Genomic DNA, 57,438 nt, shown 5'->3' with positions numbered 1-57,438 from the left:
TCGCGGGCGATCCTGGACAAGGTGGCGGCCGTGATGACCGCCCCCGCGGCGGGCACCACCCGCTTCCGCGTGGTCGGGCATACCGACAGGGTCGGTGGCGACGCGGTCAACCTGACCCTGTCGCGGCGGCGGGCGGCGGCGGTCGTCGATTATCTGGCCACCCACCACCACATCGGGCGCGAAAGGCTGGAAGCCTCGGGCATGGGCGCCCGCGAGCTGCTGCTGCCCGACCAGCCGGCGGCGGCGGCGAACCGCCGGGTGGAGATCATCAATCTCGGTGGCTGAAATAGTGGTGGCCGAAATCCGGGCTGGTGGCGGGGCGGCTGACCCTTTTGAGCGGCTGATTTTTCCAGGTGGCTGGAGGAAGCTTCACGGCCGCCGGCGGCTGCCGGCCTGTCCGGTTCCGCCCGTCCCCAGCCCAAGGAGACCCGATGCCGTCCTTCTGTCTGCCGATCGAGCGCCACCGTCCGGACGAGGGCGCCGCCAAGCCCGCCGTCTTCGGCACCGTCCTGGAAGGCCGGCCGCTGGAGACCGACACCCTGCTCTATACCGGTGACCATGGCCGCTACAAGGTCGGGATCTGGCAATGCACGCCCGGGCTGGTGGCGATGAAGGACTGGCCCTACGAGGAGTTCTGCGTCCTGCTGGCGGGCCGGGTCGTCATCACGCCGGAGGGGGGCAGCCCCCGTGAATATGTCGCGGGCGACGCGCTGGTGCTGCCGCAGGGCTTCACCGGCACCTGGGACATCAAGGAGACCGTGCGCAAGCATTATGCGGTGCAGAAGCGCCAGTCGCTGCTGGCACAGGTGAAGGTGCGCGCGAAGAACTGGCTGCGGCCGGCCGTCGGTTCGGCCGGGCTCGCCACCGCGGCGAAGCTGGCGATCGCCTTCATCGTGGTTGCCTGAACCGCCGGATGCCGGCGCCGCGGTGCTGATGCCTCGCCATCGGCCGGACGCCCGTGCTAGGGTCCGCGCACCCGTCGCGGCGCCTGCACGGCGACGGGTGCGCCTTTTTCACCCCTGACAGCGGTGCCCCGACCGATGACCACGCCTTCCCTGACCCTGTCCGCGATCGCCGAAGCCCTCGGTGCCGCGATCGAGGGCGACGGTTCCATCACCGTCCGCCGCGCCGTCCATCCGTCCGAAGCGGAAGGGCCTGGGGATCTGGCGCTGGCCATGGACAGGGATCTGCTGGCCCTGCTGCCGGGGAGCAAGGCGGTCGCCGCCGTGGTGTCGGAGGGAATGGAACTGCCCGACGGCGTGGCCGGCGGGACCCTCGGCCGTATCGTGGTGAAACGCCCGCGCTATGCGATGGCCGGGCTTCTCGACCTGTTCGAGCGACCGGTCCATGCCGAGCCCGGGGTGTCGCCGCAGGCCTATGTGGCGCCCGACGCGGTGGTGGCGCCCGACGCCTCGATCGCGCCCTTCGCCTATATCGGTCCGCGCGCCCGCATCGGTGCCGGCGCGGTCATCCTGCCGCACGTCACCGTCGGCGCCGACGCGGTGATCGGCGAGGGCTGCCTGCTGCATCCCGGCGCCCGCATCGGCGAGCGGGTGGAGATGGGCGCGCGCTGCATCATCCACCCCAACGCCGCCGTCGGCAACGACGGCTTCAGCTTCGTCACGCCCGAGCCGGGCAGCGTCGAGTCGGCCAAGACCACCGGGCGCGTCGTCGGCACCAACGTGCTGATCCGCCGGGTGAACTCCATCGGGACGGTCGTCCTCGGCGACGACGTCGAGATCGGGGCCGGCGCCACCATCGACCGCGGCACCGTCACCGCGACCCGCATCGGCAACGGCACCAAGATCGACAACCTCGTCCAGATCGGCCACAACGTCCAGGTCGGCACCAACTGCATGCTGTGCGGCCATGTCGGCATCGCCGGCAGCACGGAGATCGGCGACCGCGTGGTGCTGGCCGGCAAGGTCGGGGTGGCCGACCACGTCAAGATCGGCAGCGACGCGGTGGTCGCCGCCAATTCCGGCGTCGGCACCGACATCCCGCCCAAGTCGGTGTGGATGGGCTATCCCGCGGTGCCGCGCACCCGCGCCTTCGAGCAGTACAAGGGCCTCGCCCGCCTGAAGCGCCTGTTCGCCGATGTCGCCGAGCTGAAGAAGCGGCTGACCGCCCTGGACGGCGGCCCGGTCACGGCCGAGGCGGCGGAACGGCAGGACTAGGCGCGTTTGCCGGATTCCCCAGCCCCCCTCCGCCGACGCGGGAGAGGGGGCGCAGCACGTCACCACAAGCGAACGCATGTCCCATGACCTCCGGCCAGAATCCCACGCGTGAGTCCATCCTCGGCGGCCCCGCCGTCATCCTGGTGCAGCCGCAGCTCGGCGAGAACATCGGCGCCTGCGCCCGCGCGATGCTGAATTGCGGGCTGACCGACCTGCGCCTCGTCAAGCCGCGCGACGGCTGGCCGAACGCGAAGGCGTCGGCGGCGGCCTCCGGCGCCGACATGGTGATCGACAACGCCAGGGTGTTCGAGACCACGGCCGACGCGGTGGCCGACCTGGAGGCGGTCTACGCCACCACCGTGCGCACCCGGGACATGATCCAGCGCTTCGTCACCCCGCGCGTCGCGGCGGGAGAGATGCGCGAGCGTTTCGCCGCCGGCCAGAAGATCGGCGTGATGTTCGGGCCGGAGCGCACCGGGCTGGTCAACGACGACCTGACCCTCGCCCAGACCCTGGTCACCGTGCCGCTGAACCCGGCCTTCTCGTCGCTGAACCTGGCGCAGGCGGTGCTGCTGGTCGGCTACGAGTGGTTCCAGGCCGGCGACCGCACGCCCGACCGCTTCCTGCACACCGGCCAGACCCGGCCGGCGACCATGGCCGAGCGGGTGAACTTCTTCGAACGGCTGGAGGCGTCGCTCGACCAGACCGGCTTCTTCACCAGCGAGGAGAAGCGGCCGTCGATGGTCCGCACGCTGCGCAACGCCTTCGAGCGGATGGAGATGACCGAGCAGGAGGTCCGCACCCTCCACGGCGTGGTCGCGGCGCTGGTGCAGGGCAAGCGGAAAGGCGGGAGTTAAGCCGCGACCGCGGCTATAGTGGGCGTCCATGGAATATGCCTTGCAGAACATGGACGTCGGGCTGGTGCTGCTGGATGATGCGCGGCGGGTGCTCGCGCTCAACCCGGCGGCGGTGCGCCTGCTGGGAGAGCGTGCCGCCGGGCTGGTTGGCGCCTACCTGCACGACCTGCACCCGCCCTCCCACCGGGCCAAGGTGGAGCTGCTCCTTGCGGCGGCCGGCGACCCGTCGGCGCCGGCCTCGGCCTGTTCGATGATGGTGGCGCTGCCCGGCCGGGTGCTGGTGCTGAAGGCCAGCGCCCTGGCGGCGGAACCGGGCCGCGGGACGGGCGGGGCGGTGACGGCGCTCCTGCTGATGGAGGCGTCGCGCGCCGGCGGGCCCGTGGTCGCAGGCACCGCCGCGATCCGGGCCGCAGCCCCGGCCGGCGCCGCGCCGGCCCCCGGCCCGCGCGCCGTCGAGCCGCTGGTGAAGCTGCCGGTGGAGAAGGGGCAGGGCATCGTCCTGGTCGACCCGCGCGACGCCGTCTATCTCCAGGCCGACGGGCATTACACCACGGTCCACACCGCCGACGGCGCCTATTTCTGCGGCCTGCCGCTGTCGGAGCTTGAGGTGCGCCTCGACCCGCGCTCCTTCGTCCGCACCCACCGCGGCTACATCGTCAACCTGCGCCATGCCCGCGCGGTGGAGCGGCGCGACGGCCGGGCAGTCTTCATCATGGACGCCCCCGGCAATCCCCGTGTGCCGGTCAGCCGCAACCGGGCGGAGGCGCTGAAGAAGCGGCTGGCGCTGTAACGGACCGTTCGTGCACGCCCGCAACCGTTCGCGCATAGGCGGTGCGCTTGGTGCAGCGCGGCTTGAAGCGGCGGGTGCGGCCGGGGTTCCATCGGTGCAGCGTTCCAGTCCCCCGCTTCCCCCGCACCAAGGAGCCGACTTCCGTGGACAGCATCGACGCACCCGACCGCTACGTCTCCTTCAAGGGGATCGATTGCCAAGGCAACAGCCGCCGCATCATCGAACGGCTCTACATGCACATCGACGATCCCGCCAAGACCAACGCCTTCTGGGAGCGTTTCCGCGCCAAGCTCAGCGTCGCCGACGATCCCCTGAAGCGGCAGGCCGACGGCCTTTGCCTGCTCTGCGCGAACATCTACTACATCGCCGACCTCTTCGAGGAGCATGACGACGAGGACGGGCTGGCGATGCTGCGGCAACTGGAGGACGAGTGCTGCTGACCCGTCAGGGTTTCGCCGGCGCCGTCTCCCCCGGTTCCGCCGTCCGTCCGGCCGCCGCGTAGGCGATGCGCCAGACGGTGCCGGAATCGTCCGCGATCAGCAGGGCGCCGTCGGTGGCCACCGCAAGCCCGCTCGGCCGGCCCCAGACCTGCGGCGTCTCGTCCTCCTCGCGGTCGGCGTCCGGTCCGGCGCCCAGCCGGAAGCCGGTCACGAAGGTCTCGTAGGTGCCGGTCGGCCGGCCCTTGTCGAAGGGGGCGAACACCACCGCATAGCCGGTCGGCCTGGCGCGGTTCCACGACCCGTGCAGTGCCACGAAGGCGCCCTGGCGATACCGTTCCGGAAAATGCGTCCCGTCGCCGAAGACGAGGCCGAGCGGGGCGGAATGGGCCTGGAACAGAAGTCCCGGCACCAGCGCCGCCTTGACCAGGTCCGGGCGCTTGTCGGCGAAGTCGGGCTGCGGATTGGCACCGATGTAGGAGTAGGGCCAGCCGTAGAAGCCGCCCGCGGTCACCAGCGTCAGGTAGTCGGGCACGAGCTGGTCGCCGAGCCCGTCGCGCTCGTTCACCACCGTATAGAGATCGTTGGTGCCCGGCTTGAAGGCCAGGCCGACGGGATTGCGCAGGCCGCTGGCGATGGTGCGCTGGCCGGTGCCGTCGATGCGGAATTCCTGGATGGTGGCGCGCGGCTCCGGCTCCACCCCGATGTTGCCGGCCGAGCCGATGCCGACGTAGAAATGCCGCCCGTCGGGCGCCACCGCCACCGAGCGGGTGTTGTGGCCGCCGCGCGGGCCGAATGCGCCCTGCGGCGTCAGCCGCCGGCGTTGGCCGGCCGTTCCGCCCTCGGCGGTCCATGGGAGCTGCCACACGCCGTCGAGATCGCCGACCAGCACCGTCCCGCCCCGGCTGCCCCCGACATAGGCGAGGCCGAAGGGCCGGTCGAATCCCTCCGCCCACACCCGCGCCGTCTCCGCCTGGCCGTCGCCGTCGCCGTCGCGCAGCAGGGTCAGGCTGCCGGGCCGCTGCTGCGCCACCAGAACGTCGCCGTTGGGCAGGACCAGCAGGTTGCGCGCATTCTCCACATGGTCGCGGAACAGCGTGACGGTGAAGCCGCGCGGCGCCCGCAAGGGCTCGCTCGCCGGCCGCTCCACCTGTTTGGCCTGGTTGGCCACCGCCGGCGTTGCGTAGGGCTTGGGCAAGGCCTCCATGCGGACATGAAGCTCGGCGCCGACGGTCTGCATCGGGTCGGCGCGGACCGGTCCGCCGGTCATGGCCGACTGTGCCGCCGCCGGGCCGGCGGCGAGGAGGGCCAGCAGGCCGAGCAGGGTGGCAATCGGGCGCGCGGTGCGGCGGTCTGGCATCGGTCTGGGCGCTCCCACGGGCGCGGAACAGGAAAGGTCGGGTTAAAATGCGGACAATCTTTGGTCAGACAATGGCGCTTCCCGGCGGCAAAGGCAGGCGGTGCAAGGGAGGCTGTCCCTGAGGGGTCCCCCGCAAGCGCCGCGTGTCGCCGGCACCGTTCCCTTCCCCATCAAGTCGCTTGCGGACGCCGCGCACCCCGGACCATACTCCGCGCGAAAGTGGTGAAAACCCTCGGGACGGCAGCGCGGCGGCGACCCTTCGATCATGACCAGACACCCGATCGACTCCGTGGGTCCGACCCTCTCCCCGATGCGGACGCGCCGGCTGCTGGTGGCCGCCTTCGCGCTGATCGCGGTCCTCGGGTCGGGGTTCTGGGGCGTCGTGGCCTGGAGCGACCGGACCGAGACGCTGCGCCATTCCCGCGAACAGGCCCAGTCGACCGCCCGCCTCCTGCAGGAGCATGTGCGGCGGACGGTGGCGACCGCCGACCTGGCGATCGGCCGTACCCTCGACCTCGTCCATAGCCAAGGCCTGGCCGGGCTGGGAACGAACCGGAACGTCTGGATCCCGATCCGCGACATGGTGGACGCCCTGCCGGAGATCGCCGCGCTGTGGGTCCACGGCGCGACCGGCGACAACCTCCTGAGCAGCCGGCAGTTTCCGGCGCCCGCCGGCAACGTCATGGACCGCGCCTTCTTCCAGGCGCACCTGAACGGCGTGGATTTCCACGTCGGCGAGCGGATCACCGGGCGGCTGACCGGGGCTCAGCTCTTCACCGTCAGCCGCCCGATCCTCGCCGACGGCCAGCTCCAGGGGGTCGTTCACGCCAACGTCGAGATCGACTATTACCGGCAGCTCTACGAAAGCCTCGACCTCGGCCCGGGGTCGGCCATCGCGCTCTACCGCAACGACGGCAAGCCGGTGCTGCGCTTTCCCGACGGCGAGCCGCTGGATGGTCCCGATGGCCGCGAGGCCCTGCGGCGGAGCGCCGATGCCGCCATCGGCACCTTCGAGGGCGACGGGCCGCAGGGGCGGCGCATCGTCTCCTACCAGCGGGTGCCCACCCTTCCGCTCGTCGTCCTGGTCGGCCTGTCGGAAAAGGCGGAACTGGCTGCCTGGCGGGAACGGACGCTGCGCGGCAGCATCCTGGTGGCCCTCGCGGTGGCGGCCTGCGGCGGCCTGGCCTATGCGACGCTGCGCAGCCTGGAACGCGAGGTCGCCGGGCGCCGCCGGCTTGCCGAGACGAACGGCGAGCTCGACGCCAAGCAGCGCGAGCTGGAAACCGCCAACGAAGCCTTCGCCAGCGCCAACCGCCGCCTGACCCTGATCCTGAGGTCGGCCTCCGACAGCATCTGCGGCGTCGACCGCGACGGGCGGATCACCTTCGCCAACCCGGCGACCTCCGCCCTCACCGGCTATGCCGACCATGAACTGCTGGGCGGCTGCCTGCATGCGCTGGTCCATTCCCGCCGCGCGGACGGGTCGCCCTATCCGGCCCGCGAGTGCCCGGTGACCGAGGTGCTGCTGAGCGGCGAGACCCGGCGCGGGCTGGACGACACCTATTGGACCAAGGACGGCCGGCCCATCGCGGTGGAATACACGGCCTCGCCGATGCTCGCCGACGGCAAGGTCGAGGGCGCGGTGGTCGTCTTCCATGAGATCGCCGAACGCAAGCGGGCGGAGGCGGCGATGCAGCGCGCCCGTCTCGCCGCCGAAGCCGCGAGCCGGGCGAAGAGCGAGTTCCTGGCCAACATGAGCCACGAGATCCGCACGCCGATGAACGCGATCCTCGGGCTGATCCACCTGCTGCAACAGACCGACCTGACCCAGCGCCAGTCCGACTACGTCCGCAAGGTGCGGCTGTCGGCGCAGTCGCTGCTGGGCATCCTCAACGATATCCTGGACTTCTCGAAGGTCGAGGCGGGCAAGCTGGAGCTTGAACGGGTCGACTTCCGCCTGGACGATCTGCTGCAGACGCTGGCGGTGGTCGTCGGCTCGGCGGCGCAGGAGAAGGACATCGACGTCCTGTTCTCGGTCGCCCCCGACGTGCCGCTCGACCTCGTGGGCGATCCGCTGCGCCTGCAGCAGATCCTGATCAACCTCGCCGGCAACGCCGTCAAGTTCACCGATGCCGGAGAGGTGGTGGTCTCGGCCAGGGTCCGCTCGCTCGGCGACGACCGTGCCGTGCTCGACTTCGCGGTGCGCGACACCGGCATCGGCATCGCGCCGGACCAGCGTGAGCGGCTGTTCCAGGCGTTCAGCCAGGGCGACAGCTCCACCACCCGGCGGTTCGGCGGCACCGGCCTCGGGCTGGCCATCTGCGCCCGCCTTGTCCGGCTGATGGGCGGTGCCATGGAGGTGGAAAGCGAACCCGGACAGGGCAGCGTCTTCCGGTTCCATGCGGAATTCGGCCGCGGCCCCGGACGTGGGGCCGGGGAGCTGCCGCCGCAGGCCGGCCTTTCCCACCCGGATGCCCAGCCGCATTCCCAACCTCTGCCGCGCGACCTGTCTGTCCTGGTGGTGGACGACAACACCACCGCGCGGGAGGTGCTGGGCGAGATCGCCGCCACCTTCGGCTGGGCGGTGACCGTCTGCCGCGACGGGCAGGCCGCCATCGACGAACTGGAACGGGCCGCAGCGGCCGGCCGTGCCCACGACGTCGTGCTGATGGACTGGAAGATGCCGGGGATGGACGGCATCGAGGCGGCGCGCCGCATCCGTGCCGACGAGCGTGTGGGCACCCCGATGATCATCGTCATCAGCGGCTATGGCCGCGAGCGGCTCGGGACGCGGTTCGAGGAGGCCGGTGTCGCCGGTTTCCTGGTGAAGCCGGTGACGGCATCAACGCTGCTGGACGCCGTCACCGTCGCCTACGCCCATGCGGGTCCGGACGGGCGGGGCGACGAGGGGGATGGTCCCCCGCCGGACCCCGCGCCGCGCCCGGCCGATCGGGCCGTCGCCGGGGACGCGGGCCAGGGAGAGGCGCGGTCGCCGGGCCGGGCGCCGGACCAGCCGCTGCAGGGTTGCAGGCTGCTGCTCGCCGACGACAACGCCATCAGCCAGGAAGTGGCCCGCGAGATCCTGGAGCGGGCCGGCGCCGTGGTCACCGTCGCCGCCACCGGGCGTCAGGCCGTGGACTGCGTGCGTTTCGCCGAGCGGCCGTTCGACGCCGCGTTGCTGGACGTGCACATGCCCGACCTGGACGGGTTCGAGGCGACCGCGGCGATCCGGGCGCTGCCGGAGGGCGGGCGGCTGCCGATCATCGCGATGACAGCCAGCGCTCTGCCGGCCGACCGTCGGCGCTGCCTGGACAACGGGATGGACGACCACATCCCGAAGCCGCTCGACCTGCCGCAGCTCTTCGCCACGCTGGCGCGCTGGATCGGCCCGCCTCCGGCCCGGCCCGCCTCCGGCCCGGCGGCTCCGGCGGGGAGCTTGGTGGCGGTGCCGGCTGCGCATCCGGCCGCGGCGATCCGCCATGACGGGCTGAACCATGGCGGGCTGAACCTTGATGGGGTGGGCCGCGAGCTGCCGGACATGCTGCCCGGCATAGACATGTCCGATGCGCTCGGGCGCCTGGACGGCGACGGGGCCCTGCTGCGCCGCCTTCTGGAGCAGTTCGCCGACGGCTATGCCGATGCCGCCGAACGGATCGCCGCGGCGCAGGCATCGGGGGACCTGCCGGGGGTCAAGGCGGTGGCCCACGAGCTGAAGAGCGTGGCCGGCAACGTCGGCGCCCGCCGCCTGTCGGCCACCGCCGACACGGTGCAGATTGCCGCCGACGGCGGCGACTCCTCCGTGGTCGGGATGCAGGTGGAGGTGCTGCGGCGCGAACTGGCGCTGGTGCTGGAAAGCGTGCGGATCCTGGCCGGCGATGCGGTGCGCCCGGGGGGCGGTGTCGCCGACCGCGCCCCGTCGGAACAGGGCCGCCGGCTCCTGGCCGAGCGGCTTCCGCATTTCGCCGCCCTGTTACAAGACAGCAACTTCGCAGCGGCGGAAGAGTTCGCTATCCTGGCGCCGTCTCTGGCGGAATGGATCGAGCCTTCGAGGATGAAGGGGCTGTCCGCCGCCATCGACGGCCTCGATTTCAACAAGGCTCTCGGCATCGTGCAGCGGATCGCACGGGACCTCGGCCTCTCGCTCCCCACGGTCTGAAAGCGCCCATGGCCGAACCCCGCCCGAAGATCCTGGTGGTGGACGACATCCCCTCCAACATCCATGTCCTCAGCCGCATCCTCAGGGACGAGTACGACATCTATTTCGCCACCGACGGCGAGAGGGCGTTGGATCTGGTTCAGGCGCGCATGCCGGACCTCGTGCTGCTCGACATCATGATGCCGGGCATGGACGGCTACGAGGTCTGCAGCCGCATCAAGGCGGATCCCGCCGTCCACGACATCCCCGTCATCTTCATTTCCGCCAAGAGCGAGGTGGAGGACGAGACCCGCGGCCTGGAGGTCGGTGCCATCGACTTCATCACCAAGCCGATCAGCCCGCCCATCGTGCGTGCGCGCGTGCGCAACCACCTGCTGCTGAAGCGGCAAACCGACCTGCTGCGCAGCCTGTCCTTTTTGGATGGGTTGACCGGCATCGCCAACCGCCGCCGCTTCGACGAGACGATCCTGCGCGAATGGCGGCGTTGCGGGCGGACCTGCCTGCCGCTGTCGCTCATCATCCTCGATGTCGACCATTTCAAGGCCTACAACGACCAGTACGGGCATCAGGCCGGCGACGAGTGCCTGCGGCTGGTGGCCGAGGTGCTGTCGGAGCGGGCACGGCGCCCAGGCGACCTGGTGGCCCGCTACGGCGGAGAGGAGTTCGTCTGCCTGCTGCCGGAGACCGACCGGGCCGGCGCCGCGGCGGTCGCGGAGAGTTTCCGTGCCGGCGTCGCCGAGCGCGGCATCCCGCACCAGCAGTCGCCGGTCGCTCCCCACGTCACCATCAGCCTGGGCGTCGCCACCACCGTGCCGACCGCCGACGACGGTCACGAGATCCTGGCGCAGACGGCCGACCGCCTGTTGTACCAAGCCAAGCGCGCCGGCCGGAATTGCGTGCAGGACGCCCTGGTGCCGTGACCGCAGGGCCGGACCGGGACATCCGGGGCCGCGGCTTCTCCCGCCGCGCCGCGCTGCAGGCGGCCTGGGACTGGATCGACCGCCATGTCGCACCCGGGGCACCGCAGCCGCTGGCCCCCGCCGGCTGCGCCGGCCTGTGCCTGGCGGCGGACGTGCCGGCGGCGCGCGACTGGCCGGCCGCCGACCTTGCGGCCGTCGACGGGTTCGCCGTGGCGTCGTCGGACACGCTGGGCGCCGGGTCCTACAATCCGGTTCCGCTGATGGCCGCCGTGGCCGTCGCGGCCGGGGACCGCTTGCCGGCCGGCTGCGATGCGGTGATTCCGTTCGAGGCGGTGCAGACCGTCGGCCCCATCGTCGAGGCGATCGATCCGGTGGCGCCCGGCAGCGGCATCGAGCGGCGCGGCGCCTGGGCCGGGGCGGGGAGCCCGCTGCTGCCGGCCGGGCGCCGGCTGCGCGCCTCCGACCTCGGGCTGCTCGCCGCCGCCGGGCCGGCCCTGGTGCCGGTGAGCCCGCCGCCGCGGGTGCGCCTGCTGCTGGCCGGCGGGCCGAAGGGCGGGGGAGCGGACCTGCTCGGCCCGATGCTGTCGGCGCTGGTCGCCCGCGACGGCGGGCTGGTCGAGGGACCCGAGCGGCTGCCGGCCGACCGGGAGGGGCTGGCGGCGGCCTTCGTCCGGCCCGGCGCCGATCTGATGCTGGCGGCCGGGCGCAGCGGCACCGGCCTGGACGATGCGGCGCCGCCGGCGCTGGCCGCCGCCGGGTCGCTCGACCTGCACGGCATCGCCATGCGTCCGGGCGGCAGCGCCGGGCTGGGCCTGGCCGGCGGGGTTCCGGTGCTGCTGCTGCCGGGTGAGCCCATGGCGGCGCTCGCCGCCTACGAGCTGCTGGCCGGGCGTGCGGTCCGGCTCGCCGCCGGCCGGCCGCCGGGGCTCCCGCAGGCCACGGTGACGGCGGTGACCGCGCGCAAGCTGGTCTCCGAGATCGGCTGCGTCGACCTGCACCGGGTCCGGCTGGATGCCGGCGGCCGCGCCGAGCCGGTGGCCTCGCCGGGCTGGCCGGGGCTGGCGGCGGCGGCGCGGGCCGACGGCTTCGTCCTGATCCCCGCCGAAAGCGAGGGCGTGCCGGACGGCGCTTCGGTCACCATCTACCGCTTCGACTGAGTTCCGCTGCCTGAAGGGTTTTCCGCGTGCAGACATCCGACCACAGCCGCGAGGACATCCGCCGCTTCGTCGCCCAGGCCGCCCGCCAGGACCAGTTCCTGGAGGTGGTGAGCGGCGAGGAGGCGCGCGCCCGCTTCCACCGACACCTCGACCTCGCCCCGCGGGGGGAGGTGAGGGTGCCGCTGTCGCAGGCGCTGGGCCGGGTGCTGGCCGCCGACGTGGTGGCGGAGGTCGACGTCCCCGGCTTCGACCGCTCGGTGGTCGACGGCTTCGCGGTGCGCGCCGCCGACACCGCCGGCGCCGCGGAGGACCGGCCGGCCGCGCTGCGCCTGAACGCGGAGGTGCTGGCCGCCGGCCATGCCCCGGCGCTGACGGTGGAGCCGGGCACCGCCACGGTGATCGCGACCGGCGGCATGCTGCCGCGCGGGGCCGACGCCGTCGTGATGGTCGAGACCACGGAGACGGACGACCGGCCCGACGGCCTGTTCGTGATGCTGGCCAAGCCGGCCACGCCGGGCGCCTTCGTCGCCGCCGCCGGCTCCGACATCGGCCGCGGCGAGGTGGTGCTGCGCCGCGGGCAGGTGCTGACCTCGCGCGAGATCGGCGTGCTGGCCGCCATCGGGCTGGCCGCGGTCGCCGTGGTGCGCCCGCCGCGCGTCGCCATCCTGTCGACCGGCGACGAGATCGTCGCCCCCGGCCAGCCGATGCGTCCGGGGGCGGTCTACGACAGCAACGGCGCCATCCTGGCCGCCGCCGTCGCCGAGCTGGGTGGAGAGGCGGTGCCGATGGGCATCGCCCCGGACGAGGACGCGGCCCTGGAGCGGCTGGTCCGGCAGGGGCTGGAATGCGATGTCCTGCTGCTGTCGGGGGGAACCTCGAAGGGGGCGGGCGACCGCTCGCACCGCATCGTGGCGCAACTGTCCGATCCGGGGATCGTCGCCCACGGCGTGGCGCTGAAGCCCGGTAAGCCGCTGTGCCTCGCGGTGACCGGCGGCAAGCCGGTGGTGATCCTGCCGGGCTTTCCGACCTCGGCCATGTTCACCTTCCATGGCTTCGTCGCCCCGGTGATCCGGGCGATGGCCGGCCTGCCGCCCGCCGCGGTGGAGGAGGTGCCCGCCACCCTGCCGGTGCGGCTCGGCTCGGAGCGCGGGCGCACCGAGTACGTCATGGTTTCCCTGGTCCAGGGCGCGGCCGAAGGCGACCTTGCGGCCTATCCGCTGTCGAAGGGATCGGGAGCGGTCACCGCCTTCAGCCATGCCGATGGCTTCCTCGCCATCGACGCCCAGGCGGAAGGGGTGGAGGCGGGGAGCGCGGTTTCCGTCCAGCTCCTGGGGAGGACGGTGGCGCCGGCCGACCTGATCGTGGTGGGCAGCCAGTGCATCGGCCTGAACGCCGTGCTCGGCCGCCTGATCGGCGAGGGGATGACCGTCAAGGCGCTCAACGTCGGGTCGATGGGCGGGCTGGCGGCGGCGCGGCGCGGCGAGTGCGATGTCGCCCCAGTCCACCTGATGGACCCGGCCACCGGCGCCTACAACACGCCGTTCCTGGCGCCGGGGCTTGAGCTGGTCACCGGTTATCGCCGCATGCAGGGCATCGTCTTCCGCCGCGGCGACCCGCGCTTCGAAGGAAGGAGCGCCGCGGAGGCGGTGGCGGCGGTCGCCGGGCTGCCCGACTGCATCCTGATCAACCGCAATGCCGGCAGCGGCACCCGCATCCTGACCGACCGGCTGCTGGGGAGCGCCCGCCCGACCGGCTACTGGACGCAGGCCAAGTCGCACAACGCCGTGGCGGTGGCGGTGGCGCAGAACCGTGCCGACTGGGGCGTGGCGATCGGCACCGCCGCCACGCTGTACGGGCTGGGCTTCCTGCCGCTGCAGGAGGAGCACTACGACTTCGTGATCCCGGCGGCCCGCCGCGACCGGCCGGCGGTCCGCCGCTTCGTCGAGGCCTTGGGAACGGATGAGGTTGCGGAGGCGTTGCGCGGGATGGGCTTCCTCCGGTGACGCCCGGCCCGCCGGGCTTGCAGGCCGGGGCGGAATGCCGCGGTGTGCGATTTTTTGTGATCCGGCAGCCGGGCGGTTGCGTACCGAACGTCACGATGCGACATGAAGACCGGCGGGAAGGCCGGTAGCGGGCGTGTTCCCTTGCGGGGGTCTCGCGAGCGGTCGGTGCCGTGAAATCCGGGTTTGGGGACATCCCCGGCTTGTGCGGCGGCGTCCGTTCGCCTTGAATGGGACCATGCAGGACCAGAACTCCCCCGCTGCCGACAGCGACCTCAGCCTGGAAGACCTGCTCGTCGCCGTTGGGCGCGAGCGGGACCGCCAGGCGTTCGGCGTGCTGTTCGGCCATTTCGCGCCGCGGCTGAAGACGTATCTGCGCCGCCTGGGATGCGAGTCCGGCGGCGCGGAGGAACTTGTTCAGGAGGTCATGCTTTTGGTCTGGCGACGTGCAGAAACCTACGATCCGGCCCAAGCCTCGGCCGGCACCTGGGTGTTCACCATCGCCCGCAACAAGCGGATCGACGCCCTTCGCCGCGAGCAGCGGCCGGAGATTGATCCGGACGACCCGGCCCTGGTGCCGGAACCGCAGCAGCCCGCCGACCGCCGCATCGAGGTGAAGGAGAGCAGCGGCCGCCTGCGCGCCGCGCTGAAGGACCTGCCGCCGGAACAGGCCGCGCTGCTGCGCATGGCCTATTTCGAGGACAAGCCGCACAGCCTGATCTCCATCGAGAACGGCATTCCGCTCGGTACGGTGAAGTCGAGGCTCCGCCTGGCTGTGGAGCGCCTGCGCAAGGCGCTGAGGGACGTCGAATGACCAGGCCCAGCCACCATCCCGGCGACATGCTGCTGATCGACTACGCCGGCGGCGGCCTGTGCGAGGGGGCGTCGCTCGCGGTCGCCACCCACATGGCCTATTGCCCGGCCTGCCGCCACGCGGTGTCGGAAATGGAGGCGGTCGGCGGCGCACTGCTGGACGAGCTGGAGCCGGAACCGCTGTCGCCCGGTTGCCTGGAAGCGCTGATGGCGCGGCTCGACAGGGAGGGCCCCAGGACGGAGCGCCCGGCGCCCTCCTGCCGGGCGGCGCCTTTCCCGCCGCCGCGCTACCCCGAGCCGTTGCGCAGCTACCTGCGCGGGCGGCTGGCCGCCGACGGCACGTTGGGTGCCGGGGGGTGGCGCTTCATCCAGCCCGGCATGCGCGGCATCAACCTGATCTCGGAGGCTGCCGGCACGACGCGGCTGGTCCGCATGAGGGGGGGCGTGGCGGTCCCCCGCCACACCCATGGCGGCATCGAGCTGACCGTGGTGCTGGAGGGTGGCTTCTCCGACGAGTTCGGCAGCTTCGGCCCCGGCGACCTCGCGGTCGGCGACTGCTCGCTGAACCACGCCCCGGTGTCGGATCCGGAAGGATGCCTGTGCCTGAACGCGACCATCGGCGGCCTGAGGCTGACCGGCCCGGTGGGCCGGCTGCTCAACCGGTTCATCAGGTTCTGAGGGTGGCGGCAGCCCCCTCCGCCGCCGGAGGCGGGGGAGGGTCAGGGAGGGGGCGGCGCGGCCGCGCCTTCAGGCCGCCACCGTCATCCGTCCGCCACGCGCGCGCATCAGCAGCCACACCGCCGACACGCCCAGCAGCTTGGAGGCGAAGCTCGCGGCCCAGACCGACGGGTCCCAGACGTCGAGCATGCCGAAGAAGATCGCGGTGTCGACCGGCACCGACAGGGCGGCGCTGATCCACAGCCGGTCGCGCAACGGGCGGCGCGTCACGGTGAAGACCGCCCAATCGATCATTTCCGACACCGCGAAGGCGACGACGCTGGCGGTGGCGACGAACGGGTCGGTCAGCAGGTAGGACAGCACGGTGCCCGCCAGCATGGCGGCGAGCGACCAATGGCCGAACCGGACCTGCACCATGTCGCGCAGGATGAAGATCAGGCCGGCCCAGCAGGACCAGACCAGATCCAGGTGCGGAAACAGGCTGAACGCGAAATTGATGGCCAGGATGCTGGCGATGTAGGCGGCAAGCCACAGCATGGCGATGGATCTCCGAATGCGGACCCGCGGCAATACGGGCGCTGGTGACCGGAGCCGTCCCCGCGTGAATGCGAGCGCCCCGAAACCGCCTTGCTAACAGATCACCGCGCCGGCGGGAAGGTGCCGCCTGCCCGTCACACCGGCTTCGCCTCGCTCTTCATCAGCGCGAAGGTGTAGCTGTCCGCCAGGGCCTCCACCGAGGCCTCGATGATGTTGGTGGACACGCCGAGCGTGGACCATTCGGTACCGTCGGACCGGGCGCTGCGGATCAGGACGCGCGGCATGGCGCCGGTGCCGTCCTTCGCCGCCAGGATGCGAACGCGGTAGTCGGACAGGCTGACCCGCGCCAGGGCCGGATAGACCGGCTCCAGCGCCTTGCGCATGGCGACGTCCAGCGCGTGGACCGGGCCGTTGCCGTCGGCGACCTCCATCCGCACCTCGCCGCCGATGCGCACGCGCACCACCGCTTCCGATTCGACCACCATCCTGCCGAGCGCGTTGTAGCGGCGCTCGTCGGTGACGTGGAAGCGCAGCAGCTCGAAATAGCGCGGCACGTCGCCCAGCTCGCGCCGCACCAGCAGCTCGAAGCTGGCCTCGGCGGTGTCGTAGGCGTAGCCGTCGCCGTCGCGCTGCTTCACCAGGTCGAGCAGGCCGGCGAGGCGCTCGTCCTTCGCGTCGACGGCCATGCCGATGTCGCGCAGGCGCGCCACCAGGTTGGAGCGGCCGGCCTGGTCTGACATCACGATCTCGCGGCGGTTGCCGACCAGCTCGGGTGCGACATGCTCGTAGGAGGACGGGTCCTTCTCCACCGCCGAGACGTGCAGGCCGCCCTTATGGGCGAAGGCGCTGGCCCCGACATAGGGGGCATGACGGTTCGGCGCGCGGTTCAGGCGGTCGTCGAAGGCACGGCTGAGCCGGGTCAGCAGCGGCAGGTCCTCGCGACGGACGCCGGTCTCGTACCCCATCTTCAGCATCAGCGTCGGGATCAGGGAGACGAGGTTGGCGTTGCCGCAGCGCTCGCCCAGCCCGTTGATCGTGCCCTGGACCATGCGCGCGCCGGCCCGCACCGCCGCCAGCGAGTTGGCGACCGCGTTCTCGGTGTCGTTGTGGCAGTGGATGCCCAGCCGGTCGCCCGGGATGCCGTGCCTCTCCACCACCTCGCGGACGATGGCGTCGATCTCGTGCGGCAGGGTGCCGCCGTTGGTGTCGCACAGCACGATCCAGCGGGCGCCGGCCTCGAAGGCGGCACTGATGCAGGACGCGGCATAGGCCGGGTTGCGCTTGTAGCCGTCGAAGAAATGCTCTGCGTCGAACAGCGCCTCGCCCTTGGCGGCGCGCAGCGCCGCGATGCTGTCACGGATCAGATCCAGGTTCTCGTCGCGCGGGATGTTCAGCGCCACGTCGACGTGGAAGTCCCAGGTCTTGCCGACCATGCAGACCGCCTTGGCCCGCGACTGGGCCAGCGCCGTCAACTGCGGATCGTTGGCGGCGCTGCGTCCGGGGCGCCGGGTCATGCCGAAGGCGGTGAAGGTGGCGCGGTCGAGATCCGGTGCTTCGGCGAAGAACTGGTCGTCGGTCGGGTTGGCGCCCGGCCAGCCGCCCTCGATGTAGTCGACGCCGATCCGGTCGAGGTCGCGGGCGATCGCGACCTTGTCGGTGACCGAGAAATCCACACCCTGGGTCTGTGCCCCGTCGCGCAGCGTGGTGTCGTAGAGATAGATGCGTTCGCCCGTCATTGCCGCCTGACCTGACACCTGGCCTGAAGGGAAGGCCCGTGGGCTTTCCGCTCCGTGGAAAGGCCGGAGAATGGACGAAACGGCACCGTTCCTCAACCGTCTTGACAAGAAACTTGCTGGAAGGCGTGCGTTGACGCAACGGAGGGAATGGCGGGAGGGCGCCGCCGGATCAGCGCGCGAACAGCCGGTAGAGTGCCGAATGGTCCAGCGCGCCGTCACCCTGTTCCACCAGCATCTCGAACAGCTCCAGCGACAGGCCGAGCGTCGGCAGGTCGATGCCGGACTGCTGGGCCAGCTCCTCCGCCTGGCGGAGGTCCTTGACCTGGGTGGTGACGCGCCCGCCCGGCGTGAAGTCGCCGGCCACCATGCGGCCGCCATGCAGGTCGAGGATGCGGGATTCCGCGAAGCCGCCGCGGATGGCGTCGCGGACCTTCGCCGGATCGGCGCCGGCGGCCTTGGCCAGGGCCAGCGCCTCGGCCACGGCGCCGATGGTCAGGGCGACGATGACCTGGTTGGCGGACTTGGCGATCTGGCCGGCGCCGCTGGCCCCGACATGGGTGATCCGGCGGCCCATCGCCTGCAGCAGCGGCAGGGCGCGGGCGAAGGCCGCCTCCGTTCCGCCGGCCATGATGGTCAGCGTCGCCGCCTCGGCCGCCACCGTCCCGCCGGAGACCGGGGCGTCGAGCCACTCGGCACCGGCCGCGGCGACCCGGCCGGCCAGGGCGCGGGTGGCGGCGACTGCGGTGGTGCCCATGTCGATCACCAGATGTCCGGGGCGCAGGCCCGGCAGCAGCGCCGCGGCCACCGCCTCCACCGCCGGGGTGTCGGTCAGCATCAGGATGATCGTGTCGGCCTGTCCGGCGACGGCGGCCGGCCCGGTGGCGGCGATCATGCCTTCGGCCGCCATCTCGGCGACCGGACCGGCGCTGCGGCTCGCCACCACCAGGCCGGCGCCCTGCCGGGCGAGCGCGCGGGCCATCGGCTTGCCCATCAGGCCGAGGCCGATGAAGCCCAGGCGCTGTCCTGACAGGTCGGGGCGGACGGTTTCGTCGGTCATGGTGCGTCTTTCGGGCAGGTTCGGCGGGACGGGTCGGAGGGACGGGGGCGGCGGGGGCGCGTCAGAGGCGCATGTGGCGGGCGCGGGCGCCGCGCTCGATGGCGGCGGCGCACAGCCGGTCGATGCCCAGGCGGTGGCGGATCATCTCCAGCATGCGCAACTCCTCCTGCGATGCCTTCGGATCGGCCGCCGCGATGTCGCAGGCGACTGCATAGGCGGTCTCGCGCAGCTTGGACGGCAGCGCCTGCTCGATGATCGTCAGCACGGTGTCGAGCCCGTCGGCATCCGACAGGATGGCCGTGCATTCCCGCGTGGCGGCCATCACCTGGTCGCTGCTGAAGTCGCGGAAGATCGGCAGGTAGCGGACATTCTCGCCGATGGCTTCCAGTTCGGCGTCGGTCATGTCGGCGTCGCAGGCCGACACCAGGACCATGACGTAGATGAGCGCGCTGTGGTGGTCGATCATGGGCTTTCCTGACAGGCGTGAGCGGCGCCGGGCGGCGGGCTGGGGGCGGCGGGCTGGAAGTGGCGGGCTGGAAGTGGCGGGCTGGAAGTGGCGGGCGGCGCGGCCGGTCCGCGCACTGTTGAACGCCATATCCCCCGCGTCAAGGGTGCCATGCCCCCGGCGGTGGCATCGGCCGCTCGACGGCAGGGTTCGTGCCCCCTATTGTCGCGCGTCATGACTGTCGTGCTCAACGTCGCCTTTCCCGTCTTCGCCATCATCCTGGCCGGCTTTCTGTCGGGAAAGTCGAAGTTGCTGGGGCCATCCTCGTCCGAGGCGCTCAACAAGTTCGTCTACTGGATGGCCTTGCCGCCGGTGCTGTTCCTCGGCACCGCCAGGCGATCGATCCCGGAGATCTTCAACGGGCCGTTCATCGGTGCCTTCCTCGGCTCGATGCTGCTGGTCTATGCGCTGGGGGCGGTCGTCGGCCGGCTGCTGCGGCGCGACCGCACGCAGGTCCACTGCATGCAGGGGCTGAACGCCGCCTTCTCCAACACCGGCTACATGGGCATCCCGTTGTTCCTGGCCGCCTTCGGCCCGGACCATCTGGCCCCGACCATCCTGGCGACCATCCTCATGAGCGTCGTCATGGTCGGCATCGCGGTGATCTGGCTGGAGTTCGCCAACAGCCACGGCGCCGGGCTGGGAAAGGCGTTGAAGGACGTCGGCCGGGCGCTGGCCAGGAACCCGCTGATCCTGTCGACCGGCGTCGGCGTCCTGTGGTCGGCCCTGCTGCCCGGCGTGGCGGTGCCGAAGCCGATCGCCACCTTCTGCGAGCTGATGGGGTCGCCCGCCGGTCCCTGCGCGCTGTTCGCCATCGGCCTGTTCCTCGCCTCGCAGCGCCTGACCGCGGGCCTTGCGGAGGCGGGCTGGATCAGCGCCTTCAAGCTGCTGGCCCATCCGGCGCTGGCCTGGCTGCTGACCCGCACGCTGTTCCCGATGGACCCCTTCTGGACCGCCAGTGCCGTCATCCTGGCGGCCCTGCCGACCGGCGCGCTGACCTTCGTCGTCGCCTCGCAGTACCAGATCTACGTGGAACGCACGTCGTCTGCCATCCTGGTCTCGACGGTGCTGAGCGTGGTGACGCTGTCGGCGCTGCTGGCGGTGTATGCACCGGGTGGATGAGGCGTTGATATCGTTGCCGTTTCCAGCCCGGACCTGAAGATGTTCCGGTACCCCGCAGTCCGCATTTAAGAAATCTTTTACTCCGCAAGACCTATGCCCGAGAAACCCTCTTCGGCATTTGCGCGGAAGATGGCGGAATTCGCGTCCCCGTGGGGATTTTCAGTGAGGTGCCTTCGTGAAGCTCATCCAGAATCTGCGGGTTGGTACGAAAATCTATGCAGTTGTTGCCCTTCTCAGCGTGATTACGCTGGGATTGTCGATATACCTGGGCAACAGGATCGGTGAGATCGACGATCGCTACAGCCGGCTGCTCGACACCGACGTGGCCTTCTCGCTGAAGCTGGAACGGATGCGCGGCGACCTCGCCAACCTGGGGCGTCAGGCCAACAACGTCCTGCTGCTTCAGGATCCCGCCGGCCTGCCGTCCCTGGTCAAGTCGATGGATGAGCTTCAGGCCGCCATCGCCGAGTCAAGCGCGGTGGTGACCCGCCTCGTCAGGCCCGAACACAAGGACAGGGTGGCCCGGATCATGGAACTGGTGGCGTCGATGAAGGCGGCGCTGCCCAAGATGTATGCCGCGAAGGAGAAGGCCGATCACGCCGGGGCGGCAGCGGTCTATGGCAAGGAAGGCCGCCCGCTGATGGTGGAGGCCTTCAACATGGCCGCAAAGCTGTCGGACGAGGTGTTCGCCGCGGTCTACCGCTCGTCGGACGACCTGACCGCCCAGACGAACCGGACGGTGCTGAACTCGCTGTCGATCGCGGTGACCCTGCTCGTCGTCGGCGCCATGGCGTCGGTGCTGGTGGTGGTGGTCGGCATCCGCCGCCCGATCTCCGCCCTGAACGCCGCGATGGGGCGCCTGGCGACCGGAGAAACCGCCACGGAGATCGCCGGCACCGACCGCGGCGACGAGGTCGGCGCCATGGCGCGGACGGTGGAGGTGTTCAAGGAGAGCATGGTCCGCACCCGTCGGCTGGAGCAGGAGGCCAAGGAGGCCGAAGCCCAGGCCGCCGCCGAGAAGCGCCGGGCGACCCTGGACCTTGCCCGGACCTTCGAGGAGCGGGTCGGCTCCATCGTCAACGCGGTCGGCAGCTCCGCGACCGAGCTGCAGGCGACCTCGTCGCAGCTTGCCGCCGCCGTCGAGGAGGTCGGCGCCCAGTGCACCGCCGTGGCCGCCGCGTCCGAGCAGGCCAGCGCCAATGTGCAGACCGTGGCCGCCGCCTCCGAGGAGCTGTCGGCGTCGATCGGCGAGCTGTCCGACCGTGTCGGCCGTGCCGCCGACCGCTCCCGCCTGGCGGCCGAGGGGGCCGGCGAGGCCCAGCGCCAACTGGATGTGCTTTCCGCTTCCATCGAGCAGGTCGACCAGATCGTCGCCTCGATCAGCGCGGTGGCCAGCCAGACCAACCTGCTGGCGCTGAACGCGACCATCGAGGCCGCCCGTGCCGGCGAGGCAGGCAAGGGCTTCGCCGTCGTCGCCAGCGAGGTGAAGAACCTGGCCAACCAGACCCATGCGATGACCGAGCAGATCACCAACCAGATCGGTGCGGTGAAGGCGGCGTCGGACCGGACGGTCGGCGCCATGCGCGGCATCATCGGCCAGGTCGAGGAGATCAGCACCTCCACGGCGGACATGGCGCAGTCGGTGAACCAGCAGAGCGGCGCCACCGCCGAGATCAGCCGCAACGCCCAGCAGGCGGCGGTCGGGACCACCGAGGTGTCGCGCAACGTCCTGGGCATCCAGCAGGCGGAGAACGAGACGGGGGCCGCGACCAACAGCGTCAAGCACGCGTCGGACGACCTCGCCCGGCAGTCGGCGCTGCTCAAGCAGGCGATGGATGGCTTCCTGCGCGAGCTGCGCGCCGCCTGACCTGCTGGCCGGGCCGGCGTCCCGCCGTCACCAGCCCCGCAGGAACTCCGCCGTCTCCTCCACCGCCTGCTTCAGGCCGACGCGCCGCATCTCCACGCCCTCGGGGAAGGCGCCGGCCAGCCGGCTCGGCATCATCGGGTCGAGCAGCACGAAGACGCCGGTGTCGTCGGCGCGGCGGACCAGACGGCCGAAGGCCTGCTTCAGCCGCAGCCGGGTGATCATGTCCTCGTAGCGGCGACGGCCGAAGGCGTCGCGCCGCGCGCGGTGCAGGATGTCGGGGCGCGGCCAGGGCACGCGGTCGAAGACGATCAGGCGCAGGCTCCGGCCCGGCACGTCCACCCCGTCGCGCACCGCGTCGGTGCCGAGCAGGCAGGCATGCTCCTCGCCGCGGAAGATGTCGATCAGGGTCGACACGTCCAGCGGGTCGACATGCTGGGCGTAGAGCGGGATGCCCACCGCGTCGAGCGGCTCGGCGATGCGGTCGCGCACCGCGCGCAGCCGGCTGATCGCGGTGAACAGCCCGAGCCCGCCGCCGCCCGCCGCCAGGAACAGCGACTTGTAGGCCGCCGCCACCTGGCCGAGGTCGTCCTTGCGCACGTCGTTGACGACGAAGACGCGGGTGCGGTTCGGGTAGTCGAAGGGGGAGGGGACCTGGGCGCGGATCGCCGGGGCCGGCAGGTGGCTGGCGCCGCAGCGGTCCTCCGCCGCGCGCCAGTCCTGGCCGACGTCGCCGGTGCCGTCGGTCAGCGTCGCCGAGGTCACCACCATGCCGTGGGCCGGGCCGGCCAGCGCCTCGGCGAAAGGCACCGTCGGGTCGACCCAGTGGCGGTAGAGTCCGACGTCGACGTCACGGCCGTCGATGCGTTCCACCGCGAACCAGTCGACGAAATGCGACGGCGTCTCCGTCGGCAGGGTGCGCAGCATGGCCCGCCACGCCTCGACCGTCAGGGTGCCGCGGCGGTGCAGGCTGCGCGACAGCGCGTCGATGCGGCGGCGCTGGTCGGAATCGAGCTCGGCGCTCTCGTCCTCCAGCCGCTGCGCCAGCCGGCGGGCCAGCGCCTCCACCGGCTCCGACAGGCGGACCAGCGCCTGCTCCAGTTCGGCGGCGGCCTCCGGCAGGCCCTCGACCGGATAGGCCTTGTCGGCCTCCAGGCTGTAGGGGCCGCCCTGCCCGGCGGTGCGGGCATAGACCTGCTGGCGCGCCAGCAGCAGGAAACGCTCGGTCGGCCCCTGGGGGCTGTCGGCGGCCAGCCGCGCCGACCAGCCGTCGCCCGGCAGGACGCGGGCGCCGATCAGGATGTCGTCGAGATGGCGCAACGCCTCCTCGTCGCCGGCGACGATGTCCTCCAGCCGGCGCTTCAGGCCGCGGGCACGGCTGCGCCCGGTCTCCTCCGCGCCCAGCAGCCAGCGCCGCAGCTCCTGCGTCTCGCGACCGGTCAGGTGGCCGGCGAAGGCGCTGTCGGCGGCGTCGAAGACATGGTGCCCCTCGTCGAAGACGTAGCGGCTGGGCAGGGTCGGCTCCTCGCCGCCGCCGAGCGCCGCCTGCACCATCACCAACGCGTGGTTGGCGATGACGATGTCGGCGCGCCGGGCGCGGCGCACGCTCTTCTCGATGTAGCAGCGGGCGTAATGGTCGCAGGCGGAATAGATGCACTCGCCGCGGCGGTCGGCCATCCCCATGGTCGGGCCGCGTCCGGCGATGTCGACCAGCCAGCCGGGGAAGTCGCCGCCGGTCATGTCGCCGTCGCGCGTCGCCGCCGCCCAGCGCGCCATCAGCCCGACGCCGACCGCGTTGTGCGGCTGGAAGGGCATGGCGCGCACCGCCTCCTCCAGGTTCAGCAGGCACAGGTAGTTCTCGCGCCCCTTGCGCAGCACCACCTTGCGCGCCTTGGTCGCCGGGTCGGGATAGAGCCGGTCCAGCTCGCTGTCGATCTGGTGCTGGAGGTTGCGGGTGTAGGTGGAGATCCAGACGGTCCCGCCGTTCTTCTCCGCCCACACCGTCGCCGGGGCGAGGTAGCCGAGCGTCTTGCCGACGCCGGTGCCGGCCTCCGCCAGCACGACGTTCGGCGTGTCGGGAAGCTGGCGCGGCGCGAAGGCGGCGGACACCGCGCTGGAATAGTCGGCCTGCTGCGGCCGCGGCTCCGCCACCTTGCCGAGCACGCTTGCCGACAGCATGACGGCGAGGCGGCGGCGCGCCTCTTCCGGATCGACCGGATTCTGGGCCGGCGGGGGAGGGGGCGCCCCTTCTTCCCACTCCTTGATGCGGGCCCAGACGCGCAGGCCGGAACGGGCCGCGCCCTTCTCGGGTCCGTCCGGCTTGCCCAGCGCCGCCAGCACCGCCGGTGCCCAGGGCCAGCCGGCGCGCCCCATCTCCCAGGCGAAGGCGACCGGGTCGGAGGACTCCTCGCGGCCCCCGGGGAGCTGGGGTGCCCCCAGGTCGCCGAGCAGCCGGCGCACCGCGCGCTGCAGCGCCAGGGCGTCGGCCTCGTGGCCGTCGGGGATGGGCAGGTCGAGCGCCTCGGCAAGGCCGCGCGGGGTGGGGACGCAGAAGCGGGCGGGGTGGACGAAGGCGAACAGCTCCAGCACGTCGAAGGTCGGCACGCTGTCGATGCCGAGACGGCGGGCGAAGGCGCGGCCGTGGCAGACCAGCGGCGGCTGGCGGCGCACCCGCGACGCGGCCTCGGCCAGCGACAGGTCCTCCACCTCGCCGTCGAGGGTCAGCGACACGACGCGGCGCGCGCCGGCCACCATGGCGGGCGCGTCGTCGAGGCGGTAAAGCGGCGTGGGATCGGCGGTCATGTCCATTGCCGGCACTATAGGTCGGCGGGGCATGGCAAAGCGAGCATCGCTTGTTGACGCGGCAACGGCGCGTCCCCATTGAGGGAAGTCCGGGGCGGCGGAGCGGGGACTTGACGGTATGCGCAGATGGCTGCGGTGGCTGCTGGCCGGGGTGGCGGGGCTGGTCGCCTTTTCGGTGCTGTGGGCGGCGCTCTACCGTGTCGTGCCGCCGCCGGCGACGCCGTTGATGCTGATCCGCGCCGCCGGCGGTGCCGGGCTCGACCGCGACTGGGAGCCGCTGGACCGCATCTCGCCGTTGCTGGTCCAGGCGGTGCTCGCCTCGGAGGACACCGGCTTCTGCGGCCATGGCGGGTTCGACTGGGCCGCCATCGAGGATGCCTTCGAGGAGAACGAGACCGGCAAGCGCCTGCGCGGCGGCAGCACCATCAGCCAGCAGACCGCCAAGAACGCCTTCCTGTGGCCCGACCGGAGTTGGACCCGCAAGGGGGCGGAGACCTGGTTCACCCTGCTGATCGAGAGCCTCTGGCCGAAGCGCCGCATCATGGAGGTCTACCTGAACATCGTCGAATGGGACGACGGCGTCTATGGCGCCGAGGCGGCGGCGCGGCACCATTTCCACAAGCCGGCGGCGGCGCTCACCCGGCATGAGGCGGCGCTGCTGGCGGTGGTGCTGCCCAACCCGCGCAACTGGTCGCCGTCGCGCCCCGGCGCCTATGTCGCCCGGCGGGCCGGGGTGATCGAGCGCCGGATGGCCGTGGTGCGCCGGGACGGGCTGGACGACTGCGTGCAGTGAGGCCGCATGGCGGGAACGCATGGTGGACAGGCAAGGCGCGCGGGGCTGCCGCCGGGGCAAGGTCCTTGTGTTGTGCGACGCAATAGCCTATGTAAGGCCCCCTGATCGCTGGAGGCTCGCGCGTCTCTTGAGCGAGACGCGCTTGTGATTGCGCAGTGGGGGCCGTCCCGATGGTATGGGACCGGCCGGCCGCTGCATCGGATAGACGCCTCTCCCTCTACCGACCTCCTCCCGGCGAGTCCGCCGGTATGTCCCACGCCCGCCATCGGGGCGCGCGGGGCCGTGCCGTCCTGCTTTGAGAAGGTTGATCCGACTTGACGTTTTCCGAACTCGGCCTGCATCCGCTTGTCCTGAAGGCTCTCGAGGCGTTCGAATACACCACCCCCACCCCGGTCCAGTCCGAGGCGATCCCGCCGGCCCTGCAGGGCCGTGACATCCTCGCCACCGCCGAGACCGGCACCGGCAAGACCGCCGCCTTCATGCTGCCGGCCCTGACCCGCACCGCCGAGCTGCCGCTGAACGGCGAGGCCACCCCGCGCGTTCTCGTGCTGGCCCCGACCCGCGAGCTGGCCAAGCAGGTTACCGACGCCGCCCGCAAGTACGCGAAGTTCATGAAGCTGAACATCGTGGACGTGGTCGGCGGCATGCCCTACCGCGAGCAGCTCCGCCTGCTGTCGCGCCCGGTCGACGTGCTGGTCGCCACCCCCGGCCGCCTGCTGGACCATGTCGCCCGTCGCCGCATCTCGCTCGACGAGGTCGAGGTGCTGATCCTCGACGAGGCCGACCGCATGCTGGACATGGGCTTCCTCGACGACGTCGAGACCATCGCCCGCTGCTGCCCGGCCAGCCGCCAGACGCTGCTGTTCACCGCCACGCTGGACCGCCGCATGGCCCAGCTCGCCGGCAAGCTGCTGCGCGACCCGGTCCGCGTCGCGGTCGAGAGCCAGGCCACCGCGATCAACGTGGAACAGCGCCTGCACCATGCCGACGACCTCGACCACAAGCGCCGCCTGCTGCAGCATTTCGCCGCCCAGCCCGAGGTCGGCAAGGCGATCATCTTCGCCGCCACCAAGCGCGACGCCGACACGCTGGCCGAGGAGCTGAGCGCCGCCGGCCATGCCGCCGCCGCCCTGCACGGCGACATGGACCAGACCAAGCGCAACCGCACGCTCCAGCGCCTGCGCACCGGCCAGGTCCGCCTGCTGGTGGCGACCGACGTGGCGGCGCGCGGCATCGACGTGCGCGACATCACCCACGTCATCAACTTCGACCTGCCGCGTTCGGCGGAGGACTATGTCCACCGCATCGGCCGCACCGGTCGCGCCGGCGCCAGCGGCGTGGCGATCTCCTTCGCCGCCCGCGCCGACCGCGACACGCTGTTCCGCATCGAGCGCTACACGAAGGCCACGCTGGCCGTTCACGTGGTGCCGGGCCTGGAGCCGACGCGTCCCTTCACCGCCGGCGGCCGCCCGCCGGCCCGCAACGGCCGCCCCGGCGGCGGTTACGGCAACGGCCCGAAGCCCTGGCACCGCAACGACGGCGCCCGTGGCGAGGGCCGGGGCGAGGGCAAGGGCCCGCGCGGTCCGCGTCCGGACTTCGCCCGCAACGACAACCATCGCGGTGAAGGTCGTCCGGACCATGCCCGCCGCGAGGCCCATGGCGGCGGCAAGCCGGCTCATGCGCGCGCCAAGAGCTGGTAAGTCGGTAGAACTGGTAAGTTGGTAAGCGACTGGCGCTGATTGCCTCCTCCCTGACCCTCCCCTGCGGAAGCGGGGGAGGGGCGGGGTGGGGGCGACAGCCTTACTGGAAGGCGATCTTGGCGTGATCGCCCGGATCGGGCGACTGCCCGGTCAGCTTGGCCTTCAAATAGCCGTAGGCGTAGACCATCGTGCTCGACGGGCTGTCCCAATATTCGGCCTGGTCGACGGAAACCTTGAGCAGCGCGACCTCCGGATCATCCGGCCCCTTGGGAAACCAGGTGGACATGATGTCGCGCCACAGGAACCGGATCTTGTCGCGGTCCCGCACCACCTCCGCGACACCGGAGACGGACACGTAGTCCTGCTTGTCCGGGTTGGCGTAGGCGAGGTTGACCCGCCAGTGGCGGTCGATTTCCGACACCTTCTCGGAATCGGCGCGGGTGAAGAACCACAAGCTGCCGTCCTCGAATCCTGCATGGGACAGCGTCGCCATCGGGCGGGAATTCAGCCGGCCGTTGTCGTCCAGGGTCGTCATCATCGTGACCTGGACGCTCTTGATCATTTCCCAGAGCTTTTTCGCATCGTCCTGCTCAGCCTGGTGAGTGCCGGCGGTTGTATTGCGGACCATGGTCTGCCTCTCGTTCGGTAGCCCAACGGAGACTGGGGAACGCCCGCGACGATCAAAAGGTTCCGGGCCGGACGTTCATTCCCCCAACCGACCAGGAGCCCTCCCCGGCGGTGCCATCCCCCTCAAGGGCGGCGTAATGGTCGATGCGGCTGAGCGACCAGGGGTCGATGCGCAGCCGCAGCGCCGCTTCCGGCGTCAGGTCGAGCGCCAGCGCCAGGGCCGCCCGGATCGGGCCGGCATGGATCACCGCCACGACGTCGCGTCCGCCATGCAGGCCGGTCAGGCGCCGCAGGGCGGACCCGCTGCGTTCCATCACCGCGGCGAAGCTCTCGCCCGCCGGCGGGGCGTGGCGCGCCGGGTTGCTCCAGAACAGCGCCGCGGCCCCGGGGTCGCGGGCCGCCGCGCGATCGTGGCTGATGCCTTCCCAGTCGCCGAAATCCTGCTCCGCCAGCGCGGGCTCCACCACCGCGGTGTCGGCCAGGCGCGGCGAGCGGTGCCAGAGCGCCTGCGCCGTCTGGCGGCTGCGGCGCAATGGGCTGGTCAGCCACAGCGCGCCGGCGGGCAGGGCGCCGGCCAGCGCGGCGGTTGCGGCCCGGTCGCCGGTATCGGCGTCGGGATCGCTCGACCCGCAGATGATGCCGGGGGCCGTGCGGGCCGGGGCGTGGCGGATCAGCCACCAGCGGGTCACCGCCATCGCCGTGATGCCGCCGCTCATCGCAGCGCCGCCAGCGTCAGCAGCACGGCGGCTTCCGCCACCTGCTGGGCGGCGCCGAACACGTCGCCGGTATGGCCGCCGATCTGCCGGCGGGCGAGCGCCGCAACCGCCAGGACCGCCGCCATGGCGGCAAGCATCGCCGGAAGGGCGGCCGCCTTCAACGCGATGGCCGCGGCGGCGATGCCGAGGGCGAGCGACAGCAGGGTGGTCGACGTCGCCGGCCGCCCCTGCGCCGCCGCCAGCCCGTCGCGCCGGGCCGGCGGCAGGGCGCGGGCGAGGGTCGCCAGCCCGCAGCGCGACAACGCCCCCGCGGCAACCAGCGCCGCGACGCCGGCCGGCACCGGCAGGGCCGCCAGCGCCGCGGCGCGGATCCCGACCGAGAAGACCAGCGCCAGCACCCCGTAACTGCCGACGCGGCTGTCGCGCATGATCTCCAGCTTGCGGGCGAGGTCGCGTCCACCGCCGAAGCCGTCGGCGACGTCGGCCGCCCCATCCTCGTGCAGGGCTCCGGTCAGCCAGGCGGTCGCCGCCAGCGCCAGCAGCGCGCCCGCCAGCGGCGGCAGGGCGAGGGCGCCGGCCAGGGCGAGGGCCGCGCCGCCGGCCAGGCCGACCAGCGCCCCCACCAGCGGGAACCAGGCCATCGCCCGTGCCGCGGCGCCATCCGCCAGGGGACCCGACAACGGGTTGGCCAGCGGCCCCTTCGCCGGGACGGGCAGCCGCGTCAGGAACATCAGCGCCAGCGCGGCGTCCTGCAGCCAGTGCGGACGGGGGCCGGGGTCGGGAGGGGCGGGGATGGTGTCTGGCATGGCGTCGGACATGGCGTCTGTCATGGTCGCATCGACCTACGCCCAAGGCGCGGCATGCGCAACCCTGTCCTTGCCGCAAACGGCAGGTCCGATTCCTTGACCGAAACGCTCGGTTTGCCTACTTTGTCCGTTTGTACTCCCCCATCCTCTTCATCATCGTCGAGCACCCATGGCCCGTCTTCCGATTCTCGTCGCCCCGCATCCCGTCCTGAAGCGCAAGGCGCAGCCCGTCGCCGAAGTGGATGCGTGCGTCGCCAAGCTGATGGACGACATGGTCGAGACCATGTACGACGCCAAGGGCATCGGCCTTGCCGCTCCGCAGGTCGGCGTGCTCGACCGCGTCATCGTCATCGACGTCCACGAGAAGGACGAGCCGGCCAACCCGATCCGCATGGCCAACCCCGAGATCGTCTGGTCGTCGGAGGAGAAGGCGATCTGCGAGGAGGGATGCCTGTCGATCCCGGAACAGTATGCCGAGGTGACGCGGCCCAAGCAGGTGCGCGTCCGCTACCTCGACGAGAAGAACCAGACGCAGGAGATGGAGGCCGACGGCCTGCTCGCCACCTGCATCCAGCATGAGATCGACCACCTGAACGGCGTGCTGTTCGTCGACTACCTGTCGATGCTGAAGCGCAACATGCTGCTGAAGAAGGTCCAGAAGCTCCAGAAGGCCACTGCCTGATCCGATCGGCCCGACCATGACCCCGCTCCGCCTCGTCTTCATGGGCACGCCCGACTTCGCCGTGCCCAGCCTTGCCGCGCTGGTCGGGGCGGGGCATCAGGTCGTCTGCGTCTACAGCCAGCCGCCGCGCCCGGCCGGCCGCGGCCAGCAGGTGCAGAAGTCGCCGGTGCACCGCTTCGCCGAGGAGCACGGCATCCCCGTGCGCACGCCCAAGAGCCTGCGCAACGCCGAGGCGCAGGCGGAGTTCGCCGCGCTCGGCGCCGACGCCGCGGTGGTCGCGGCCTATGGGCTGATCCTGCCGCAGCCGGTGCTCGACGCCCCGCGGCTCGGCTGCGTCAACGTCCATGGCTCGCTGCTGCCGCGCTGGCGCGGGGCGGCGCCGATCCAGCGCTCCATCCTGGCCGGCGACGGCGAGACCGGCATCACCATCATGCAGATGGACGTCGGGCTCGACACCGGCGCCATGCTGTCGAAGGAGGCGGTGGCGATCACCCCGGACACCACCGCCAGCAGCCTGCATGACGAGCTGGCGGCGCTCGGCGCCCGCATGATCGTCCCGGCCCTGGACGGGTTGGCCGCCGGCACGCTGAGGGCCGAGGCGCAGCCGGACGAGGGCGTCACCTACGCCGCCAAGCTGACGCGCGAGGACGGCCGGCTCGACTGGAGCCGGCCGGCTGCCCAGGTCGAACGGCAGGTCCGGGCGCTGACCCCCTGGCCCGGCTGCTGGTTCGACACGGCCGCTGGCGCCGCCACCGGTGCCGGCGGCGAGCGCATCAAGGTGCTGGCGGCCGAGCTGGCGGCCGGCGGGGGCGTCCCCGGCACCCTGCTCGACGACCGGCTGACCGTCGCCTGCGCCGACGGGGCGGTGCGCCTCACCAAGGTGCAGCGGCCGGGCAAGGCGCCTGTGGATGGCGCGGCCTTCCTGCGCGGCTTCCCGCTCGCCGTCGGCCAGCCGGTCTCGTCCGAAGCCGTCGCGGACTGACTGCCGTGCAGCGCTGGAAACTGACCGTCGAGTATGACGGCCGTCCCTTCGTCGGCTGGCAGCGCCAGGACAACGGCCCCTCGGTGCAGCAGAGCCTGGAGGAGGCGGTGCAGCGCCTGTCGGGCGAGGTGGTGCGCGTCCACGGCTCCGGCCGCACCGACGCCGGGGTGCATGCCCTGGGGCAGGTCTGCCATTTCGACCTGGAGAAGCCCTTCACCGGCCTGAAGCTGCGCGACGCGCTGAACTTCCACCTGAAGCCGGCGCCGATCGCGGTGCGCGAGGTCGAGGCGGCGGACCAGGAATTCCATGCGCGGCTGACCTCCACCGGGCGGTCCTATCTCTACCGGATCGTCAACCGGCGGGCGCCGCTGGCGCTCGACGCCGGGCGGGCCTGGCATGTCGCCCGCCCGCTGGATGCCGAGGCGATGCACGAGGCGGCGCAGGTGCTGGTCGGCCAGCACGATTTCTCCAGCTTCCGCGCCTCGCTCTGCCAGGCGAAGTCACCGGTCAAGACGCTCGACCGGCTGGCGGTGGAGCGCCAGGGCGAGGAGGTGCGGATCCACGCCGCCGCGCGCTCCTTCCTGCATCACCAGGTCCGCAACATGGTCGGCACCCTGGAATTGGTGGGGGCCGGCAAATGGACTGCCGCCGACGTCCGCCGCGCGTTGGACGCCCGCGACCGCGCCAAGGCCGGGCCGACCTGCCCGCCCGACGGGCTGTATTTCCTGGCCGCCAGCTACTGAACCGGGTCAGTTGCTGATCCGCTCGGTCTGGACGGGCATGGCGTCGAGCGTCCGCAGCAGCGTGTCCGTGTCGGCGCCTTGGGCGCACAGCCCGGTGGCGGTTTCGCCGAAATCCACCAGACCGTGGAAGCGGGGCGGCCGGGCACGTTCGAGCGGAACCAGCCAGGCGGCATGGCCACGGGCGACCAGCCCGTCGAAGTAAAGACGCTGGGTCCGGAACAGCACGTTCGTCTCCCGCGGGTCGCCGATGACGAAGATGCGGCGGGCCGGATCCGTCGGGATGCGGTCGAGCGAGCGGTAGGGGTCGAACCATGTCTCCGGCCTGGCCAGCCTCGCCTTGGCGTCATGGGCCTCCAGATAGGCCCGGTAGGCAGGGGCGGCCGACGAGAGGACGGCGCATCTGAGATCGTTGCGGCGGGCGAGGAACTCGGCCGCCAGCGTTCCGCCAGCGCTGTGCCCGCCGAGCGCCCATTGGCCGATGCCATAGCGCCGCTTGAGCAGGTCGAGGTGGGCGTTCATCAGCGCCGCCTCGCGTGGGGAGTGGCGGAGGTCCCAGAACCGGCCGGAACTGCCGTAGGCCCCCGGACGGGCCAGGAAGAGGAAGGGGACGCCGAACCGCTGCGCCAGCGCCCGCTCCTGGTCGATCATCGCGGCGACGCTCAAGCCCTCCTGATGCCCGATCTGGTGCGGCCGGGAGCCCATGATGTCCCCGTGCATCCAGGCCGCCGCGACGGGATTGGGGCCGGGGGCGGGGCGCAGCCCGGCCGCGTAGTAGCGCAGGCATTCGCCCCGGCCATCCACCACCACCCAACTGGCGGTTTCCCGCGCTTCCAACTCGGCGCACTGCCGACAGCTGATCGTCCTGCCCGCGGCGACGGCGGCGTTGGAGAACCGCTCGTCGTTCGGCAGGGACTGGCCGCAGGCAGGAAGCCCGGCCATGATGGTTGCCGGGAGGACGGCGCAGGCGAGGACGAGGCGGTGGAGCCGCATGCCGATGTTGCGGTTCATGGCCGGTCACCCTCCAGTCGTGGCCGTTCGTCGGTGAAGATCGCCACCAGATGCTCGATCACCGCCCGCACCCGCGGCACCTCGCAGCGGTCGCGATGGACCAGCAGCCACGCTTCGCGGTTCAGCGGCGGGCCGGGTTGGGGGCAACGTTCCAAGCCCAGGACCCCGTCCGCCAGCAGGCAGGGCAGCAGCGCGGCGCCGAAGCCGGCGACCGCCGCCGCCAGTTGTCCCTGGACGCTGTTGGAGCGGAACGCCACCCGCCGGCCGGCGCAATGGCGGGCCAGCCACAGTGCCTCCGGCAGCTCCGCCATCGTTTCGTCATAGGCGACCAGCGCGTCGGACGCGTCGGGCGCCGCATAGAGCCCGTAGGCCAGCGTGGCGAGCCGCCGCCCCACCAGGTCGCCACGCTGCGGCCGGGCCAGCCGGATCGCCAGATCGGCCTCGCGGCGCGCCAGGCTGAGGGTGCGGTTGTCGGCGATGACCTCCAGGTCCAGTCCCGGATGGGCGCGGCGCAGCGCCCCGAGGCGCGGGATGACGAAGCGGTCGGCCAGCGCCTGGGTCATGGTCAGCCGGACGGTTCCGCCCAGCCCGGCTTCCGCACCGGCTTGCCCGCCCTCCCGCCGGCGGATCGCCTGCGCCCGCTCGTCCATCGCCTCGGCGAGCGCGCGGACGCCTTCGCCCTCCTCGGTCAGCACATAGCCATCCGGCCGCCGCTCCATCAGCGTCCGGCCGAGCGACTCCTCCAGCGCCGCCAGCCGGCGTCCGACGGTGGCGTGGCTCAGCCGCAGGCGGCGGGCCGCCGCCGACAGGCTGCCGGCACGCGCCAGTTCCAGGAACACGCGCAGGTCGTCCCAGTCCAGCGGACCGGCGCCTGTGAATTTCTGAACAGTCATGGCGCGAAGATAGCGGATGGCGGTCCATCGGTGAACCGGGCAGCATCGCCGCCACCGATCCCACCCAATTCCCTGGAGTTCCAGAACATGAGCGAAGCCCTGACCCTGCGCCACATCGTCGGCGCACCCACGCACCCGAGCCCGCTCGACAAGGCCGTCCTGGTGCTGATCGACCTGCAGCGCGAATACGCCGACGGCGCGCTGCGGCTGTCCGGCGTCGATGCCGCGGTGGAGCAGGCGGTGCGCCTGCTGGCACTCGCCCGCGCCAACGGCGTTCCGGTGATCCACATCGTGCATCATACGGCGCCCGGAGCGCCGCTGTTCGATCCGGCCGGCCCGACGGCGCAGATCATTCCGGACGTGGCTCCGCAGGGTGGCGAGCCGGTAATCGTCAAGCGGCTGGCCAACGCCTTCGCCGGCACCAGCCTGGAGACGGCGGCGCGCGACACCGGGCGCAGCGAGATGATCATCGCCGGCTTCATGACCCACAACTGCGTCAGCAGCACCGCGCGCAGCGCCGTCGACCATGGCTGGCGGGTGACGGTGGTGGCGTCGGCCACCGCCACCCGGGACCTGCCCGACGGCCGCGGCGGCGTGGTGCCGGCGGCCGAGATCCAGCGGGGCGTGCTGGCAGGGCTGGGCGACAGCCTGACGGTCGTGGTGGAGGACGCCGGCGCCTGGGGGTGAGAGGGGCGGGGAGGGTGTGCGCCGGTTGCCCCCTCCCCATCCCTCCCCCGCCTGCGGCGGGAGAGGGGGCAGGACCCTTGTCAGCGTTCAGCGGAGTTCCCTCTCCCGCAATCGGACCGACCTTCGGTCGGCCGACAGCGGGGGAGGGTTAGGGAGGGGGCAGCCGGCGCGCCTCTACTTCTTCTCGGCCTTCCAGTAGTAGTTGGTGTCGAAGCTCGGCCCCCATACCAGGCCGGAGACGGTCTTGCGTTCCGCCACCATCTCCGTCTGCTGGAACATGATGACGAAGGGAGAATCGGCGAGCACGCTGCGCTGCAGCTCCTCGTACATCCTGGCGCGCTTGGCGCCGTCGCGCTCCTCGACCGCGGCGGCGGTCTTCTTCGTCAGCTCAGGGATGTCCCAGGCGTTGCGCCAGGCCAGCGGCTTGGCCTTGGCGTTGTCGCCGTTGTCCGGGTTGGAGGCGAAGGTGTCGGCGTTGGAGTTCGGATCCTGGTAGTCGGCGCCCCACTGCTGGATCATCAGCTCGTGGTTGCGGGCACGGTACTTGGTCAGCACCTGCTTGCCGTCGCCGGGGATGATCTCGATCTTCACGCCGGCCTTGGCGGCGCTGGCCTGGATCGCCTGCGCCATGTCCTGGGTCGGGCTGGTGTTGCGGACGTCCATCGACACGGTGAAGCCGTCGGGATAGCCGGCCTTGGCCAGCAGCTCCTTCGCCTTGGCGGGATCGTACCTGTACGGGTTTTCGTTGACCGCGCCGAGGAAGCCCTTGGGGAGGAAAGCCTGATGGACGGTGCCGATGCCGTTCATCATGCTGCCGGCCATGGCGTCATAGTCGACGAGATACTTGAACGCCTCGCGGACCTCGGGTTTGGCCAGCGCCGGCACCTTCTGGTTCAGGCTGAGGTACCACAGCGTGCCCTTGGGCGCCTGGACCAGCCGGATGGTGTCGCTGGCCTTCAGCGGCTCGAACTGCTCGGGCTTCAGGTTGCGCGCGACGTCGACGTCGCCCTTCTCCAGCAGCAGGCGCTGGGTCGCCGGCTCGGCGATGTGGCGGATCAGAACGCGCTTCATCTTCGGCGCCCCCCGCCAGTATTTGGCGTTGGCGTCGAAGGCCAGCAGCTCGCTCGGCTTCCACTGCTTCAGGACGAAGGGGCCGGAGCCGGCGGAAGCGGTCTTCAGCCAGCCGGCACCGAAATCGCCGTCCTTCTCCTTGCTCTTCACCAGCTTGGAATCGACGACCGAGGCGACGTCGGCGGTCAGGCAGTAGAGCACGAAGGTCGGGGCATAGGATTTGTCGGTGGTGAAGACCAGCGTGCGCGGGTCGGTCGCGCGGACCATCTGGTCGACGTTGTCGGGCGTCAGGCCGAACTGGGTCAGGATGAAGGCCGGTCCCTTGTTCATCTTCACCGCACGGACGAAGGACCAGGCGACGTCCTCGGCCGTCAGCGGGTTGCCGGAGTGGAAGGTGATGCCGTCGCGGATCCTGAATGTGAAGGTCTTGCCGTCGGGCGACACGGTCCAGCTTTCGGCGACCTCGCCCTCGATCTTGCTGACGTCCTCGACGTCGAAATGGATCAGGCGGTCGTAGACCTGGGCGCTGAATTCCGCACCCGACAGCTCGAAGATCTCGGCCGGATCGAGGCTGACGATGTCGTCGAACTGCCATGCCATCACCAGCGCGTCCTTCGGCGTGTCGGCGGCGGCGGGAGCGGCGATGCTGGCGAGCGCGAGAGCAGCGGCAGCGAACAGGCCGCGCTTGAAGCTGGTCATCCCTGAAGTCTCCCAAGAAGTCACCCTGGCCGTGTGGCCGGGCACCGTTCGTCCCGGAATCTTCCCGCCGTGTTTCGGGGGCTGTCAAGCCGGCCAGGGGTCAGTACCGCCGGTATGGCGGCCGTGACGGCATGGGTTGCTTTTCGGCCGGAAAGTGCCTAGCTCCTAGCGTTTCCCCGCATTCGTGCAGTTTCGGCAGAAGGACACCCCGTCATGGGCTATACCGTCGCGGTCATCGGCGCCACCGGCAATGTCGGGCGCGAGATCCTGCAAACGCTGGCCGAGCGGAAGTTCCCGGCCGACAAGGTCATCGCCCTGGCCTCCGAGAAGTCGATCGGGCAGGAGGTCTCCTTCGGCGAGGACGACATCCTCAAGGTCCAGGACCTCAACAAGTTCGACTTCAAGGGCGTGGACATCGCGCTGTCGTCGCCGGGCGCCAAGGTGTCGGCGGTCCATGCGCCGCGCGCGGCGGCGGCGGGCTGCGTCGTCATCGACAATACCTCGCAGTTCCGCATGGACCCCGACGTGCCGCTGGTGGTGCCGGAGGTGAACCCGCAGGCGCTGGCCGGCTTCCGCAAGCGCAACATCGTCGCCAATCCCAACTGCTCGACCATCCAGATGGTGGTGGCGCTGAAGCCGCTGCACGACCGCTTCCGGATCCGCCGCGTCGTGGTGTCGACCTACCAGTCGGTGTCGGGCGCCGGCAAGGAGGCGATGGACGAGCTGTTCACCCAGACCCGCGCCATCTTCGTCAACGACCCGATCACCAAGAGCGTCTTCCCCAAGCAGATCGCCTTCAACGTCATCCCGCAGATCGACGTCTTCATGGAGGACGGCTCCACCAAGGAAGAGTGGAAGATGATGGTGGAGACGAAGAAGATCCTCGATCCCAAGATCAAGGTCGCCGCCACCTGCGTGCGGGTGCCGTCCTTCATCGGCCATGCCGAGTCGATCAACATCGAGACGGAGGAGCCGATCACCGCCGGCGAGGTCCGCCAGATCCTGCGGGCGTCCCCCGGCCTCTCGGTCGTCGACCAGCAGTCGCCGGAAGGGTACATCACCCCGGTCGACGTCGCCGGCGAGAACCCCGTCTTCGTCAGCCGCATCCGCGAGGACATCTCGGTGGAGAACGGCCTGTCCTTCTGGTGCGTCGCCGACAATCTGCGCAAGGGCGCGGCGCTGAACGCCGTGCAGATCGCCGAACTGCTGGCGCGGGACTATCTGGCGAAGTGAAGGGTGGGGCCGACGTGCCGAAGTCGGCGCCGCCTTCCCACCTTTTGCGATTGCCGGTAGGCTGACCCGTCCCACCTGACCGGGCGGTCCCGTGCTCCGCATCCTGCCGTTCCTTGCGCTGGTCCTGCTGCTCTCCGGCTGCGGCGTCGATGCCGACCAGGAGATGCTGTGCCGCCGGCTGATCCCGGCCTTCGACGGCGGCCCGGTCACCGGCCTGTCGGCCCAGGCCATCGCCGAGGACCGGCGCGTGGTGCGCATCGACTACCGGGCCGGCGGGCAGGCGCACTGGATCGCCTGCCGCTTTGCCGGGACGGCGATGGAGGAAGGGCGGCGGACGCTGGCCGCCGTCGCGACCGACCGCACCGGCTGGCTGCGCGAGATGCGGTTCGCGATGCTGATGCAGTGGCTGCGCATCAAGCCGGCCGATGCCGCCGTCGCCGGGGACCGGCCGGAGCGTGCCGGGCCGACCCGCTGGACCCCGGTGCTGTTCCTGCTGCAGCAGGTGATCAACGCCGCCACCGTGGCCTGCGTCTACGGGTTGCTGGCGCTGGGCTACACGCTGGTCTACGCCATCCTCGGCCAGATCAACCTGGCGATGGGCGAGCTGACCATGCTCGGCGCCATGATGACGGCGATGGCCGCCGCCGGCCTCGGCATGGCCGGATGGGCGGGCTGGCCGCCGGCGCTGCTGGGCGTGCTGGCGCTGGTGATGGGATTCACTGCAGTCCAGGGCTGGGCGATGGACCGCCTGGTCTTCCGCCGCCTGCGCGGGGTGCGCAGCCACACGCCGCTGATCATCGCCGTCGGCCTGTCGATCGCCTACCAGGAGGGCATGCGCCTGCTGCACGGCGCCCGCGACTGGTGGCCGGCTCCGGTTCTGACCGGACGCCACGAGCTCTTGAGCGACGGCGCCTTCACCGTCACCGCGCTGTCGGCGCAGTTCGCGATCCTGGCCTTGACCGCCGGGCTCTACGCCCTGTTGTGGGGGATCATCCAGCGCACCGCCTTCGGTCGCGCGCATCGCGCCTGCACCGACGACGTCGCCGCGGCCGAGCTGGTGGGGGTGGACGTCAACCGCACGGTGGCGGCGACCTTCGCCATCGGCGGCGGCCTGGCGGCGGCGGCGGGGGCGGTGATCGCGCTCTATTATGGTGGGGTGAACTTCTTCACCGGCTACCTGATCGGCTTCAAGGCGCTGGCCGCCGCGGTGGTCGGAGGCATCGGGTCGGTGCCGGGGGCGATGCTCGGCGGCGCCCTGCTCGGCGTGGTAGAGACCTTCTGGTCGGCCTATTTCGCGCTGGCCTACAAGGACATCGTCGCCTTCGGGCTGCTGGCGCTGTTCCTGATCTACCGCCCGCAGGGACTGCTGGGGCAGGCGCGGGGCAGGGGGGACTGAACGGACGGGGCAGGCCGGCCGCGATCCGCCCCGGCCGACGCGGTTTCCATTAATCCACACTTCGACTAGGGTGTCGCTCCCCTACGACGAGGAATGATGATGGACGCCGATTTGCGATGCCCGCAGTGCAATTCCGAACATGTCTACCAGGACGGCAGCCTGTGGATCTGCCCGGAATGCGCCCATGAATGGAACCCGGACGCGGCGGCGGGCGCCGCTGCGGTGGATGAGTCGGCGGTGCGCGATGCCAACGGCAACATCCTGGCCGACGGTGACAGCGTGACCGTCATCAAGGACCTGAAGGTCAAGGGCTCCTCGCTGGTCATTAAGGGCGGCACGAAGGTCAAGGGCATCCGCCTGACCGACGGCGCCAACGGCCACAACATTTCCTGCAAGATCGACGGCATCGGCGCGATGGACCTGAAGTCGGAGTTCGTCAGGAAAGCCTGACCGGCCCCTCCGCCCTGCCGCGCCGCCATGTCAGCAGCAGACAAAGCAAAGGCCCCGGCGGACAGCCTGTCCGCCGGGGCCTTTTCGTCGCGTGCTGCCGAGCCGGTGCCGGTTCAGGCGAGGCTGCGGACGTCGGCCAGGTGGCCGGTCACCGCCGCCGCCACGGCCATGCCCGGGCTGACCAGGTGGGTGCGGCCGCCGCGGCCCTGGCGGCCTTCGAAGTTGCGGTTGGAGGTCGAGGCGCTGCGCTCGCCCGGCTCCAGCCGGTCGGCGTTCATCGCCAGGCACATCGAGCAGCCGGGCTCGCGCCACTCGAAGCCGGCCTCGACGAAGATCTTGTCCAGACCCTCTTCCTCGGCCTGCTCCTTGACCAGGCCGGAGCCGGGGACCACCAGCGCGCGCACGCCCTCGGCGACCTTGCGGCCCTTGGCGAGGTCGGCGGCGGCGCGCAGATCCTCGATGCGGCCGTTGGTGCAGGAGCCGATGAAGACGGTGTCGACCTTCACCTCGGTCAGCGGCTGGCCGGGGGTCAGGCCCATGTAGGCCAGCGACCGCTCGACGGCGGCGCGCTTGCCGGCGTCGGCGATGTCGGCCGGGTTCGGCACCGTGGCGGTGATCGGCAGCACGTCCTCCGGGCTGGTGCCCCAGGTGACCTGCGGCGCGATCTCGGCGGCGTTCAGCACGACGGTGGTGTCATAGACCGCACCCTCGTCCGACGGCAGCGTCTTCCAGTAGGCGACGGCCTGCTCGTAGGCGCCGGCCTTCGGCGCCAGGGCGCGGCCCTTGACGTACTCGAAGGTCTTCTCGTCCGGGGCGACCAGGCCGGCGCGGGCGCCGGCTTCGATCGCCATGTTGCAGACGGTCATGCGGCCTTCCATCGTCAGGTCGCGGATCGCCTCGCCGGCGAACTCGATGACGTGGCCGGTGCCGCCGGCGGTGCCGATCTTCCCGATGATCGCCAGCACGATGTCCTTGGCGGTGACGCCCGGGTTCACCTTGCCGTCGACGCGCACCAGCATGTTCTTGGCCGGCTTCTGCAGCAGGGTCTGGGTGGCCAGCACATGCTCCACCTCGGACGTGCCGATGCCGAAGGCCAGCGCACCGAAGGCGCCGTGGGTGGCGGTGTGGCTGTCGCCGCAGACGATGGTGGCGCCCGGCAGGGTGAAGCCCTGCTCCGGCCCGACGATGTGGACGATGCCCTGGCGCACGTCGTCCATCGGGAAATAGCGCACGCCGAAGTCACGGGCGTTCTTGTCCAGCGTCTCCACCTGGATCCGGCTCTCCTCCTCGGTGATGCCCTTGGAGCGGTCGGTGGTGGGGACGTTGTGGTCCGGCACGGCGAGAGTGGCTTCCGGGCGCCGCACCTGGCGGCCGGCGGCGCGCAGCCCTTCGAACGCCTGCGGGCTGGTCACCTCGTGGACCAGGTGGCGGTCGATGTAGAGGATGCAGGTGCCGTCATCCTGGCGGTGCACGACGTGGCTGTCCCAGATCTTGTCGAACAGAGTGCGCGGCTTGGACATCGGAAAAACTCTCTCTCGCGGTACGACAGGCGCAGAAGAATCGGAGGCGGCACCATAGCCTTGTGTCGCGGCGGGAACAAGGGCGGCATGGTGTCTTGCGCCGCAAGCCTGTCCCCCGCAATTTTATGACGTGCCTGCTCCTTACGGCAGCATCTTGCCGGGATTGAGCAGGCCCTTCGGATCGAGGGTCGCCTTGACGGCGCGCAGCAGGTCGAATTCCACCGGGCTCTTGATGACCGGCATCTCGTCCTTCTTGAAGCGGCCGACGCCGTGCTCGGCGGAGATCGAGCCGTCCAGCTTGAAGATCACCTCGTTGACGACGTGGCAAATCTCGTCCCAGCGTTCGAGATAGGCCTTGGTGTCGGCCCCCTCGGGCTGGCTGAGGTTGAAGTGGATGTTGCCGTCGCCGACATGGCCGAAGGGGGTCGGGCGGATGCCGGGGCAGGCCTTGGCCACCGCCGCCTCGGCCAGCTCGATGAACTCGGCGACGCGGGAGACGGGGATCGACACGTCGTTCTTGATCGACCCGCCCTCGAACTTCTGGGCTTCGACGATCGCCTCGCGGATGAACCAGAGCTGCTTGGCCTGGGCGTCCGACTGGGCCAGCGTGGCGTCAGTCGCCAACTCCGCCTCGAAGGCCTCGCCGAGCGCCGTCTCCACCGTCTCCTGGAAGGCATCGGACCGGGTGCCGGCGGTCAGCTCGGTCAGGACGTACCAGGGCGACGGCTCCGACAGCGGGTCGATGGTGCCGGCGACATGGCGGAGGGCGAAGTCCAGGCAGCGGCGGGACATCAGCTCGAAGGCCGACACCGCGTCGCCCGAGGCGGCGCGCAGGCGGGCCAGCAACTCGATGGCGGCGGCCGGGCTGGGCACGGCGACGAAGGCGGTGACCGACTGGCGCGGGCGCGGGAACAGCTTCAGCACCGCCGCGGTGATGATGCCGAGCGTCCCTTCCGCCCCGACGAACAGGTTCTTCAGGTCGTAGCCGGTGTTGTTCTTGCGCAGCCGGCGCATGCCGTCCCACACCCGGCCGTCGGCCAGCACCACCTCGAGCCCGAGCACGAGGTCGCGGGTGTTGCCGTAGCGCAGCACGTTGATGCCGCCGGCGTTGGTGGAGATCAGGCCGCCGATCTGCGCGGTGCCCTCGGCGCCGAGGCTCAGCGGGAACAGGCGGTCGGCCTCGGCGGCGGCGTCCTGGATGCTGGTCAGCACCACGCCGGCCTCCACCGTCATGGTGTAGTTCAGCGTGTCGATGTCGCGGATGCGGTTCATGCGCGACAGGCTGAGCACGATCTCGCGCCCCTCCTCGTAGGGGATGGAGCCGCCGACCAGGCTGGTGTTGCCGCCCTGCGGCACGATGGGGATGCCGGCCGCGGCGCAGATCTTGACCACCGCCGCCACCTCTTCGGTGCTGGCCGGGCGGACCACCGCCGGGCTGTTGCCCTTGAAGCGGCCGCGCCACTCCGCGAGGTAAGAGGCCATGTCGGCCGCGTCGGTGAGAATGCCGGACGGGCCGACGATGGCGCGGATCTGGTCGAGAGCGGCGGCGACGGTCATGGCAAGGCGTCCGAGGCAGGTTAAGTGGCTTGCAATCGATCCCTTCTAACGTCTTCGCCGACCATTTTCTATCCCTTGGCGACCGATGCGGATCTGCGTTGTCCCAGCCATGCGGACAGTCTTCCGTCGATGGCGGCGAGGCCGCCGGCGATCAGCGCCATCCCGACCCCATGCCTGACCGCCAGCCGTTCGCCGAGAAACAGGCCGCCCAGCAGGATGGCACTGACCGGGATCAGGAACGTGACCAGCATCAGGTTGGTCGCGCCGGCCGAAGCCAGGACGCGGAAGAAGATGACGTAGGCCAGGGCGGTGGACAGCAGGGCGATGCCGATGACGGCGCCCCAGGCGGCCGCGCTGGGCATCGGCAGGGTCCAGGGACGATCGGCCAGCAGGGCCACCGGCACCAGCATCAGGGTGGAGGCGGTGACCTGCCCCGTCGCGGTGACCAGGGGCGATACGCCCATGCCCTTGAACCGCCGGCCGAAGATGCCGGCGAAGGAATAGGAGAGGGCGGCGCCCAGCACCGCAAGCTGCGGCAGCACCCCGCTTCCCGGCCCGGCTCCGGCAAGCCCGTCCAATGCCGACGGTCCGATCATCACCGCCACGCCGGCGAAGCCGACGAGGACCCCCGCCAGCCGGTTGCCGGTCATCTTCTCGTCCCGGGTCAGGACATGCGCGACCATCACGCCGAACAGCGGCGTGGTGGCGTTGAGGACCGAGGCGACGCCGCTGGCGATCTGGGTCTGTCCCCAGACGATCAGGCAGAAGGGAATGAGGTTGTTCAACGCCCCCATGCCGAAGAAGGCGATCCAGGTCCGGCGGTCGCGCGGCATCGGCAGTCCCAGGATCCGCAACAGCCCGCCGAGTGCCAGGGCCGCCAGGGCGACCCGCATGGCGACGATGGTGAAGGGCGGCAATTCCCGCACGGCGATGCCGACGAAGAAGAAGGACCCGCCCCACAGGATCGAAAGCGCGACCAGCAGGCTCCAGTCGGTCAGGTCCATCGGCTTGTGGTTCGGTGGGGTCATCGGGTGGCCTCCATTGATGGCTTATGCGTGTTCGGGTGTGTGTCCGGGGCTGGATATGCCGGGGTCCGGCATCCTGCCCGGCGGTGTCGGCCGGCGGCGATCCGCGTCTTGCGGTGGAATTGCCACTGTCGCCGAAACGGATGTTTGGGTGCCCGTGCCCATGATCGGGCTTGGCCCACGCGAACCCGCCATTGCCCGGCCTTTCCTGCTCAATCGAGCTGGGCTAAAATTAGTGCCCGGTCCCACTATTGGGCAAAGGAGTCCTTTTCCGCATGCCATTGAGATTTTCTAAATCATGACGCTGTCCTTGCCCCCGCTAGCCGGCCTGCGCGCCTTCGAAGCGACCGCGCGTCATCTCAGCATGACGCTTGCCGCGCGGGAGTTGAACGTCACGCCGGGCGCGGTCAGCCTCCAGGTCAAGGAGCTGGAAACGGCGCTCGGCTTGCGGCTGTTCGAACGCAAGCCGCGCAGCCTCGCCTTGACCGCCGAGGGGGCGGCCTATCGTGCGGCCATCCGGACCGCCTTCCGCCTGATCCGGGATGCGACCGCCGAACTCACGGCAGGGCTCCGCAGGCCGGAACTGGCGCTGTCCTGCACTCCGGCTTTCGCCGTGCAATGGCTGGTTCCGCGTCTGCCGCGGTTCGAGGCGGCCGCGCCTGGGATCGATGTCCGGATCGGAGTCACCAACCGGCTTGTCGATTTCGCGCAGGACCGTGTCGACGTCGCCGTGCGTCATGGGCTGGGCGCCTACGAAGGCCTATGTGCCGAGCGGTTGATCGACGACGAGTTGGTTCCGGTGTGCAGCCCCGACTATCTGCGCACCGCACCGCCGGTCCGGCAGCCGGCCGATCTGGCAGCCGGTCCAGCGGGGGAGCCGGCGGCTCACCGGCTTCTGCATGACGAGCACCGCGGGGACTGGGCGCTCTGGTTCCGAGCCGCCGGCGTGCCGGATGGGGGGGCAGATCGCGGGCCGGTCTTCGCCGATGGCAACGGCGTGATGGAGGCTGCCAAGGCCGGATTGGGAATAGCGCTGGTCCGGCACCGTTTTGCCGCGGACGATCTCGCGGCGGGGCGGCTTATCGTCCCGTTCGACCAACGTCTGTCGAACGGCCTCGCCTATCACCTCGTCTATCCGGGCGGGGCGGAGGAGAAGCCGGCGGTGGCCGCCTTTCTCCGCTGGATCAGGGCGGAGGCCGGCGATGCCCTCATCCCCGCGGCGCCGCCGCCCGGCGCAGCCGGTCGTTGATGGCGATGCCGAGCCCGACCTCGGGGACCGGCATCACGGCGATGCGGTTCGCGCCGCTCTCGTCGAGCGTGCGCAGGTGCGAGAACAGGTTGGCCGCCGCCTCGTCGAGGTCGCCCTCCAGGCTCAGGTTCAGCCGGGTGGTGCCGCCGAAGACGAAGCGGTCGGGGCCGAAGGTCAGGAAGGCCTCATCCTCTTCCGCCGAGGCGGCGTTCAGGCGCACCGCAGCGCTGGGGGCGTAGTGGCTTTCCAACTGGCCAGGCGACTTCGGGGCGTTGGGATCGCCGGCCGAGATGCGGACCGGGCCGATCAGCCGCTCCATCTCGTCGGGCAGCACGGCGCCGGGGCGCAGCAGCACCGCCTCCGGTCCGGTCAGGTCGATGACGGTCGATTCCACGCCGACCAGGCATTTGCCGCCGGTGACGATCGCGTCGACCCGGTCGCCCAGGCTCTCCAGCACATGCTGCGGCGTGGTCGGGCTGACGGCGCCGGAGCGGTTGGCGCTGGGGGCGGCGATCGGCCGGCCGGCGGCGCGCAGGATGGCCTGCGCCACCGGGTGGCCCGGCACGCGGATGGCGATGCTGTCGAGCCCGGCGCTGACCAGCAGCGACAGGGCGGAGTTGGCCGGGCGCGGCAGCACCATGGTCAGCGGGCCGGGCCAGAACTGCTGGGCCAGCTCGTAGGCGCGGTCGTCGAACATGCCCCAGGACTGGGCGGCGGCCAGGTCGGGGACATGGGCGATCAGCGGGTTGAACTGCGGCCGGCCCTTGGCGGCGAAGATCGCCGCGACCGCGCGGTCGTCGGTGGCATCGGCGCCCAGCCCGTAGACCGTTTCGGTCGGGAAGGCGACCAGACGGCCGGCGCGCAGCAATTCGCCCGCGCGGGCAAGCCCGGCGGGGGTGGTCGGGATCAGCGCCGGGCGCTTCTCGCCGGTATCGGGTGCGGTATGGTCGGTCACGGCGTCTTTCTAGAGGCTCCGGCGCCCCTCTTTCAATTCACGCATCTCAAATCCGGCATCGGGTGCGGAGTGTCAATTCGCGCGGTTGCACCGGTGCCATGCCGAAGGTTATTGAGGGAGCCGCGGAATCTCCGGTCACAACATGATGGGTGCGGGCATGGCGGGCAAGGTCTTCACCGTGGCGCAGCAGAAGGGCGGCGCCGGCAAGACCACGCTGGCCGCCCATTTGGCGATCGCCTGGGCGCAGCTCGGCCACCGCGTCGCCACCGTCGACATCGACCCGCAGGGCAGCCTGACCCGCTGGCACGCCGTCCGCGCCGAGGCGACGGGCGGCCAGCCCGGCTTCACCCACATCCAGATCACCGGCTGGCGCACCCAGGCGGAGGTCGAGAAGCTGGCGCGCGGCCATGACATCGTGGTGGTGGACAGCCCGCCCCACGCGCAGACCGAGGCGCGGATCGCCGTTCGCGCCGCGTCGCTGGTGGTGGCGCCGGTGCAGCCGAGCCCGATGGACCTGTGGGCCGTGCACCCGACGATCGAACTGGCCGCGCAGGAAAAGCGCCGCCTGCTGCTGGTGCTGAACCGGGTGCCGCCGCGCGCCCGCATCGCCGACGAGCTGATCGGCAAGGTGCACGACCTGGTGGCCCCGCCGGCGGTGGAGTTGGCCGCGGCCCAGGTCGGCAACCGCACCGCCTATGCCGGCACCCTGATGACCGGGCTGTCGGTGACGGAGGCCGCACGCAAGACCCAGGCGGCGGCGGAGATGCAGGCGCTGGCGGAAGAGATTCTCGGGCGGGTGTGAAGGGGGCGGGTCTGTTGCCGTTGCCCCCACCCCGACCCTTCCCCCGCTCTCGGCGGACCTGCGGTCCGCCTGCGGCGTCAGCACAAAGCGGAGCTTTGTGCGGGAGCCGGGCGGGGGAGGGGGGTAATCCCCGGAGGTGGCTTCAGTCCTTGAACTCGCCCATCGCCGACTGGATGTAGTTCGGCAGGCCGATGTCGTCGATCAGGCTGAGCTGGGTTTCGAGGTAGTCGATGCGCTCCTCGGACTCCTCGAGGATCTCCGACAGCTCGTCGCGCGACACGTAGTCGGCCTTCTCCTCGCAGACGGCGATGGCGGCGGCGATGCGGTCGCGGGCCTCGCGCTCGGCGGTGAGGTCGCTCGCCAGGATTTCCGGCACGTCCTCGCCGATGCGCAGCTTGCCGAGATCCTGGAGGTTGGGGATCGCCTCGATGAACAGGATGCGCTCGATGATCTCGTCGGCGCTCTTCATCACCTCGATGGAGGCGTGGTACTCCCACTTGCCCAGCGCCCTGACGCCCCAGTTCTTCAGCATGCGGGCGTGCAGGAAATACTGGTTGATCTGCGTCAGTTGGTCCTTGAGGACGATCTGAAGCTGGACGATGACGTCGCTGTTGCCCTTCATGGTCGCGTCCTCCCTCAGCCCGACAGGCCGCCCATGGCCGATTGCAGGTAGTTCTGCACGCCCATGAGGTCGATCAGGTTGAGCTGCTGCTCCAGCCAGTGGGCGTGGTCTTCCTCGGTGTCGTACAGCAGTTCGACCAGGATGCGGCGGGTGTCGTAGTCCTTCACCTGCTCGCAATAGGCGATGACGTCCTTCAGCGCGGCGACGACCTCGTATTCCAGCGTCAGGTCGTTGCGCAGCATGTCCGGCACGGTCTTGCCGATGCGCAGCGGGTCGCGGCTGGAGACGTCGGGGGTGCCTTCCAGGAACAGGATGCGGCGGATCAGCTTGTCGGCATGCTCCAGTTCCTCGGTCCGCTCGTGCGAGATGCGCTCGGCGATCGCCTTGAGGCCCATGTCCTCCATCGTGCGGGCGTGAGCCAGATACTGATCGGCCGCGCTCAACTCCCCGGTGAGGAGTTTGTTCAGACGGTCCAAAACCCCTTGATCGCCTTGCATGCTCGATGCTCCAGAATAGTCAATTGGCCGCACCTTCGCACAAGGAAAGGACTCCGACAATAAAAAATTCGCGCGAATGCACTAATGGAGTTGATAGTCAGTATCAATTCGGGAGAGTGGGTCTGCCTGGAATATAGTCAAGGCACCCCGCTTGTTGTAGCCGACTGTTTTGCGAATCAAAGTCAATTGCGTTGCAATCGTTCCGGCTCCGATTTCGGGCCCGGGGCGGCCGGCTTGACTTGCCAATCCCGCCTGCGATCGGGCGGTGGCGTTCCGCCACCTCGACACTCCGGCATGCGGCCGCGTCCCGGGACGCCGCATTGAGGCAGGGGCCGTTCCGTGCTAACAGACCGCCTTCCTTTCCGCCCTTCAGTTCCAACGACAGCCGGATCGCGGCCATGACGACGACCAACTCCCCGGTCCCCTCCTCGGCGTTTCTGCGTACGCTCCAGGAGCGCGGATTCATCCACCAGTGCACCGACCTCGCCACGCTGGACGAGCGGGCGCAGAAGGGGCCGATCGTCGCCTATATCGGCTTCGACTGCACCGCCGATTCCTTGCATGTCGGCAGCCTGCTGCCGATCATGATGCTGCGCTGGCTGCAGAAGACCGGTCACAAGCCGATCGTGCTGATGGGCGGCGGCACCACCAAGATCGGCGACCCGTCGGGCAAGGACGAGGCGCGGCAATTGCTGACCGACGAGGTCATCGCCGCCAACATGGCCGGCATCAAGCGCATCTTCGGCCGCTATCTCACCTTCGGCGACGGCCCGACCGACGCGGTGATGGCCAACAACGCCGATTGGCTGGACGAGCTGAAATACATCCCGCTGCTGCGCGACATCGGGCGCCATTTCACCATCAACCGCATGATGAGCTTCGAGTCGGTCAAGCTGCGCCTCGACCGCGAGCAGCCGCTGACCTTCCTGGAATTCAACTACATGATCCTCCAGGCCTACGACTTCGTCGAGCTGAAGCGGCGCCACGGCTGCGTGCTGCAGATGGGCGGGTCGGACCAGTGGGGCAACATCGTCAACGGCGTCGAGCTCGGCCGCCGCACCGACGGGGCGGAACTGTTCGGCCTTACCACGCCGCTGCTCACCACCTCGTCCGGCGCCAAGATGGGCAAGACCGCGGCGGGCGCGGTGTGGCTGACCGCCGACAAGCTCGGCGCCTATGATTTCTGGCAGTACTGGCGCAACACCGAGGATGCCGACGTCGGCCGCTTCCTGCGCCTGTACACCGAGCTGCCGCTCGACGAGATCGCCCGGCTGGAGAGCCTTGAGGGCGCCGGGATCAACGAGGCCAAGAAGGTGCTGGCCAACGAGGTCACCCGGCTGGCCCACGGCGAGGAGGCCGCGCAGGAGGCCGCCGAGACCGCGCGCCGCGCCTTCGAGGAAGGGGCCGCCGCCGAGGGGCTGCCCAGCATCGAGGTCGCGCGCGCCGATCTCGATGCCGGCCTGCCGGTGGTCGACCTGCTGGTCGCCGCCGGGCTGGCGGCGTCGAAGGGCGAGGCGCGCCGCCTGATCAAGGGCGGCGGCGCCAAGCTGAACGACGGCCCGATCGCCGACGAGGCGGCCAAGGCGACCGCCGCCGACCTGAACGCCGACGGCGTGGTGAAGCTCAGCGCCGGCAAGAAGCGCCACGCGCTGGTGAAGGTGGGCTGAGCGGGCAGGGGGCGCCGCCCTACCGCATGTGCGATTCCGGCGGCGGCGCCGTGTCCGGCGCCGCCACGCCGTCGCCGCCCAGGAAGAACAGGTTGCGCAGGAAGCCCGGCGCCAGGACCGCCAGCGGGTTGACCGAGACGTCGGGGTTCGACAGCGGTCCCTGGACGTGCCAGGTGGCGGAAAAGATGCCCTGGCCCTCGCCGCCGCTGAGCGCGTCGCCCAGCAGCGGGATCTGCCCGATCAGCCGGTTCAGGCCGTAGATCGGCACGATGGTGCCCTTCAGGTTGGCGGTGTCGGTCTCCAGGTCGATCTGGCCCTCCAGCGTCAGGCCGAGCGCCGAGCCCGAGGTGCGCAGGTCCTTCAGGGTCAGAAGCCGCCCCTCCTTGCGGAACTCCGCCGACATCCGGCCGAAATTGACCCCCTTGCCGCCGCCCAGCAGCTCGGCGAAGCCCGACGGCGAGATGGCGTTCAGGATGCGGGCCAGGGCCGGCACGTCGATCAGCGTATAGTCGCGGATCTCGGCCTTGCCGGCGATCGCCGCGTCGGGGCGCGGCTCGACCGAGCGGCCGGTCAGGCGCAGGCGGCCGCCGCGCATGCGGTCGTTCAGGTCCATCGAGCGCAGCGCGGCACCGAGGTCGTCGGCGGTGATGGCCAGATCGAACTGGCCCTGGGCACCCGGCCGCCAGCTCAACGACACGCCGCTGCCGGCGTCGCCGGGGATGCCGCTACGCCCGGCCAGGTCGAGCAGGGTCCAGGCCGTGCTGTTGCGGCGCATGGTGCCGGCGACCTGCCGCAGCCGCCGTCCTTCGCCGAACACCACGGAGTCGAACTTGATGGCGAGGTCCAGCGGCGTCTTGCGGCCGTCCCCCGCCTCGACCTTCGGCGGCGGCTTGGCGGCGCCGGGCGGGGCGTCCGGCTGCGCCTTGCCGGTCAGGCCGCGGGCATCGAGGCTGGTGCCGGCGATGGTGCCGGAATAGCCGCCGGCGGGGCCGCCCGGCGCCGCCGGCGGCAGCACGGTCACGTCGGCGCGCAGGTCGGTCTCGCCCAGCTTGAACACCGGCGCCTGCACCCGCGCCACCCGCTTGCCGCCGTCGGCCAGCTCCAGGTTGGCGACCGCGTGCAGGTCCCCCGCGTCGACGGTCAGGTTGCTGATGCGGGCCGGGCGGTCCTTGTCGAACTCCAGCGTCAGCTTGCCGGTGCCCGGCCGGCCGGCCGGCTTGCGCCAAGCCAGCTCGTCGATCGACAGCCGGGTCTTTTCCAGGTTCAGGCCGGCGGTCAGCAGCAGCTTGTGGCGGCGATCGACCGTGAACAGGACGTCGGCGCCGAACGGACCCTGGACCCGGTCCTCCAGGTCGATGCCGTGGGCGCGCAGGTCGTCGGCGCCGGCCTCCCCCTTCACCGCGATGCGGGTGCGCGGGCCCTTGGCGGCGCTGTCGAAGGACTCCTTCCACTCGATGGCGACGGGGATGCCGTCCAGCTTGGCGTTGCCCTTGATCTCCATCGCCTTGAGGTCGAGCGCCAGCGACAGCTCCCCCTCGGTGGCGGTCAGCCCCGCCGCCACCTTCTCGACCCCCACCTTGTGCAGCTTGCCGGCGACCTCCAGGTCGAGCTGTTCGGTCTTCAGGTCGACCAGCAGCGGGAAGGCGAAATGGAGCTGCGCCTCGGCGGTGCCCTGCGTCCGCGCCGGATCCATCTCCAGCTTGGTCGGATAGCCCAGCGGCGGCATGTCGATCAGGGTCAGGATGGAGCGCACCGGCCCCTGGACCGGCAGCCGGATGTCCATCGTCTCCTTGCCGACGTCGAGGCCGCCGATCACCACCTTGCCGGCGCCCAGTTCGATGTCGCCCGACTTGGGGTTGGGGATCCGCCCGCCCTTGGTGGTGATGGTGAAGGTCTTGCCGTCGGTCGCCGCCTCCACCCCGGCGCCGGTCACCGGCGTCAGGTCATGGAAGTAGCGGACCGTGACGTCCTCGCCGGCGATGCTGGCCCCGAAGCGCGTCAGCTCGGGCTTCACCGGCGAGGCCACCGGCACGGTGAGCGCCACCTCCGCCCGCGCCTCGGTCACCGTGCCGTGCGACAGGTTGCTGGTCACCCATTCCCGCGCGTTGGGCCCGGCGGTCACCGGCCAGTAGCGGCGCAGGCCGTCGACCGGCACGCCGCGGGCCGTCGCCTGGGCCTCCACCGCCATGCCGTCGCCCTGGCGCCTGGCGGTGGCGGTGGCCTCGACGCGCGGCTGCGGGCCGCCGTCGTCGCCGAGCACCAGAGACAGCCCGTCGAGCCTGACGAGGTCGCGGTCGCCCTGGAGGCGCAGGCTGGCGGAGGCGACCGGCACCGGCGCCTCGAACTGCGCCGGCAGGCGCAGCAGGCCGCGGCCGGCGGTCAGGTCGGCGCGGCCGCCGGTGGGCTGCAGCGACGGGTCGAAGGCGACGTCCAGCGTGCCGGACAGCGGCAGCGCCGCCGCCGCCAGCGGGGCCAGCGCCGGCGCCAGGCCGGCAAGCGCCGACGGAACGACCTCCGCCAGCCGCGCCGCCGCCCGCCCGCCGCCGCCCGCCGCCTGCTCGCCCGACAGGGACAGGCCGGCGGTTTGCCCGCCCGCCGTCAGCGACAGGTCGGCCCGGGCATGGCGGCGGCCGTCGCCGTCCTCGGTCAGCTCGCCCTTCGCGGTCAGGGCGACCGGCGAGGCCGGGTCGGGTCCCAGCGCCCGCAGCGACAGCGACTCGACGGCGAGGCGGCGCGCCGCGACATCCAGGCTGCCCCGCAGGTCCAGCCCGCGCACGTCGACCGGCTCCGGGCGCAGTTGCGGCAGGTCGAGGGTCCCGGTCCCGCCCCGCAGGTCTACCGTCAGCCATGACGGGTCGAAGCGCTGGTCGAGCCGTGCGGTGACGGTGCCGGACAGCGGCAGCCTGACCGCGGCCAGCGGCGCCATCGCCGGGCCGATGCGCGACAGCGCGGCCGGCTCCAGACCGTCCACCGCCAGCGACAGCTCCGAGGTGCCGGCGGCATTGTCGTAGCGCCCGGTGGCGGCGACCGTCACGTCGGCCTGGGACCCCGGACGGGCAGGGTCGGTTCCGCCGCGGGCGAGGTCGAGCGTCAGCCGGGCCTGGGCCTGCGTGCCGAGGGCGTCGCGGTCCAGGATGACGTCGGCCCGCTTGGCGTGCCAGGACAGGTCGAGCATGCGGTTCTCGACCGTCAGGTCGGCACCGAGCACCGAAAGCCGGCGCAGCAGGCCCAGCGGCCGGTCGATGGCAGGCGGCTGGCGCAGGCTGGCGAGCACCTCCTCCAGCGGGTCGGGCTCGGTCTCGCTCCTCCGGGCGGTGGCGTTGCCGTCTGCCCGCACGTCGAAGGCCAGGCTGCCGTCCGCGCGCCGCAGCACGGTCAGGCGCGGGCGCACCAGGTCGAGCCGCGTCGGCGACAGGGTGCCGCGGAGCAGCGCCGGAATGGACAGGCCGATGCCCATCTCCGGCACGGCCGCCAGTTCCCCCCCTTCGGCGTTCAGCGCCTGGACCCGCCGCGCCCGCAGGTCGAGCCGGCGCGCGCCGCCGGACGACCGGCCGTCCAGTCCCCGCTCATCCTCCAGCGACAGCACCAGTTCGCCGATATCGACGCGGAACCGTCCGTCGGAATCGCTCAGCGCCTGCTCGATGTAGGGGATCAGCGGATCGAGCTCGATCGGTCCCTGCGACAGCCGCCAGGCCAGCAGCCCGCCCGCGGCCACCGCCGTCGCCGCCACGCCGGTCAGGGCGACGGCGACGATCTTCGTGGTGCGGCGAATCATGGGGCACCCGCCGGCCGCCGCCTGCGTCGCTGCGGGCGGGCGGGGGCATCCGCCCCGCGCAATTCCATCGGTGAGTTGGCCGGTGAGTTGGCCGGTGTATCGGCCGGATTGACCGCGGGCCGCGACGCGTGCAGCTTTCTGCACATGTTTTGAGCAGGAAAGAGCGTCGCCATGGCCAGCCCCCTCCCGTTTTCCACCCCCTTGCCGAAGCCTTTCGATTCCGCGCAGGCGGCGCTGGGGATGGAGCGCTGGCGCCAGCAGGCCGCCATGGCGGAGCCCGAGACGCGGGCCTGGGCGGAGGGCTTCGCCGGCTCCGCAGACGGCCGGGCGCTGATCGAGGCGGTGTGCGGCAACAGCCCGTACCTCAGCCACACGCTGACGCGCGAGCTGTCCTTCGTGGCCGGGGTGATGCGGGAGGGGTTCGATGCAGCCTTCGCCGCGCTGATCGCTTCCCTGCGCGCCGACCATGGCGAGGAGCGGTCGATGGACCGGCTGATGGCGGGCCTGCGCGTCGCCAAGCGCCGGGCGGCGCTGCTGATCGCGCTGGCCGACATCGCCGGGGCCTGGCCGCTCGACCGGGTGACCGGCGCCCTGTCGGACATGGCGGAGACGGGGGTGCAACTGGCCGCGAATTTCCTGCTGCGCCGCGCCGGGGAGGCGGGGACGCTGACGCTGCCGGATCCGCAGCGACCGTGGATCGGTTCGGGCCTTATCATCTTGGGCATGGGCAAACTTGGCGGGCGCGAACTCAACTATTCCAGCGACATCGACCTGATCGTCCTGTACGACGACGCCGTTGTGCAGACGCCCCAGCCGGACAACCTCGCGCGAACCTTCATCAGGCTCGCACGCGATCTCGTCCGCATTATGGATGAACGGACCAGGGACGGCTACGTCTTCCGAACAGACCTTCGGCTTAGGCCGGACCCGGGAGCCACGCCGCTGGCGGTTTCCGTTTCGGCAGCCGAAATTTATTACGGCAGCGTCGGCCAGAACTGGGAACGCGCTGCGATGATCAAGGCGCGGCCGGTCGCCGGCGACCCCGAGGCCGGCGCCGCCTTCCTGCGCTTCCTCGAACCGTTCGTCTGGCGGCGCCACCTGGATTTCGCCGCCATCCAGGACATCCATTCGATCAAGCGCCAGATCAACGCCCACAAGGGCCACCGCGAGGTGACGGTCAACGGCCACGACATCAAGGTCGGCCGCGGCGGTATCCGCGAGATCGAGTTCTTCGCCCAGACCCAGCAGTTGATCTTCGGCGGCCGCGACCCGCGGCTGCGCGTCGCGCCGACGCTGCGTGCCAACCAGGCGCTGTGCGAGGTCGGGCGGGTGCCGCAGCAGACGGTGGAGGAGCTGGCGGAGGCCTATCATTTCCTGCGCCGGGTCGAGCACCGCATCCAGATGATCGACGACCAGCAGACCCACCGCATCCCCGCCGACGACGACGGGGTGGCGCATCTGGCGACCTTCCTCGGCTACGACGACACCGCCGCCTTCCGCGCCGAGCTGCTGGCCAAGCTGGGGCAGGTCGAGGACCGCTATGCCGAGCTGTTCGAGGAGGCGCCGTCGCTGTCCGGCCCCGGCAACCTGGTCTTCACCGGCACCGACCCCGACCCCGGCACGGTGGAGACGCTGGCCGGCATGGGCTACGCCGATCCGCCGCGCGTCATCAGCGTGGTGTCGGCCTGGCACCGCGGCCGTTACCGCGCCACCCGGTCGGGCCGCGCGCGCGAGCTGCTGACCGAGCTGACGCCGGCGCTGCTCAGCGCGCTGGCCAAGACCCCGGCGCCCGACACCGCGCTGATGAAGTTCGACGACTTCCTCGGCAAGCTGCCGGCCGGCGTCGGGCTGTTCTCGCTGTTCGTCGCCAATCCCTGGCTGCTGGAACTGGTGGCCGAGATCATGGGGACGGCGCCGCAATTGTCCGCCACGCTGTCGCGCAACCCGTCGCTGCTTGACGCCGTGCTGTCCCCGGACTTCTTCGATCCGCTGCCGGGCAAGGAGGAGGGGCTGGCCGCCGACCACGCCCGCGTGATGGGTGCCGCCCGCGACTTCGAGGACGCGCTGACGCTGGCCCGGCGCTGGACCAACGACCAGCGGTTCCGGGCCGGCGTGCACATCCTGCGCGGGATCACCGATGGCGACCGGTGCGGCGCCTTCCTGGCCGACCTTGCCGACATCGTGGTCCCCGACCTCGCGGCCAGGGTCGAGGAGGAGTTCGTCCAGCGCCACGGCCGCATTCCCGGCGCGGCCTGGGTGGTGGTCGCGATGGGCAAGCTGGGCAGCCGCCAGCTCACCGTGACCTCGGACATCGACCTGATCGTCATCTACGACGTGCCGGCGGCGGCCGATGGCGGGGCCAGCCTGTCCGACGGCGCCAAGCCGTTGTCGCCAAACGAATATTACATCAAGCTGACCCAGCGCCTGACCAACGCCATCACCGCGCCGATGGGCGACGGCAGGCTCTACGAGGTCGACATGCGGCTGCGCCCGTCGGGCAATGCCGGGCCGCTGGCCACCGCGCTCGGCGCGTTCGTGAAGTACCAGGCGTCGGACGCCTGGACCTGGGAGCACATGGCGCTGACCCGGGCCAGGGTGATCGGCGGCGATCCGCAGCTCGCCGGCCGGGTGGCGGAGGCGGTCCGCACCGTCCTGACGGCGCCCCGCGATCCCGAGCGGCTGCTGCGGGACGTCGCCGACATGCGCCGGCGGATCGACAAGGAATTCGGCACCGCCAATCCCTGGAACGTCAAATATGCCCGCGGCGGCCTGATCGACATCGAGTTCATCACGCAGTACCTGCAGCTCCGCCATGGCCACGACACGCCGGACATCCTGCATGTCGGCACCGCCAAGGCGCTGCGCTGCGCCGCCCGCACCGGCGCGCTGGCGCCGGAGGTCGCCGAGGAACTCGAATCGACGCTGCGGCTTTGGCGGCGGGTCCAGGGCTTCCTGCGGCTGACCACCGCCGGCGTGCTCGATCCGCGGCAGGTGTCGCCGAGCCTGCTGGCCGGTCTGGTGCGGGCCGCCTTTCCGGAGGAGGACGCCGCGGCGATTGACTTCCCCGAGCTTGACCGCAGAATCCGGGCGATCGCCGCCCGCGCCCACGGCCACTATGTGGCCCTGGTCGAGGAGCCGGCCAGCCACCTGGCGCCCAGCGCCGACAAAGAGGACCCGAAACCGTCATGACCGCTGTTGCGACCGCCGTCGATACCGGATCGCCCGCCCCGGACTTCACCCTGCCGACCGATGGCGGCGGCAGCGTCACGCTGTCCGCGCTGCGCGGCAAGCCGGTGGTGCTCTATTTCTACCCGAAGGACGACACGTCGGGCTGCACGTCTGAGGCCTGCGGCTTCCGCGACCAGCTTCCAGACTTCTCCGCCGTCGACGCGGTGGTGATCGGCATCTCCAAGGACAGCGTCGCCAGCCACGACAAGTTCAAGGCCAAGCACGGGCTGACCTTCATGCTGGCCTCCGACACCGACGGCAGCGTCTGCGAAGCCTACGGCACCTGGGTCGAGAAGAGCATGTACGGGCGCAAGTACATGGGCATCGACCGCGCCACCTTCCTGATCGACAAGGACGGCGTGGTCCGCAACGTCTGGCGCAAGGTGAAGGTCACCGGACATGTCGCCGCCGTGCTGAAGGCGGTCCAGGCGCTCTGAACCCGGCGGCCCGGAGCCGGGCGGGGAGGGGCGGACTCCGCTCCGCCCCCGCGCGCTCCGCGATCGCCGGCAATGCCGTTTGTCCGGATGGTCATTCCCTGGGTTGACTGCCTCCCTACTAGTTGGTAGATAGGGGCATGAGCAACACATCGACCAAGGCTGACGACATCCTCCGCTGCGCGCGCTCCCTGATCGTCAGGGGGGGATACAACAGCTTCAGCTATGCCGACATCTCCGAAGTCGTCGGTATCCGTACGGCAAGCATCCACCATCATTTTCCCAGCAAGGCGGAGTTGGTCCGCACGCTCGTCGCGCAGTACCGGATGGAGGCCGAAGCCGGGATCGCCGAACTGGAGCGGAATGTCCCCGACCCGCTCGAACAGCTTCGCGCCTATACCGGCTACTGGGAGCGCTGTTATGCCGATATGGCGGCTCCCTTCTGTGTCTGCGCCCTGCTGGCGGGGGAGATCCCGGTTCTTCCCGAAGCGGTCGTCCTTGAGGTGCGGGCGCATTTCCGCAGCCTTTCGGACTGGCTGACGTCCGTCTTCGAGCGTGGCGCCACACAAGGCCGTCTTCGACTGAGCGGAACCGCCAGGAGCGATGCCGAGATGTTCCTGGCCGCGGTGCATGGCGCGATGCTTTCAGCCCGT

Annotated in this window: 48 protein-coding genes (2 of these 48 running past the window's edge); 29 read left to right on the top strand and 19 right to left on the bottom strand. The window is 71.0% G+C overall.

Translation table 11 applies throughout. The features are described from left to right. The 6 genes from J2850_RS14610 to cowN form a co-directional block, all read left to right on the top strand. A protein-coding gene (locus tag J2850_RS14610; RefSeq protein ID WP_307354409.1) for an OmpA family protein crosses the window boundary here: on the top strand, positions 1-285 show its 3' portion. The gene continues 276 nt to the left of window position 1, outside the view; only the last 285 of its 561 coding nucleotides appear in the window; its start codon lies off the left edge, out of view; it ends in the stop codon at positions 283-285. A 146-nt stretch (positions 286-431) separates the two neighbouring features. Next, a complete protein-coding gene (locus J2850_RS14605) occupies positions 432-905 on the top strand; it encodes a cupin domain-containing protein (protein WP_209982832.1) in 474 nt (157 codons plus the stop codon). A gap of 135 nt (positions 906-1,040) precedes the next feature. Then, a complete protein-coding gene (gene lpxD, locus J2850_RS14600; RefSeq protein ID WP_209982830.1) occupies positions 1,041-2,177 on the top strand; it encodes a UDP-3-O-(3-hydroxymyristoyl)glucosamine N-acyltransferase in 1,137 nt (378 codons plus the stop codon). 83 nt (positions 2,178-2,260) lie between these two features. After that, positions 2,261-3,034 (top strand): RNA methyltransferase, encoded by a 774-nt coding sequence (locus tag J2850_RS14595; RefSeq protein ID WP_209982829.1) that lies wholly within the window; start codon positions 2,261-2,263, stop codon positions 3,032-3,034. Between the two features lie 40 nt (positions 3,035-3,074). Next, the gene (locus tag J2850_RS14590; protein ID WP_281414983.1) at positions 3,075-3,824 is read left to right on the top strand and encodes a LytTR family DNA-binding domain-containing protein; all 750 of its coding nucleotides are present in this window, start codon (positions 3,075-3,077) and stop codon (positions 3,822-3,824) included. Between the two features lie 143 nt (positions 3,825-3,967). Further along, entirely contained in the window at positions 3,968-4,264 is a 297-nt protein-coding gene (gene cowN, locus J2850_RS14585) for a N(2)-fixation sustaining protein CowN (RefSeq protein WP_209982825.1), read from the top strand. A 4-nt stretch (positions 4,265-4,268) separates the two neighbouring features. On the opposite strand, the gene J2850_RS14580 is transcribed toward cowN, so the two are convergent. Continuing rightward, positions 4,269-5,621 (bottom strand): PQQ-dependent sugar dehydrogenase, encoded by a 1,353-nt coding sequence (locus J2850_RS14580; protein ID WP_209982823.1) that lies wholly within the window; start codon positions 5,619-5,621, stop codon positions 4,269-4,271. Between the two features lie 265 nt (positions 5,622-5,886). On the opposite strand from J2850_RS14580, the gene J2850_RS14575 reads away from it, so the two are divergent. The 6 genes from J2850_RS14575 to J2850_RS14550 all read left to right on the top strand — a co-directional run bounded on the left by J2850_RS14575 (position 5,887) and on the right by J2850_RS14550 (position 15,345). Continuing rightward, a complete protein-coding gene (locus J2850_RS14575; protein ID WP_211113910.1) occupies positions 5,887-9,777 on the top strand; it encodes a response regulator in 3,891 nt (1,296 codons plus the stop codon). Between the two features lie 8 nt (positions 9,778-9,785). Continuing rightward, positions 9,786-10,697, top strand: a complete 912-nt coding sequence (locus J2850_RS14570) for a diguanylate cyclase (RefSeq protein WP_209982821.1) — start codon at positions 9,786-9,788, stop codon at positions 10,695-10,697. Next, positions 10,694-11,854: a molybdopterin-binding protein gene (locus J2850_RS14565; protein WP_209982819.1), complete on the top strand. Its 1,161-nt coding sequence runs from the start codon at positions 10,694-10,696 to the stop codon at positions 11,852-11,854. Before J2850_RS14570 ends, J2850_RS14565 begins: the two co-directional genes overlap by 4 nt. Positions 11,855-11,880: 26 nt before the next feature. Continuing rightward, the gene (locus J2850_RS14560; protein ID WP_209982817.1) at positions 11,881-13,857 is read left to right on the top strand and encodes a molybdopterin biosynthesis protein; all 1,977 of its coding nucleotides are present in this window, start codon (positions 11,881-11,883) and stop codon (positions 13,855-13,857) included. Between the two features lie 235 nt (positions 13,858-14,092). Then, a complete protein-coding gene (locus J2850_RS14555; RefSeq protein WP_209982815.1) occupies positions 14,093-14,668 on the top strand; it encodes a sigma-70 family RNA polymerase sigma factor in 576 nt (191 codons plus the stop codon). Then, on the top strand, positions 14,665-15,345 hold the full coding sequence (locus J2850_RS14550) for a ChrR family anti-sigma-E factor (RefSeq protein ID WP_209982813.1): 681 nt from the start codon (positions 14,665-14,667) through the stop codon (positions 15,343-15,345). The genes J2850_RS14555 and J2850_RS14550 overlap by 4 nt, the downstream gene beginning before the upstream one ends. Before the next feature lie 69 nt (positions 15,346-15,414). On the opposite strand, the gene J2850_RS14545 is transcribed toward J2850_RS14550, so the two are convergent. From J2850_RS14545 to J2850_RS14530, 4 genes are all read right to left on the bottom strand, one after another. Further along, positions 15,415-15,882: a preQ0 transporter gene (locus J2850_RS14545; protein WP_209982810.1), complete on the bottom strand. Its 468-nt coding sequence runs from the start codon at positions 15,880-15,882 to the stop codon at positions 15,415-15,417. 134 nt (positions 15,883-16,016) lie between these two features. Next, positions 16,017-17,618: a citramalate synthase gene (gene cimA, locus J2850_RS14540; RefSeq protein WP_209982809.1), complete on the bottom strand. Its 1,602-nt coding sequence runs from the start codon at positions 17,616-17,618 to the stop codon at positions 16,017-16,019. Between the two features lie 169 nt (positions 17,619-17,787). Continuing rightward, entirely contained in the window at positions 17,788-18,675 is an 888-nt protein-coding gene (locus J2850_RS14535; protein ID WP_209982807.1) for an NAD(P)-dependent oxidoreductase, read from the bottom strand. A 61-nt stretch (positions 18,676-18,736) separates the two neighbouring features. Next, complete coding sequence (locus J2850_RS14530) at positions 18,737-19,141, bottom strand: tellurite resistance TerB family protein (protein WP_246513075.1); 405 nt, start codon at positions 19,139-19,141, stop codon at positions 18,737-18,739. 213 nt (positions 19,142-19,354) lie between these two features. On the opposite strand from J2850_RS14530, the gene J2850_RS14525 reads away from it, so the two are divergent. Then, the gene (locus J2850_RS14525; RefSeq protein ID WP_209982805.1) at positions 19,355-20,302 is read left to right on the top strand and encodes an AEC family transporter; all 948 of its coding nucleotides are present in this window, start codon (positions 19,355-19,357) and stop codon (positions 20,300-20,302) included. Between the two features lie 253 nt (positions 20,303-20,555). Next, entirely contained in the window at positions 20,556-22,169 is a 1,614-nt protein-coding gene (locus tag J2850_RS14520) for a methyl-accepting chemotaxis protein (protein ID WP_246513074.1), read from the top strand. Between the two features lie 27 nt (positions 22,170-22,196). On the opposite strand, the gene J2850_RS14515 is transcribed toward J2850_RS14520, so the two are convergent. Continuing rightward, positions 22,197-24,974 (bottom strand): ATP-dependent DNA helicase, encoded by a 2,778-nt coding sequence (locus tag J2850_RS14515; RefSeq protein WP_209982802.1) that lies wholly within the window; start codon positions 24,972-24,974, stop codon positions 22,197-22,199. A 112-nt stretch (positions 24,975-25,086) separates the two neighbouring features. Here J2850_RS14515 and mtgA point away from each other — a divergent pair, with 112 nt between their 5' ends. Both mtgA and J2850_RS14505 read left to right on the top strand, forming a co-directional pair. Continuing rightward, entirely contained in the window at positions 25,087-25,761 is a 675-nt protein-coding gene (mtgA, locus tag J2850_RS14510; protein ID WP_209982800.1) for a monofunctional biosynthetic peptidoglycan transglycosylase, read from the top strand. Between the two features lie 314 nt (positions 25,762-26,075). Beyond that, on the top strand, positions 26,076-27,461 hold the full coding sequence (locus J2850_RS14505) for a DEAD/DEAH box helicase (protein ID WP_209982797.1): 1,386 nt from the start codon (positions 26,076-26,078) through the stop codon (positions 27,459-27,461). 100 nt (positions 27,462-27,561) lie between these two features. Here the strand turns inward: J2850_RS14505 and J2850_RS14500 are convergent, their stop codons facing one another. From J2850_RS14500 to cobS, 3 genes are read right to left on the bottom strand one after another with little or no spacing between them, the layout of a single operon-like run. After that, complete coding sequence (locus tag J2850_RS14500; protein ID WP_209982795.1) at positions 27,562-28,089, bottom strand: pyridoxamine 5'-phosphate oxidase family protein; 528 nt, start codon at positions 28,087-28,089, stop codon at positions 27,562-27,564. A gap of 52 nt (positions 28,090-28,141) precedes the next feature. Continuing rightward, complete coding sequence (locus tag J2850_RS14495) at positions 28,142-28,804, bottom strand: histidine phosphatase family protein (RefSeq protein WP_209982793.1); 663 nt, start codon at positions 28,802-28,804, stop codon at positions 28,142-28,144. Then, positions 28,801-29,634, bottom strand: coding sequence for an adenosylcobinamide-GDP ribazoletransferase (cobS, locus tag J2850_RS14490; RefSeq protein ID WP_246513073.1), 834 nt, complete (start codon positions 29,632-29,634; stop codon positions 28,801-28,803). Before cobS ends, J2850_RS14495 begins: the two co-directional genes overlap by 4 nt. Before the next feature lie 145 nt (positions 29,635-29,779). Here cobS and def point away from each other — a divergent pair, with 145 nt between their 5' ends. Genes def through truA form a run of 3 tightly spaced genes read left to right on the top strand, consistent with a single transcriptional unit; the run spans position 29,780 to position 32,017 of the window. Then, positions 29,780-30,292, top strand: coding sequence for a peptide deformylase (gene def / locus J2850_RS14485; protein WP_209982792.1), 513 nt, complete (start codon positions 29,780-29,782; stop codon positions 30,290-30,292). A 16-nt stretch (positions 30,293-30,308) separates the two neighbouring features. Continuing rightward, complete coding sequence (gene fmt, locus J2850_RS14480) at positions 30,309-31,274, top strand: methionyl-tRNA formyltransferase (protein ID WP_209982790.1); 966 nt, start codon at positions 30,309-30,311, stop codon at positions 31,272-31,274. 5 nt (positions 31,275-31,279) lie between these two features. After that, complete coding sequence (truA, locus tag J2850_RS14475) at positions 31,280-32,017, top strand: tRNA pseudouridine(38-40) synthase TruA (protein ID WP_209982788.1); 738 nt, start codon at positions 31,280-31,282, stop codon at positions 32,015-32,017. 6 nt (positions 32,018-32,023) lie between these two features. Here truA and J2850_RS14470 read toward each other — a convergent pair whose 3' ends face one another. Together J2850_RS14470 and J2850_RS14465 are read right to left on the bottom strand one after the other, a co-directional pair. Next, entirely contained in the window at positions 32,024-33,025 is a 1,002-nt protein-coding gene (locus tag J2850_RS14470; RefSeq protein WP_246513072.1) for an alpha/beta hydrolase family protein, read from the bottom strand. Further along, positions 33,022-33,918: a LysR family transcriptional regulator gene (locus J2850_RS14465; RefSeq protein WP_209982786.1), complete on the bottom strand. Its 897-nt coding sequence runs from the start codon at positions 33,916-33,918 to the stop codon at positions 33,022-33,024. The genes J2850_RS14470 and J2850_RS14465 overlap by 4 nt, the downstream gene beginning before the upstream one ends. Positions 33,919-34,005: 87 nt before the next feature. On the opposite strand from J2850_RS14465, the gene J2850_RS14460 reads away from it, so the two are divergent. Beyond that, on the top strand, positions 34,006-34,605 hold the full coding sequence (locus J2850_RS14460; protein WP_209982784.1) for a cysteine hydrolase family protein: 600 nt from the start codon (positions 34,006-34,008) through the stop codon (positions 34,603-34,605). A gap of 174 nt (positions 34,606-34,779) precedes the next feature. Here the strand turns inward: J2850_RS14460 and J2850_RS14455 are convergent, their stop codons facing one another. Continuing rightward, positions 34,780-36,375: an ABC transporter substrate-binding protein gene (locus J2850_RS14455; RefSeq protein WP_209982782.1), complete on the bottom strand. Its 1,596-nt coding sequence runs from the start codon at positions 36,373-36,375 to the stop codon at positions 34,780-34,782. A 213-nt stretch (positions 36,376-36,588) separates the two neighbouring features. Here J2850_RS14455 and J2850_RS14450 point away from each other — a divergent pair, with 213 nt between their 5' ends. The 3 genes from J2850_RS14450 to J2850_RS14440 all read left to right on the top strand — a co-directional run bounded on the left by J2850_RS14450 (position 36,589) and on the right by J2850_RS14440 (position 39,454). Next, the gene (locus J2850_RS14450; RefSeq protein WP_209982781.1) at positions 36,589-37,608 is read left to right on the top strand and encodes an aspartate-semialdehyde dehydrogenase; all 1,020 of its coding nucleotides are present in this window, start codon (positions 36,589-36,591) and stop codon (positions 37,606-37,608) included. 91 nt (positions 37,609-37,699) lie between these two features. Then, entirely contained in the window at positions 37,700-39,004 is a 1,305-nt protein-coding gene (locus tag J2850_RS14445; RefSeq protein ID WP_209982779.1) for a branched-chain amino acid ABC transporter permease, read from the top strand. Between the two features lie 99 nt (positions 39,005-39,103). Further along, on the top strand, positions 39,104-39,454 hold the full coding sequence (locus J2850_RS14440) for a zinc ribbon domain-containing protein YjdM (protein WP_209982934.1): 351 nt from the start codon (positions 39,104-39,106) through the stop codon (positions 39,452-39,454). A gap of 113 nt (positions 39,455-39,567) precedes the next feature. Here the strand turns inward: J2850_RS14440 and leuC are convergent, their stop codons facing one another. From leuC to J2850_RS14425, 3 genes are all read right to left on the bottom strand, one after another. Further along, positions 39,568-40,974, bottom strand: coding sequence for a 3-isopropylmalate dehydratase large subunit (gene leuC / locus J2850_RS14435; protein WP_209982777.1), 1,407 nt, complete (start codon positions 40,972-40,974; stop codon positions 39,568-39,570). Positions 40,975-41,115: 141 nt separating this feature from the next. Further along, on the bottom strand, positions 41,116-42,531 hold the full coding sequence (locus tag J2850_RS14430; RefSeq protein ID WP_209982764.1) for an FAD-binding oxidoreductase: 1,416 nt from the start codon (positions 42,529-42,531) through the stop codon (positions 41,116-41,118). 68 nt (positions 42,532-42,599) lie between these two features. After that, positions 42,600-43,559, bottom strand: a complete 960-nt coding sequence (locus J2850_RS14425; protein WP_209982762.1) for a DMT family transporter — start codon at positions 43,557-43,559, stop codon at positions 42,600-42,602. 295 nt (positions 43,560-43,854) lie between these two features. Between J2850_RS14425 and gcvA the strand changes: the two genes are divergently transcribed. Then, the gene (gene gcvA / locus J2850_RS14420; protein ID WP_209982760.1) at positions 43,855-44,805 is read left to right on the top strand and encodes a transcriptional regulator GcvA; all 951 of its coding nucleotides are present in this window, start codon (positions 43,855-43,857) and stop codon (positions 44,803-44,805) included. Here the strand turns inward: gcvA and J2850_RS14415 are convergent. Further along, the gene (locus J2850_RS14415; RefSeq protein WP_209982758.1) at positions 44,765-45,760 is read right to left on the bottom strand and encodes an L-threonylcarbamoyladenylate synthase; all 996 of its coding nucleotides are present in this window, start codon (positions 45,758-45,760) and stop codon (positions 44,765-44,767) included. The two genes, gcvA and J2850_RS14415, sit on opposite strands and share 41 nt — an antisense overlap. A gap of 157 nt (positions 45,761-45,917) precedes the next feature. Between J2850_RS14415 and parA the strand changes: the two genes are divergently transcribed. After that, positions 45,918-46,562 carry a ParA family partition ATPase gene (parA, locus tag J2850_RS14410; protein WP_209982756.1) on the top strand — a complete coding sequence of 215 codons (645 nt, stop codon included), beginning with the start codon at positions 45,918-45,920 and terminating at the stop codon, positions 46,560-46,562. Positions 46,563-46,704: 142 nt separating this feature from the next. Here parA and bfr (J2850_RS14405) read toward each other — a convergent pair whose 3' ends face one another. Then, entirely contained in the window at positions 46,705-47,184 is a 480-nt protein-coding gene (gene bfr / locus J2850_RS14405) for a bacterioferritin (protein ID WP_209982754.1), read from the bottom strand. 14 nt (positions 47,185-47,198) lie between these two features. Beyond that, complete coding sequence (bfr, locus tag J2850_RS14400; protein ID WP_209982751.1) at positions 47,199-47,681, bottom strand: bacterioferritin; 483 nt, start codon at positions 47,679-47,681, stop codon at positions 47,199-47,201. Between the two features lie 398 nt (positions 47,682-48,079). Between bfr (J2850_RS14400) and tyrS the strand changes: the two genes are divergently transcribed. Further along, positions 48,080-49,348, top strand: a complete 1,269-nt coding sequence (gene tyrS / locus J2850_RS14395) for a tyrosine--tRNA ligase (protein ID WP_209982749.1) — start codon at positions 48,080-48,082, stop codon at positions 49,346-49,348. A 19-nt stretch (positions 49,349-49,367) separates the two neighbouring features. Here tyrS and J2850_RS14390 read toward each other — a convergent pair whose 3' ends face one another. After that, complete coding sequence (locus tag J2850_RS14390) at positions 49,368-53,123, bottom strand: DUF3971 domain-containing protein (RefSeq protein ID WP_209982747.1); 3,756 nt, start codon at positions 53,121-53,123, stop codon at positions 49,368-49,370. A gap of 171 nt (positions 53,124-53,294) precedes the next feature. Here J2850_RS14390 and J2850_RS14385 point away from each other — a divergent pair, with 171 nt between their 5' ends. From J2850_RS14385 to J2850_RS14375, 3 genes are all read left to right on the top strand, one after another. Beyond that, a complete protein-coding gene (locus J2850_RS14385) occupies positions 53,295-56,312 on the top strand; it encodes a bifunctional [glutamine synthetase] adenylyltransferase/[glutamine synthetase]-adenylyl-L-tyrosine phosphorylase (protein ID WP_209982745.1) in 3,018 nt (1,005 codons plus the stop codon). Then, the gene (gene bcp / locus J2850_RS14380; RefSeq protein WP_209982744.1) at positions 56,309-56,788 is read left to right on the top strand and encodes a thioredoxin-dependent thiol peroxidase; all 480 of its coding nucleotides are present in this window, start codon (positions 56,309-56,311) and stop codon (positions 56,786-56,788) included. Before J2850_RS14385 ends, bcp begins: the two co-directional genes overlap by 4 nt. Positions 56,789-56,925: 137 nt before the next feature. After that, on the top strand, positions 56,926-57,438 hold the 5' portion of the coding sequence (locus J2850_RS14375; RefSeq protein WP_209982742.1) for a TetR/AcrR family transcriptional regulator. Its footprint extends 66 nt past the window's final position; 513 of the gene's 579 nt are visible here — the first part of the coding sequence; its start codon is at positions 56,926-56,928; its stop codon lies off the right edge, out of view.

Origin of the sequence: Azospirillum picis (assembly GCF_017876115.1) — a bacterium.
Lineage (GTDB): Bacteria > Pseudomonadota > Alphaproteobacteria > Azospirillales > Azospirillaceae > Azospirillum > Azospirillum picis.
The sequence above is the reverse complement of the archived record's forward strand: the minus strand, read 5'-3'. Positions and strand labels throughout refer to the sequence as shown.

Coding starts and splice junctions, on each gene's coding strand:
- J2850_RS14470 (WP_246513072.1), bottom strand. CDS start 33,025: ATGAACCGCAACATCGGCATGCGGCTCCACCGCCTCGTCCTCGCCTGC.
- J2850_RS14575 (WP_211113910.1), top strand. CDS start 5,887: ATGACCAGACACCCGATCGACTCCGTGGGTCCGACCCTCTCCCCGATG.
- tyrS (WP_209982749.1), top strand. CDS start 48,080: ATGACGACGACCAACTCCCCGGTCCCCTCCTCGGCGTTTCTGCGTACG.
- J2850_RS14465 (WP_209982786.1), bottom strand. CDS start 33,918: ATGACTGTTCAGAAATTCACAGGCGCCGGTCCGCTGGACTGGGACGAC.
- J2850_RS14555 (WP_209982815.1), top strand. CDS start 14,093: ATGCAGGACCAGAACTCCCCCGCTGCCGACAGCGACCTCAGCCTGGAA.
- J2850_RS14605 (WP_209982832.1), top strand. CDS start 432: ATGCCGTCCTTCTGTCTGCCGATCGAGCGCCACCGTCCGGACGAGGGC.
- parA (WP_209982756.1), top strand. CDS start 45,918: ATGGCGGGCAAGGTCTTCACCGTGGCGCAGCAGAAGGGCGGCGCCGGC.
- J2850_RS14545 (WP_209982810.1), bottom strand. CDS start 15,882: ATGCTGTGGCTTGCCGCCTACATCGCCAGCATCCTGGCCATCAATTTC.
- def (WP_209982792.1), top strand. CDS start 29,780: ATGGCCCGTCTTCCGATTCTCGTCGCCCCGCATCCCGTCCTGAAGCGC.
- J2850_RS14455 (WP_209982782.1), bottom strand. CDS start 36,375: ATGACCAGCTTCAAGCGCGGCCTGTTCGCTGCCGCTGCTCTCGCGCTC.
- J2850_RS14450 (WP_209982781.1), top strand. CDS start 36,589: ATGGGCTATACCGTCGCGGTCATCGGCGCCACCGGCAATGTCGGGCGC.
- bfr (WP_209982751.1), bottom strand. CDS start 47,681: ATGCAAGGCGATCAAGGGGTTTTGGACCGTCTGAACAAACTCCTCACC.
- J2850_RS14460 (WP_209982784.1), top strand. CDS start 34,006: ATGAGCGAAGCCCTGACCCTGCGCCACATCGTCGGCGCACCCACGCAC.
- J2850_RS14530 (WP_246513075.1), bottom strand. CDS start 19,141: ATGATCGACCACCACAGCGCGCTCATCTACGTCATGGTCCTGGTGTCG.
- J2850_RS14390 (WP_209982747.1), bottom strand. CDS start 53,123: ATGATTCGCCGCACCACGAAGATCGTCGCCGTCGCCCTGACCGGCGTG.
- J2850_RS14500 (WP_209982795.1), bottom strand. CDS start 28,089: ATGGTCCGCAATACAACCGCCGGCACTCACCAGGCTGAGCAGGACGAT.
- J2850_RS14525 (WP_209982805.1), top strand. CDS start 19,355: ATGACTGTCGTGCTCAACGTCGCCTTTCCCGTCTTCGCCATCATCCTG.
- J2850_RS14535 (WP_209982807.1), bottom strand. CDS start 18,675: ATGACCGACGAAACCGTCCGCCCCGACCTGTCAGGACAGCGCCTGGGC.
- J2850_RS14425 (WP_209982762.1), bottom strand. CDS start 43,559: ATGACCCCACCGAACCACAAGCCGATGGACCTGACCGACTGGAGCCTG.
- J2850_RS14440 (WP_209982934.1), top strand. CDS start 39,104: ATGGACGCCGATTTGCGATGCCCGCAGTGCAATTCCGAACATGTCTAC.
- leuC (WP_209982777.1), bottom strand. CDS start 40,974: ATGTCCAAGCCGCGCACTCTGTTCGACAAGATCTGGGACAGCCACGTC.
- J2850_RS14595 (WP_209982829.1), top strand. CDS start 2,261: ATGACCTCCGGCCAGAATCCCACGCGTGAGTCCATCCTCGGCGGCCCC.
- bcp (WP_209982744.1), top strand. CDS start 56,309: ATGACCGCTGTTGCGACCGCCGTCGATACCGGATCGCCCGCCCCGGAC.
- J2850_RS14550 (WP_209982813.1), top strand. CDS start 14,665: ATGACCAGGCCCAGCCACCATCCCGGCGACATGCTGCTGATCGACTAC.
- lpxD (WP_209982830.1), top strand. CDS start 1,041: ATGACCACGCCTTCCCTGACCCTGTCCGCGATCGCCGAAGCCCTCGGT.
- J2850_RS14430 (WP_209982764.1), bottom strand. CDS start 42,531: ATGACCGTCGCCGCCGCTCTCGACCAGATCCGCGCCATCGTCGGCCCG.
- J2850_RS14385 (WP_209982745.1), top strand. CDS start 53,295: ATGGCCAGCCCCCTCCCGTTTTCCACCCCCTTGCCGAAGCCTTTCGAT.
- bfr (WP_209982754.1), bottom strand. CDS start 47,184: ATGAAGGGCAACAGCGACGTCATCGTCCAGCTTCAGATCGTCCTCAAG.
- cimA (WP_209982809.1), bottom strand. CDS start 17,618: ATGACGGGCGAACGCATCTATCTCTACGACACCACGCTGCGCGACGGG.
- J2850_RS14515 (WP_209982802.1), bottom strand. CDS start 24,974: ATGGACATGACCGCCGATCCCACGCCGCTTTACCGCCTCGACGACGCG.
- J2850_RS14580 (WP_209982823.1), bottom strand. CDS start 5,621: ATGCCAGACCGCCGCACCGCGCGCCCGATTGCCACCCTGCTCGGCCTG.
- mtgA (WP_209982800.1), top strand. CDS start 25,087: ATGCGCAGATGGCTGCGGTGGCTGCTGGCCGGGGTGGCGGGGCTGGTC.
- cobS (WP_246513073.1), bottom strand. CDS start 29,634: ATGACAGACGCCATGTCCGACGCCATGCCAGACACCATCCCCGCCCCT.
- fmt (WP_209982790.1), top strand. CDS start 30,309: ATGACCCCGCTCCGCCTCGTCTTCATGGGCACGCCCGACTTCGCCGTG.
- J2850_RS14570 (WP_209982821.1), top strand. CDS start 9,786: ATGGCCGAACCCCGCCCGAAGATCCTGGTGGTGGACGACATCCCCTCC.
- gcvA (WP_209982760.1), top strand. CDS start 43,855: ATGACGCTGTCCTTGCCCCCGCTAGCCGGCCTGCGCGCCTTCGAAGCG.
- J2850_RS14495 (WP_209982793.1), bottom strand. CDS start 28,804: ATGAGCGGCGGCATCACGGCGATGGCGGTGACCCGCTGGTGGCTGATC.